The sequence below is a fragment of the Aquabacterium sp. G14 genome (assembly GCF_037482285.1).
Taxonomy (GTDB): Bacteria; Pseudomonadota; Gammaproteobacteria; order Burkholderiales; family Burkholderiaceae_C; genus Aquabacterium.
Genome location: NZ_JBBEYB010000006.1, coordinates 1 through 57,671, shown reverse-complemented (window position 1 = coordinate 57,671; position 57,671 = coordinate 1). Strand labels below are relative to the sequence as shown.

Genomic DNA, 57,671 nt, shown 5'->3' with positions numbered 1-57,671 from the left:
CAGCTATGTGCGTCTCAAAATGGATGAGCCTTTCTCGGGCAAGAATTATCTGGACATCAACCTCAAAAACGGCGAAACCAAATTGGTGCCGGCCACGCAGGATACTGTGGATGACATTCCCGCCTATGCCGATTCCATTCGGGGCCTGTTCAACAAGGTGGCCGAGAATTTGTCGGGCAAAACCACCCCTTGGCTCAAAACTGCGGCAAGTGGCAAGGATGTGGAACAACAAATCAATCAATCAGCGGAGATCATCAAATCATGCAAGTAATCCGAATTTTGTTGACCTTGGCCTTGGCCATGTGCATGGCAGTGGCCCAGGCACAAACGCACTACGCCAAGGGCAAGTCCTCGATCACTTATTCTTCATGGAAGCTGGGTGCAGAGGACAAAGCCAAGGCCCTCAAGGCCGCTCAGATCAAGGCGATTGAAGCGTATTACGCAGACGCTGGCGAGGCCGAGTCGGCCAATTTCGAGGGCATCCGTGCCCAGGTCACCGCAGACCCGGAGGCCTTCCTGACAGACACCACCGTCTTGTCCGAGGAAGACAAGTCCGACGCCAAACAGTACAACGTCGCCGTGCGCGTGTCGCTGAACGTCGCCAAGCTCAACAACACCATCAAGGCCGGCTCGGCCGTGGCCAAGGCGGCCAAGGGTGACAAGTCCAAGCTGACCTTCCTGTTTGTCTCGCGCCAGATCGACGAGAAGAAGTCCTTCGATACCCGTGTGGTGCAGCGCGAAGACGTCACCCAACGCGTGGACGCCAGTGCATCGCAAAAGCGCAGCGGCCGTGAAGGTGAGCGCGTGAGCGGTGGCGAGGTGGGCACGCATGCCTCTCGTTCGGGCTCGCGCTCGGCCACGGTCACTTCGTCGACCATCGTCGAAACCGGTGGCAGCCAGACCCGCAAGGCCAGCCAGTCGTCTTACGCACTGATCCCCAGCGAGAACCTGCTGACCGTCTTCAAGAAGGTGTTCGGTCAGGCGGGCTACAAGGTGGTCGAGGCGGCCTACGTCGAGCCCGCCTCTGGTGGCAAGCTGAGCATCGCTGCGGTCGAGAACGATTACAAGGGCGGCAAGGACCTGAAGCCCGCCACCAAGCGCGACATGGTGATGGGTGTGCGCAACGCCAATGTGCCTTACCTGGCCTACGGCACGCTGGATGCCAGCCTGCCCGACACCGATCCGCAAACGGGGCTGCTGCGTGTGGCCATCACGGTCAACGCCAAGATCGTCGACGTGTCAGATGACATGCCCGAAGACGTGGCCAACGTTGGCCCAGTGGTCATCTATGGCGTGGCGCCGGAAGAAGAAGAGGCCCGCACCGAAGCACTCAAGCAAGCGGCCACCCGTGCAGCACGGGATCTGGTCAGCCAACTCACCAACAACGGCGTGAAGTGAGTGGCGCCAGCGCAGTCTGCAAGCCCCTCATCTTCATTCACTCACGTATTCCAGAAGGAACCCTCATGTCTCAACGCATTGTTCGTCCTGTTTTGATGGCTGTCACCCTGTCGGCTGCCCTGATGACCCCTTGGCACGCCTCCGCTCAATTGGGCGGTTTGGGTGGCCTGATGGGGGGCAAGTCCTCCTCCGAGAAGGCGCCTGCGGGTGGCGACGTGGTCGCCCAGCAAGACCAGCTTGTGAAGGAGTATGTGGCGGCTGACCGCAGCGTGCTGCGCGGACAGGCCAAGATGGCAGAAGCGCTGGGCCTCAAGCAGCGCGCAGCCACCTTGGCGGCCACAGCCGACGCGCTGACCAGCGGCTCCACCCAAGACAACCTCAGCGAGGCCGACAAGGTGGTCAGCGAAGGCAATGCAGAGTTGGCTGCCCGCATGAAAGAAAACCCCGAGCTGGATGCTTCCGCCAAGGCCCTCTACAAGGAAGGTTTGCTGGACACCGCCAAGGCTGTGCGCGCCTATGCGGGCTTGAAGTCTCGCTTCGATGCTTTCAAGACGGCGCTGTCGTCGGCGTCGCCCATGGTTCTGCCGAAGCTGGGTGCGGGCTCCTACATCGTGCGCAGCTTCCCGGGCAATGCCAAGAACCTGGGCTCCTCCATGTCGATGGCGGTCGATTTCGCTCGCAGCCAGCGCATTGAGGTGCCCAAGGACGCCACATCGGCCATCTGATGTCGGCACGCTTACATGAACCCCATCCTGGGAGCATTGCCATGAATGCAATCCGTTGGAGTGCAGCGTTGTGCGTCCTCATGGCGCTGACGGCCTGCGATCGCAAGACGGAGTCGAGCGCGCCGCCGGCCTCTTCGGTACCCTCGGCGGTGCCTGCGGCCTCTTCCGCGGGGGGCGAGCGCTCCGTTACCGGAGGTCTGGACGTGGGGGGCGTCAAGACCGTGCAGGTGACCGCCTCCGGACAAGGCGCCACCTCCGCCGAAGCGATCGACGAGGCCATTCGCCAAGCCATTTTGCAGGTCAATGGCGTGGCCCTCTCATCCAACGCGGCGCGCTATCGCATGGCGTCTCAGGTGGTGTCGGGGGCTCACAGCATCAGCATTCAGTCGGATGGGTTCGCGCAAGAGGTGGTGCAGCGCTCCGAAGGGGCCTTGACCTCGTTTCGTGTGCTCAGCCTGAGCGAGCCTTCCTCCGGCGCATCGGACGCCGCGGCAGGCAAGAAGCAGTTCACGGCCACCATCGAAGCCTCCGTTGCCAAGTTTGACGCGCCTGCACAGGCGGGCAAGCTCAAGATCGTCATCGGGCCCATCCGCACCGCTTCTGGCAGCTATCAGGTGGGTGACCGCACTTTGTCTGCCGATCAGGTGCGCGAGGCCATTCGCCAGGATCTGATGACCGCCCTGGGCAACTCCGGGCGCTTCATCGTGCTGGACCGTGGGGTGGACGATGCCTTGCAGTCAGAGATGGACCTGATCGCCGAAGGGCATGCGCCCACCGCCGAGTTGGCCAAGCGCGGTCAGGCCATGACGGCCGATGTGGTCTGGGTGGGGACACTCAATCAGTTCGCCTACACGTCTCAGACGCGTCGCCTGGAAACCAGTGATCGCCCGTTGGTGAGCTACTCGGGGGGCTGGTCGCTGTCTCACAAGCTGGTCAATGTGGCCACCAGACAGGTCCTGCTGTCTGACACCTTGCAGGGGCAGTTGCCGTCCACGGCACCGACCACGTTGTCCCGCGGGGTGAATGGGGCTCAGCTGGCCAGCGACATGCGGCAGTCCTTGACATCCACAGCCCTGCGCTCTCTGTTGCTGCGCACCTTCCCCATCACCATTGCCTCGCGTGACGGGCACAACGTGATCCTGAGCCAAGGCGGGCAGTCGGTGACGGCGGGCGCGCGGTATCAAGCGGTGGTCATGGGGCCCGAGGTCAAGGACCCTCAGACCGGACAATCCTTGGGGCGTGTGGAGAACGCATGCTGCGAGGTGGTGGTCGACAAGGTCTTGCCGACCATGTCTCAGGCGCATCTGGAGAACATCCAGATCAAGCTCGATGGCCTGCAGCCTGGGGACATTCAACTGCGTGAACTCAGCGGTCGCTCTGCGCCGGTGGTCGCTGCGGCAGCCTCCGCGCCGCGTGACGAGGCCCCTCGCAAGGCCAAGCCGAGTGTCAAAACCTCGCGTGCATCCTCGGAAGCACCCGGCGGCGACGCGGTGCGTCGATACGAGAACGACTGGTAACGCGATCGGTCGGGGATGCCGTGAGGCGAGTGATCAGAGGGTGTGTGTTCGGTCGCCGTGCGCAAACCCGATGGCCTCGAACCACGGCCCCTTGACGAAGCCGATCACCTTGAACAACTCGCCCATTTCGTGCTCAGCGAGCAGCATCTGCATGGCGGCACGGGCTTTCAGTTGCTCGGCGGTGCTGGCTTGACCGGTCTGTGCCAAGGCCTCACCCAAGCCGCAATTGGTCAGGAAGCGCCCTTGTGAGGTGTAGCCCAACACCTCCCAGTCGGCCTCCTGGCCGGCCAGCGCGATGCCGGTGAAGTTGACGTGGCTGGTGATGTCCTTCTCGCCCACCTTGACCAGCGGGTCGGGGTCGCTCTGGTGCAGGTGGTGGCACATCAGCGTGCCGCCGGTGCGCTGTGGGTGGTAGTACTCTGCCTCGGGGAAGCCGTAGTCGAGGAAGAAGGCCGCGCCGCGCGTCATCCGTTCAGCCAAGGTGGTCACGAAAGCCTCGGCCTGGCCGTGGGTCTCGGTGACGGTGCCGGGTACGTACTCGCTGTCGGCGCGCTCGGTGGGGGGGCGCACGCCTTCAGGGGCAGGGCGGTCCAGCCATACGAAGCGCGGTGGCACATCCGCCACACCGCCTGGCGTCGCCCCCGCGGCCAGGTCGGGAGCGGTCTCCGGGCCTGCCAGGCCCACGCCGCGCTCCATCCAGTGCTCACCGTTCCAGCTCATCAAGTGCACCGGCATGGCATCGAGCACCTCGTTGCCCACGATCACGCCTTCCATCGTGTCGGGCAGGCTGTCGGCCCAGATCACCTTGTGGACGAGTTCGGGGTGTTCCTTTTGCAGGCGCTGGTGCTGGCGGTCGCGCAGCGTCCCCGACAGGTCGACGATGGTGTAGCGCGTGATGCGCTCGCCCAACTCGCCCAGCAATTGCTCGGCCAGCGCGCCGGTGCCCGCGCCAAACTCCCAGACCTCGTTCGTACCGGTCGCGTCCAGCGCCTGGCGCAGTTGCGCCGCCAAGACCTTGCCGAACAACGGCGTCAATTCGGGGGCGGTCACAAAGTCGCTGCCGTCTTGCGGGCCTGCGCCGATCACGCGTCGGCCACCGCTGTAATAGCCCAGCCCCGGGGCATACAGGGCCAATTCCATGAAGCGCTCAAAGCGCATCCAGCCGCCGCGTTCACGGATTTCGTGGGCAATCAGGTCGGCCAGCGGGTGGCCGTTCAGAGGGGCGGCCACTACACTGTGGTCCGTTGTCGTCGGGCGGTTCATGCCCCATTGTAAAAAGACCCATGCCTGATTTGTCTGATCCCTTGCCTTCGCCATCGGCTTCCGGTGCGCGCCGGGTGGCCCTGGTGACCGGTGCCGGCAAACGCCTGGGCCGCCATATTGCCTTGACCCTGGCCCAACAAGGCTGGGACGTGGCGGTGCATTGCCGCGCCTCGCGCACCGAGGCTGACGCCACGGCCGACGAGATCCGCGCCCTGGGCCGACAGGCCGTGGTGCTGAGCGCCGACCTGTCCGATGAAGCGGCGGTGCGGGCCCTGCTGCCGCTGGCCGTGGCCGAACTGGGGCAGGTCGATGCCGTCGTCAACAGCGCGTCCACCTTCGAGTACGACACCGCCGCCACCTTCAGCTACGCGATGCTGGAGCGTCATCTGCGCGCCAACACCGCGCCAGCCATCGTGCTGGCGCAGGCCCTGACCGAGCACGTGGCCCAGCGGGGTGCCCAAGGCGCCGTCGTCAACCTGCTGGACCAGAAACTGTGGAACCCCAACCCGGACTTCCTCAGCTACACCCTGTCCAAGGCAGCCTTGGAGTCGGCCACCACCTTGCTGGCGCTGGCCCTGGCGCCCGCCGTGCGCGTGGTCGGCGTGGCCCCCGGCCTGACGTTGACCAGTGAATGGCTGCAAGGCGAGGCCTTTGCCCAGGCCCATCGCCTGTCGCCCTTGGGGCGCTCGTCCACGCCTGAGGATGTGGCGGCCACGGTGGCCTTTGCCCTGGGCAACCGCTCGATGACGGGCACCACGCTGCTCGTCGATGGCGGTCAGCACCTTCAGCGCTTCGAGCGCGACTTTTCCATGATGTGAGAGACATGTCCCTGACCAAAGGCAACCAGACCCTGAACCTGACCGGCTTGCGCTTCGACGCCAACCTGGGCGTGCTCGACCACGAGAAAACGGCGCCGCAGCCCATCATGGTGGACGCCGAGCTGAACATGGGCAGCCAGCCCCTGCTGCCCAGCGACGACGACCTGATGCACGTGCTGGACTACCGCCGCGTGCGCACCATCATCATCGAGGAGTGCACCGCCCAGCACGTCAATCTGCTGGAGACGCTGATCGGCAAGCTGTGCAAGCGCCTGATGGAGTTGCCCGGCGTGCAAGGCGTGCGCGTGCGCATCGCCAAGCTGGAAATCTTTGACGACTGTGAAGTCGCCATCCACATGGAAGCGGGCCAGTGGTGAGGCCCTGAGACTCGGCGCCGTTGGAACGGCACGGGTTCTGCCCCAGCCTGAGGGGGCAATGCAGGGGGCGGGTTTGGCGTCTGAAGGCGAATCGGCGAAAATGGAAGGTTATGACCCCAGCCGCCCCCGCCATGTCCGAATCCATCCTGTCGCCTGAAGCCGTTGACACAGCCGATGCCGCCGAAGCCGCGCGCCTGAAGAAGGAAGCCTTCGAGCGCAACAAGCTCAGCAAGCGCCTGCACCGTGAAGTGGGCGAAGCCATCACCGACTTCAACATGATCGAAGACGGTGACAAGGTGATGGTGTGCATGTCGGGCGGCAAGGACAGCTACGCCATGCTCGACATCCTGATGAACCTGCAAAAGCGGGCGCCTATCAAGTTCGAGATCGTCGCCGTCAACCTCGACCAGAAGCAGCCCGGTTTCCCCGAGCATGTGCTGCCCGAGTACCTGACCAAGGTCGGCGTGCCCTTCCGCATTGAAGAGCAGGACACCTACAGCGTGGTCAAGCGCGTGGTGCCCGAGGGCAAGACCACCTGCTCGCTGTGCTCGCGCCTGCGCCGCGGCATCCTGTACCGCGTGGCCACCGAACTGGGTTGCACCAAGATCGCCCTGGGGCACCACCGCGACGACATCCTGCAGACCCTGTTCATGAACATGTTCTTCGGCTCCACGCTCAAGGGCATGCCGCCGAAGCTGGTGACCGACAACGGCGAGCACGTCGTGATCCGCCCGATGGCCTACTGCCGTGAGCAGGACCTGGCCAAGTACGCCGAACACCGCGAGTTCCCCATCATCCCGTGCAACCTGTGCGGCAGCCAGGAAGGCTTGCAGCGTCAGCAGATGCGCGAGATGATCAACGAGTGGGATCGCAAGTTCCCCGGCCGCGTGGACAACATGTTCACCGCGCTGTCGAACATCATTCCCTCGCACCTGATGGACCGCAAGCTCTATCCGTTCACGACGATCCAGGCCACCGGCAAGCCCATGCCCGGCGGCGATATCGCGTTCGACGAGGACGAAGACTGCGGTGATGTGAACAATGGTCTGCCGGCCGAGACCGCCGTGTCCCTGTCGGCCATCCCGATCCGAAAGGCGGTGTGACATGCGACGCTGGCTGCTGGCTGTTCTGTGGTCTCTGAGTGTCTTGGGCCTGGCCGGTTGTGCCGGCACCCCGAACGTGGTGAGCCAGGTCTCCAGCTATGGCAGCTGGCCTGCCGGTCGCGCGCCGGGTACGTATGTGTTCGAGCGCCTGCCTTCGCAGCAGGCCCAAGCCGGTCTGCAAGACAAGCTGGAAGCCGCCGCCGCGCCGGCCCTGAGCGCCGCGGGTTTCCGCAAGGTCGACAAGCCGGAGCAGGCCGAGGTGAGCGTGCAGCTCAGCGCCCAGAGCCGTGAAGACCGCAGCATGCGCTACGACCCCTTCTGGGGCGGTGGCCGCTTCGGTTTTGGGGGCTGGTGGGGCACCGGTGGCTGGGGCGGCATTGGCCTGAGCATGCAGATGGAGCCCACCTGGGTGCAGATGCAGGTGGACCTGCTGATCCGCGACCGTCGCAGCAACCAGGTGCTGTATGAAACCCACGCGGTGCACGACCGCCAGAACACCGTGGACTTGGGCTTGCTGCCCTACCTGTTCGAGGCCGCGCTCAAGGATTTTCCGCACCCGGCCGTCAGCCCTCGCACCGTGACCGTCACACGGCCGGTGGACAATCGCTGACCATCCCATTCAATTCAGGTTTTTCATGTCGCTTTCGATCGTCATCATGGCCGCGGGCAAAGGCACCCGCATGAAGTCTTCGCGTCCCAAGGTGCTGCACAAGCTGGCCGGTCGGCCCATGTTGTCGCATGTGATCGCCAGCACATCGGGCCTGCAGGCCGCGCAGCAGGTGGTGATCACGGGCCATGGCGCCGAGATGGTGGAAGCGGCGATGAAGGCCGAGTTTGCGCAGGCCCCGCTGCAGTTCGTGCGCCAGGAGCCCCAACTGGGCACCGGCCACGCCGTGCAGCAGGCCGTGCCCGTGTTGCCCGACGACGGCATCACCCTGATCCTCAATGGCGACACGCCGCTGATCCATGCCAGCACGGCGCAAGCCCTGGTGGACGCCTGCGCGGGCGACAAGCTGGCGCTGCTGACCATCCGTCTGGATGACCCGACCGGCTATGGCCGCATCGTGCGTGACGAGACCGGCGTGAAGGTGCTGGCCATCGTCGAACACAAGGACGCCACGCCTGAGCAGCGTGCCATCTGCGAGGTCTACACCGGCATGATGGCTGCGCCCACCGCACGCCTGAAGCACTGGCTGTCGCAGCTCAACAATGACAACGCCCAGGGCGAGTATTATCTGACCGACGTGGTCGCCATGGCCCAGGCCGAGGGCCTGAGCGTGGTGGCTGCACAGCCGCGCGACGAGGTGGAGGTGCTGGGTGTCAACAGCCCGGCGCAGCTGGCCGACTTGGAGCGTCGCCACCAGCGTGCGCAGGCTGAGCGTCTGATGGAGCAGGGCGTGCGCTTGGCCGACCCGGCTCGTTTCGACCTGCGTGGCACCTTGCAGTGCGGCCAGGATGTGGACATCGACGTCAACTGCATCTTTGAAGGCAATGTGGTGCTGGGCGACGAGGTGCAGATCGGTGCGAACTGCGTGATCCGCAATGCCACGATCGGGCGCGGCGCGGTCATCCACCCCTTTACCCACATCGACGGTGACACGCTGGGCGCGCACGTCGGCGAGGGCTCGTTGATCGGGCCGTTTGCCCGCCTGCGCCCCGGTGCACAGCTGGGCAACGAGGTGCACATCGGCAACTTCGTTGAAGTGAAGAACAGCACGCTGGGCAACGGCGCCAAGGCCAACCACCTGGCCTATCTGGGCGACGCGACCGTGGGTGAGCGCGTCAACTATGGCGCCGGCAGCATCACGGCCAACTACGACGGTGCCAACAAGCACCGCACCGTGATCGGCGACGATGTGCATGTGGGTTCGAACTGCGTGCTGGTGGCGCCCGTCACCCTGGGCGCAGGCGTGACCATCGGTGGTGGCAGCACCATCACCAAGGACGTTCCGGCCGAGAGCCTGGCTGTCGCACGCGGCAAACAGGTCACCCTGTCTGGGTGGCAGCGCCCTCAGAAAATCAAGCGCTGAACGGCTAACATCCTGTCACCAATTGCTGTGCTGGATGTTGTTGCCGTGAACCATTACGAACGCTTGAAAGTCACCCAGGATGCACCGCCTGAGGTGATTCGCGCGGCGTACCGGGCGCTGGCGCAGGCGCTGCCACACGACGAGCACCGCGAGGCGCGGCTGACGGAACTCAACGCGGCCTACGAGACGCTGATCAACCCCGAGAGCCGTCAGGCCTACGATGCGGTGCGGTCGCTGGAGGTGCCTGATGCCGCGCCCGAGGCCATCTCGCCGGGTGAGGGGGCATCGTCATCCACCGACGCGGGCGTGGACATTGCTCTGGATGCCCTGGCCGTCGCGCGGTCAGATGCATCGTCGAGTGAGACAGCAAACGATGAGGATCTGGGCGACCCGTGGCAGTCTGTGTACGACGCGCCGACCTTTGACCGTCCCCAGCCTTGGCCGCGGCAACCGATGGTGTGGGCGGCAGGGATGCTGGTGTTGCTCATGACCGCCGGCCTTGGGGTGTGGATGTGGCAGCTGTACAAGGCCAATCAGTTTGCCCAAGGCATGGCGGTGCAGGTGGAGCAGGGTGCGTCTGCCGTGTTGTTGCCGCCCGACCCGATGCCGGCTCTGCCGGTGACCGAGTCCCCGCGCAAACTGAGTCTGGAAGAGTTGTCGCGCTTGTCTGATGAGGAGTTGCTGGCCGTGTTGCCCACGCTGGGCGCCAGCGCACCGTACAGCGAGCGCAGCGTGCGGGAGTTGCCCTCCGCGGTGGGGCCGGGTGCGCTGCGATCGGGGGGCAGCAGCCGTCACCCCTTGGATGGGGCGCCACTGAACCTGCGCACCGAGGGCGAATTGGTCGACCCCTTGGCGCCTGAGGTGTCCTCCCGCTCTGCCGTGCGCGGACGTTGACGCATCAGGCGGGCGGCAGCGGGATTTGCGAGCCGAATTTGGCGCGCTTGACCGCAAAGAAGGCGCGCACATTGCGCACCTGATGGTGGGCGGTGAACAGGCGCTGCGCTAAGGCCTGGTAGGCCGGCATGTCGGGGACCTGTACCACCAGCACAAAGTCTGGGCCTGGGGACACCCGCCAACACTGCTGGACCTGGGCATCGGCCACCACGAGGGCTTCGAACGCGTCCAGGGCTTCTTGGGTCTGCATGTCCAAGCTCACCTCCACCAAGGCGCTCACGCCCCAGCCCAGCGCCTCGGCCACGCGGTGGGGCGAGAGGATGGCGACCTGTTTTTCGATCACCCCCTCGTCGCGCAGGCGCTTGAGGCGGCGGTGACAGGTGGCGGGTGAGAGGTGGGCCAAGTCGGCCAGGGCCTGGTTGGACAGGCTGGCGTCGTCCTGCAACAGCGCGAGCAGGCGCAAGTCGGTGGCATCCAGATGAAGGGGGGGAGCTGCATTCATGGATGAATATTTCACCATATCTGAATCTTCGTGGGATTATTTCTTGCGTTGGCGGTGTTCGGTTGATCCTTTCGTTTTTGGTTTGAAATAGATGGGAAATTTCTATTCAAAGTCTCTAGGATGCGGAATCGTTTGATATTTCTGTCTGGGAGCACCAAAGCATGTGTGGCATCGTCGGCGCCGTAGGCTCGCGCAACATCGTTCCGGTTCTGGTCGAGGGTCTCAAGCGCCTGGAATACCGGGGCTATGACTCCTGCGGCGTGGCGGTGTTGCAAGACGGCCAACTGCGTCGCTCGCGCAGCACCCAGCGTGTCGCCGAACTGGGTCACCAGACCGAGCAAGACGGCATCGACAGCACCGTGGGCATCGCCCACACCCGCTGGGCCACGCACGGTGCGCCTGCCGTGCACAACGCCCACCCGCATTTCTCGCATGGCCCAGGGGCCGATGCGCCCACCACCAAGCCTGGTCGCGTGGCCCTGGTGCACAACGGCATCATCGAGAACCACGAAGAACTGCGCCGCGAACTGCAGGCCAAGGGCTATGTGTTCCTGAGCCAGACCGACACCGAGGTCATCGCCCATCTGGTGGACCACCTGTACGACGGCGACCTGTTTGCCGCCGTCAAGGCCGCCACCGCGCGCCTGACCGGTGCCTACGCCATCGCCGTCTTCCACCGTGACGAGCCGCAGCGTGTCATCGGTGCCCGTCAGGGCTCACCGCTGATCATGGGCGTGGGCGGCGTGGACGCCAGCGAGCGCTTCCTGGCGTCCGATGCCATGGCCCTGGCCGGCGTGACCGACCAGATCGTGTACCTGGAAGAGGGCGATGTGGTGGACCTGCAGCCGGGCCGCCACTGGATCGAGCACCTGGGCGCCGATGGTGTGCACCAGCGTGTCGAGCCTGAACAGCGTCCGGTGCGCACTGTGACCGCGCACAGCGGTGCGGTCGAGTTGGGCCCGTACCGCCACTACATGCAAAAGGAAATCTTCGAGCAGCCGCGCGCCATTGCCGACACGCTCGAAGGCATCGAGGCCATCACGCCCACGCTGTTTGGTGTCGAGGCCGATGCCGTGTTCCAGCAGATCGACCGCGTGTTGATCCTGGCGTGTGGGACCAGCTATTACTCGGGTTCGGCGGCCAAGTACTGGCTGGAGTCGATCGCCAAGATCCCCACGCAGGTGGAGATTGCCAGCGAGTACCGCTACCGCGACAGCGTGCCCGACCCGCGTACGCTGGTCGTCACCATCAGCCAGTCGGGCGAAACGGCGGACACGATTGCCGCGCTGAAGCACGCGCGCAGCCTGGGCATGACGCAGACGCTGACCATTTGCAACGTGAGCACCTCCGCCATGGTGCGCGAGTGCAAGTTGGCCTATGTGACGCGTGCCGGTGTGGAGGTGGGGGTGGCCTCGACCAAGGCCTTCACGACCCAGCTGGCGGGCTTGTTCCTGTTGACGCTGACGCTGGCCAAGCAGCGTGGCCACCTGACGGCGGAAGCGGAGGCCCAACACCTGAGCGCCATGCGCCACCTGCCCGTGGCCTTGCAGGCCGTGCTGGCGCTGGAGCCGCAGATCGTGGCCTGGGCCGAAGCCTTCGCCCGCAAGGACAACGCGCTGTTCCTGGGCCGCGGTCTGCATTACCCCATTGCCTTGGAAGGCGCACTCAAGCTCAAGGAAATCAGCTACATCCACGCCGAGGCTTACCCGGCTGGTGAGTTGAAACACGGCCCGCTGGCGCTGGTGACGGCCGAGATGCCGGTGGTGGTGGTGGCGCCCAACGACACCCTGTTGGAAAAGCTCAAGAGCAACATGCAGGAAGTGAAGGCGCGCGGCGGCGAGCTGTACGTGTGCGCCGACGTGGACACGCAGATCCAGGCTGAGCCCGGCATCCATGTGATCCGCCTGCCCGAGCACTATGGCGCGCTGTCAGCCATCTTGCACGTGGTGCCGTTGCAGTTGCTGGCGTATCACACGGCGTGCGCGAAGGGTACGGACGTGGACAAGCCACGGAATCTGGCGAAGAGTGTGACGGTGGAGTGAGGTCTGCAGGCTCGGCGGGGGTATTGTTCTCGACAATTAAAGTCGACAACAGAAAATTAAAGTCGACAACACGTCATTAAAGTCGATAACAGCCCTGCCCCATGACTTCGCAGTTGTGATCCGGCAGGGCTTTGTGCTTCTTGCTGCACCAAATCATGCTTTCCCTCGCTGCCCGATCTGCGAGAACGCTCACCTTGTGAAGCCGATTATTTTTGGCAAATAAAGTCGTAAACACGCAAATAAAGTCGTAAACAACTTGCCTAGGAGTGTGGTGCCGTGGGCACCGCTTCCAAAGTCGTAAACAAGGGAGCCAGCGTCTCATTGGGAGGGGCTGGCTTTTCTTGCGTTGGGTGTCGGATCGCTAGGCTGAGATCGGGACACAGGTAGTTCTGTCTGACCGCTGTTAGCGGCTTTCAGCTGTCGGTCTGGGGAGAGTGTCAGCTTGTGCCTGGAGCGGATGTTCATGATGCTAGCTAGTCGGTTGCCTCAGTCAGCGTCAAGCCTCACTCCAGCGGACCTAGGACGTCTGGGCTTTTTCGGCACCTTTTCGAGCGCCTCCAAAAGTCGCTTCGCATAGCTGAAACCCGCCTGTTGAACGGTATTCGCTGTAAAGTGAAAACACCATAGAGATGCAAAGCCACTGGCCACAAGCAGCAGGACGATGTGAGGAGTGTCCAGGTTATTCTGTGCCAAATATGGTGGCTGCATGTGTAGCACATCAGCATGCATCAGGGACATCACAGCCGTCGCGACAGCAACAGCCAGTCCCACCCAGCGTGACCCATGGGCATTGCGAATGAAGCCATAGGACACAAGCTCCTTGAAGACAAACGGAAACGCCCGCCGGTCATTCGTGAGTGGGCGCAGGGCATCGACCGCTGCTGCGTATGTCTGGTCCGCCTTAGCGGGGTCGTCCTTTTCTTCGCCATCACTTGGTAAAGCAATACCCAAGCGTGACGAAGCAAGTTCGCGGTAACGCTCCCTCGTCAGTGGCGGCAAATGGCCGTGGCGATGTCGTAGCAACAGGGTTGTGGGCTGACCTCCCCACTGCCGAAAGAGCCGATCCTGAGCCCGTTGACCCCAAGTTCGCACGAAGCTAGACAAGAGGTACGGGCCACCGCAGGCACCGAGCACAGAAGCCAAGGTGACCGCAATCAGGTTCTTGGCACCATACAGAAGCGCAATGGACAAGATCGCCGGCAGGAGCACCAACAGCCCAGGTAGCAGGCGAGCGGTTAGATCGTACGCATCCAAGATTTTGCTGAAACCGAGGCGGTCGGTCAGTTCGCCGCCGCTCACGCCGAAACTCCTTCCAGCGTGTACTCAGTTTCGACCTCGATGCTGCCAATGTAATTTGGGAAGGTCTTCGCCCCATCATTCGTCAGATCGCTACGCTTGTACGATTCGTTCGAGACATAGAAGTGGACCTTGTTGTCCACCAGTTCCATCGTGATGTCGCCGGCACGATTCTGCGTGATCGTCTTGTACCCAGTGTAGTAGTTCAGGTGTCGCGACGGCGCTTCACCGATCACAATGAGTTGGGGATCCAGCTTCTCCAGCCAGGAGTCCGGAATCTTTCCGGAATCACGACCATGATGGGACGCGAATACGATGGTCGTCTTCTCCAGGCCGATGTGGTCGGTGATCTTCTCCATGAATTCGGTTTCGAGATCCCCGAGCCACATGACCGAAGCGCCGCCCTCACCGAGGCTTCCGCCAATGCCATATCTCCTGACAAGGAGTGCAATATGCCGACCTTGACGGTATTGCCTTGCGCATTGGCCCAATTGAACATGGCGGGCGTCGCCACTGAGCCTGCAATAGCCGCCTTCACAATCTTTCGCCGAGACAGAGAATTCATGAGAGTCTTCCTGTAATGTTCCAAACGCGACATGTCGCCATTCGGATGAGCAAAAAAAAAAGCCTGCGCGAACCGAAGTTCGAACAGGCTTTTTTGCCGTTTCACTGGTTGACGATATTGGCAACGAGTGATTGGTTCAATACTAAGCGAGCCTATCCGAGGGTGTCAAGCGGTTCCAGGAAAGCTGTGAGTGATTTCGCAGCGTGTGCCTTTTGGGCGGATATCGGGGGCGGCGGATCGCGTGGTGGCCGCCAAGTATCACGCGCAGAAAAGCCCTCGACGACCACGGTCGTCGAGGGCAGGCACGTCAAGACCGGCTGACGTCCGTTCTTCAGCCAGACAGGCCGGGCACCCAGCTCGTGCCGGCCAGCGGCACCTGGGCCATGGCAGCGGCCTCCACCGTCAGCGCCACCAGGTCTTCCGGCTCCAGGTGGTGCACGTCCTGCTTGCCGCAGGCGCGTGCCAGGGTGGTCAGCTCCATGTTCAGCGTCTTGAGGTAGTTCTTCAGGTGCTTGGCGCCCGACTCGGGCTCCAGGCGCTTCTCCAGCACGGCATCCTGCGTGGTCACGCCCACCGGGCACTTGCCGGTGTGGCAGTGGTGGCAGAAGCCGGGGGCAGTGCCCAGCGCGGCGTAGTCGGCCTCGGCACTGTGCAGCTCGCCTCCCTGCTGGTAAGTGTCACGGTTGCAGCCCAGGGCCATCAGCACGCCCTGGCCAATGGCCACCGCGTCCGCGCCGAGGGCCAGGGCCTTGGCCACGTCCGCACCGGTGCGGATGCCGCCCGAGACGATCAGCTGCACGGTGCCCTTCATGTCCAGGTCTTCCAGCGCCGCGACGGCCTGGCGCACGGCGGCCAGCGTGGGGATGCCCACGTGCTCGATGAAGCAGGTCTGCGTGGCGGCGGTGCCGCCCTGCATGCCGTCGACCACCACTACGTCGGCGCCCGCATGCACGGCCAGCTTGACGTCGTTGTAGACGCGGGTGGCACCCACCTTCACGTAGATGGGCTTTTCCCAGTCGGTGAGCTCGCGCAGTTCCTGGATCTTGATAGCCAGGTCATCGGGGCCGGTCCAGTCGGGGTGACGGCAGGCAGAGCGCTGGTCCACACCTTCGGGCAGGGTGCGCATCTTCGCGACGCGCGGGTTCACTTTCTGACCCAGCAGCATGCCGCCGCCGCCGGGCTTGGCGCCCTGGCCCAGCACGACCTCGATGGCATCGGCCTTGCGCACGTCATCTGGGTTGAAGCCGTAGCGCGAGGGCAGGCACTGGTAGACCAGGGTCTTGGACGACTGACGCTCTTCGGGCGTCATGCCGCCATCGCCGGTGGTGGTCGAGGTGCCGGTGGCCGTGGCAGCCTTGCCCAGCGCCTCCTTGACGTTGGCCGACAGCGCGCCGAAGCTCATGCCGGCGATGGTGATGGGGGTGTCCAGCACGATGGGCTTCTTGGCGAAGCGCGTGCCCAGCACGGTCCTCGTGCTGCACTTCTCGCGGTAGCCCTCCAGCGGGTAGCGCGACAGCGAGGCCCCCAGGAAGACCAGGTCATCGAAGTGCGGCAGCTTGCGCTTGGCGCCCAGGCCACGGATCTCGTAGAGACCGGTGTTGGAGGCACGGTGAATGTAGTCCAGCGTGCTGCGGTCGTAGCCTGCAGACTCTTCACGTTGCAGACGCTTGAAGGTGACGGGGTGTTCGGTGGTCATGTGCAGTGCTCCTCAATACTCTTGGTCAGCGTCGGCGTTCCAGTGATACAGCGTGCGGGCCGAGGCCACGCGCTTGAAATCCTGTGGGGCGTGGTCCAGGCCGGCTGCGGCCAGCAGCTCGGTCAACGCGGTCAGGTCGGCGTCGCCCAGGGGTTCGATCTGGGCATCGGCGCCCAGGCTCTTGATCTCGCCTTTTACGTAGATCACGGCCTCGTACAGCGAGTCGCCCAGCGCATCGCCGGCGTTGCCGCAGATCACCATGCGACCGGCCTGGGCCATGAAGCCCGAGAAGCTGCCCACCGAACCGCCGACCACGATGTCGCCGCCCTTGAGCGAGATGCCGCAGCGCAGGCCCGCATCGCCGTCGATGACGAGCAGGCCGCCATGGGCCGAGGCGCCGGCGCTGTTGGAGGCAAAGCCCTTGACGTGCACCTTGCCGCTCATCATGTTCTCGGCCACACCGGTGCTGGCACTGCCCAGGATGGTCACGTCGGCGAGCTTGTTCATGCCGGCGGCGTAGTAGCCCGCGTGACCGTCAATCGTCACCTTCACGCCCGCGTTCAGGCCCACGGCAATGTTGTGGGCCCCATCGGGGTTGACCACGGTGATGTGCTGGCCGTTGAGCTCGGCAGCCGGGCCGTGCAGGTACTGGTTGAGCGGGCGAACGCCGCCGTCGCTCAGATCGAATTTCAGGCTTTCCATACGTACATCTCCTCAGGGGCGGGTTCAAAGACGGTGGCGTGCTTGATGTCGGGCAGGTGGGCCAGCGAGCGGAACTCGGAGGCAATGGCCACGTAGTCGTCGGTTTCGGCCACCACGGCCGGTTTGCAGGCAAAGGGGTCGCGGATCAGGGCCAGCTCGGTCGAGGTGCCCATCAGGAAGGTGTAGAAACCGTCCAGCGCCTCGAAGCCCTTTTGCAGCGCGGTGTGCAAGGTGTCGCCCTCGCGCAGACGCCACTCCAGGAAGCGGCAGGCGGCCTCGGTGTCGTTGTCGGTCTCGAACTTGATGCCGCGCGGCTCCAGCATGCGGCGCACGCCGTTGGGGTTGGAGAGCGAGCCGTTGTGCACCAGGCAGAAGTCCTCCCCGGCGGTGAAGGGGTGGGCGCGGTCCGGCGTGACGGCCGACTCGGTCGCCATGCGGGTGTGACCCACCAGGTGGCTGCCCTGCAGCGCGCTGAAGCGGTAGCGCGCGGCGACCTCGGCGGGGGTGCCGATGTCTTTGTAGAGCTCGATGCTGCGGCCGGCCGACAGCAGGTGCAGCTTGGGCCCGTAGGCCTTGACGAAGGCCTTGACCTTGTCCAGGTCCGATGGGGCCGCGCCTTCGAAGGTCAGCACCGCGTGGTTGCCCTGGGTGCGGGCCTGGGCCTGCACCTGGAGCTCGGTGTTGAGCGCGTCGAGCAGGGCCGCCCAGTTGTAGCTGGCCCCGTCTTCGGTCAGACCCGAGTAGACGCTGAGCTTGCGTTGCCCGGAGGGCAGGGGGTCGGTGAACACGGCCAATCCGGCCGAGTCCGGGCCTCGCTCCGTCATGCCGATGAGCATGGGGACCATCAGCTCACCGAGTTGATGGCGCAGCGAGGGCTTTTTCAGTAGCAGTCCAACGATTCCGCACATGATGTGTTTGCGTCCTTTTCAGCGGTTGGTCAGAAAAATTCCAGGTATTGCTTGATCTCCCAGTCGGAGACGTGGCGCATGTACTCCAGCCATTCCATGCGCTTGAGCTTGAGGAACTCGTCGGCCACGGGGCCGAGCGCGTCCTTGATCAGCGTGTCGGCGTCGAGGGCATCGAGCGCGGCGCTGAGGTTTTGTGGCAGCAGGCCGATGCCGGCTTCCTGCAACTGCGCCTCGCTCCACTCGTAGAGGTTGACGTTGCGTGGGGTGCCCGGGTCGAGCTGGCGGTCGATGCCGTCCAGGCCGGCGGCGATCACGGCGGCGGTGGCCAGATAGGGGTTGCAGGCACCATCGGGCAGGCGCAACTCCAGGCGGCCCTTGGGCACGCGCACCATGGTCGAGCGGTTGTTGTCGCCGTAGCTGATGTAGGCCGGCGCCCAGGTGGCCCCGGTCAGCGAGCGGCCCACCACCAGGCGCTTGTAGGAGTTGATGGTCGGGGCGCACAGGGCCGTGAGGGCCGGCGCGTGGGCCAGCAGGCCGCCCAGGAAGTGGTAGGCCATCGGCGAGAGCTCCAGTCCCTTGGGGTCGGCCTTGTCGCAAAACAGGTTGCGCTGGCCATCGCCCAGGGACAGGTGCATGTGCATGCCATTGCCCGGCCGGTTGGCAAAGGGCTTGGGCATGAAGGAGCAGACCAGACCGTGCTCGTTGGCCAGCTCGCTGGCGGCCATCTTGAAGAACACGAAGTGGTCGCACGAGGTCAGGCAGTCCGTGTAGGTGTAGTTCAGCTCGAACTGGCCGTTGGCATCCTCGTGGTCGATCTGGTAGACGTCGATGCCGGTGGCGCGCATCACGTTGGCCAGCTTCTCCAGGTAGGCGCGGGTGCGCGACAGGCCCTTGTAGTCGTAGCAGGGCTTGTGCAGGGTGTCGCTGGGATCGCAGGGGGCGATGCCGCCGTCTTCGGTGCGGCGCAGCAGCGAGAACTCGGGCTCCAGGCCTGTGAACATCGTCAGGCCGCGCTCGGCCAGGCGGGCCACCTGCTTCTTGAGGACGACGCGGCTGTCGTAGACCCAGGGCTCGCCCTCGACATGGCCTTCGCAGACGATGCGCGCCAGACCGGGCTGCCAGGGCACCAGCGAGACCGTGCCCAGGTCGCCCTTGGCCATGAAGTCGGGGCCGTGCGGCTCGATGCCGACGCCGCAGATGGCGAAGCCGGCAAAGCCCGCGCCATCGGTCAGCACGGTCTCCAGGTGGGATACCGGCACGGACTTGGCCTTGGCCACGCCGTGGATGTCCACGAACTGGGCCAGCACATAGGTGACCCCTTGCGCACGCAGGTGTTGCTGGGCGGCTTGCACGGTGTCAAAGCGGACTGGGGGCACCAATTCGCCGGGTGGGGCGTCGAGGGGGAGGGGGTAGGGCATCGCGGCGTTCAAGGCAGGACTCCTTCAGGTGAGGGGATGGCGGTGTTTCCTGTTATGCAACAAGCGTGCCTGCGAGGAAACTCCATTTTGGTGATCGGCCAGGTCTGCGCATACACTGACTGCCAGCTGCATGTGAGAGGAGTCAGGCTTGGAACGGGATCAGGGCGGGAACTTGCCCTCGCTGGAGGAGACGGTCGGTGCGGCCATCCGCGAGTTGCGTCAGAAGCACGGTTTGACCTTGGCGCAGGTGGCCGAACAGGCCGGGATCAGTCGCGGCATGCTGTCGAAGATCGAGAACGGGCAAACCTCGGCGGGCATGGACACCTTGGCGCGCATTGCGCGGGCCCTGGGGGTGTCGATGTCGATGCTGTTCAGCAAGTACGACACGACATCGGCCGCTGCGCAGCACATCAAGAAGGGCGCCGGCATGGAAGTGGTGCGTCGTGGCACCAAGAGCGGGCACAGCTACCACCTGCTGGCGTATGACCAGGGGCCGGTCAAGCTGTTCGAGCCCTTCCTGATCACCATTGAGGATGACACCGAGCGCTACCCGACCTTCGAGCACCCGGGCACCGAGTTCATCTACATGTTGCAGGGGCGGATCGAATACCGCGTCGGGCAGGAGACCTATGTGCTGGAGCCGGGGGATGCCCTGACCTTCCAGGGCGAGGTGCCGCATGGCCCGGAGCAGCTGCTCAAGTGCCCGATCAAGTTCCTGTCGGTGATCATCTATCCGCGTCAGGCGGATTGAGCGGGCGCGCGCTCAGCGCAGCTGAGTGCAGACCAGCCGAGCCTCGGGCGAGGCGGGCGTCAGGGTGAGGCCTGCAGGCGTGCCCTGGTGGTGCAGACCTTCATCGGCACCGAGCAGGAAGAGGTCGTGGCCCTGGGGTGTCGCCACGTGGAAGGTGCCGTGCAGCACCCAGACCAGGGTGTGGCCGGTGGGGGGCAGCGTGAGCGGCAGGCCCTGATGCACCTGCACCGTGGCCTGCACGTGGCCACGGCGGGCCATCACGTTCCAGATCAGGGCCTCGTGCTCGGGCGGCGCGTTGTCCATCGGCATCTCGCCGGCGAAATGGGCCAGGTCACCGGGGATGTTCAGTGGCCATTGTCGTGTGCGGCCATCAGGCTCAGGCACTGAGCCTCTCAGCAGAACGGGGCCCCCTTTGGCCAGCACGGCGGTGCGCGCCAGACCGGGAAAGAGAGAGAAAGGCGCCCCCTGGCTGATCTCGGCCAGGCTCACGCGCCAGTCGGGCGGGGCATGGGGGGCGGTGCCTTCGGCGCTGGCCACGGTGCGGGTCCAGCCCGCGCCGTTGCGCCAGCGCTCGCGCGGCAGGTCGGCCAGGGTGAAGCGCCTCAGGCCGGCAGGCAGGGCGGTGACGTGCATGGCCGCTCCCCCCGTCTCGGTTCAGGACACCGCGCCCAGGCCGTACTTGCCCGTGAGCAACTGGCCGGAGGCGAAGCGCTCCAGGGCATAGGGGGTCAGGGGCACATCGGTGGGCAGGCGCAGGGCTTCCTGCGCGAGGACCCGGCCCACGCCCGGCGAGAGCTTGAAGCCGTGGCCTGAGAAGCCGTAGCCCACGATCAGGCCCTCGATGCCGGGCAGGCGGCCCAGCACCGGGTTCCAGTCCGGGGTCACGTCGTACACGCCGGTCCACGACGAGGCCAGGCCGGCGGCCTCGTAGGCCGGGAAGCGCTCGGCCACCTGCGTACCGATGTCGACCACATAGTCCATCGAGATGTCGCCTTGCTCGTTGTCCGGGGTGGCCAGGGTCTCGCCCACCGTGCCTTCGCTGACCAGCATCTGGTTGCCGCCATAGCTGCGACAGTACAGCATGCCGGGCGAGCCGAGGTCCTTGAACACGGGCATCTTGAAGGTGTAGGCCGCGTCCTCGCATTCCAGGGCCAGCACGGTGTGGCGTTCGGGCACGACCGGGGTGGGGATGCCCGTCCAGCGTTCGATGTCGGTGGCCCAGATGTTCTGGGTGCTGATGACGGTGTCGCTGCGGAAGCTGCCTTGGGTGGTCTCGACGCCATAGACCTTGCCGTTGTCCACCAGCAGGCGCTCGACGCTCACCCCCTCCATGATCTTCACGCCCAGGCGGCGAGCGGTGCGGGCAAAGCTGGTGGCCACGAGGTAGGCGTCGGCAAAGCCGGCTTCGGGTTCGTAGCCGATCAGGGCCGCGTCATCGAAGCGGGCGATGGGCAGCAGCGAGCGGGCCTCTTCGCGGCCCAGGAACTGCACGTCGATGCCCTTGGCGCGTTGCCCTTCGAGGGCGGCCTGCAGCGGGGCCAGCTTGGCGCCGTCGGGGGCGCAGATCAGGTAGCCGCACCGGACCAGGCCGCTGGCGGCGTCCTCGTCTTGCAGGTACTCGGCAAAGTTCGTGAACACCGACCAGGAGCGGCGCGCCAGCTCGACGTTCTCGATCACCGAGTAGTGCGTGCGCAGGATGCCGGACGACTGGGTGCTGGTGCCCGCACCGATCTGCAGGCGTTCGAGCACCAGCACCTTCTTGGCGCCCAGACGGGCGAGGTGGTAGGCGACCGAGGAGCCGATCACGCCGGCACCGATCACGATGGCATCAAAGCTTTCCATGGACAGCCTTTCAAGGGGGCAGGGAGGTTGCAATGGGTTCAGCCTAGGTCGCCTCTGGCATCCGACTTGCAAGTGAAGCGAAATAAATGCTGTGCTGCGGTTTCTCTGAAGTTGCCGCCGCGCGCCCGCCCTTCACCGAGGATGCGCTCCATGGCCGACCCCCGTCCCCCCGCCACCCCCCGTCGCACGCTGGGCATGCCCGATCTGCGTGCGCTGGAAACCTTCGTCGCCGTGTGCGAGGCGAACTCCATGGTGCTGGCCGCCGAGCGCCTGGGCCTGAGCCAGAGTGCGGTCAGCCAGGCCATCAAGTCCTTGGAAGAAGACCTGGGGCTGCAGTTGATGGACCGCGAGGTGCGGCCGGCCCGGCCCACGCACGCGGGCCATGTCCTGCACGAGGTCGCCGCCCGGTTGCTGTCGCAGGCGCGCGCCGCGATGGACCAGGTGCGGGCCTCGGCCCGTCAGGAGCTGGCCCAGATCCGCCTGGGCTGTGTGGACTCGTTTGCCGCCACGGTCGGGCCGAAGCTGATCCGCGCCATGGCGGGCCAGGCCCGGCAGATCCAGATGTGGTCAGGGTTGACGCCGACCCTGGCCGGCCAGATGCTGGCACGCGAGCTCGACATGGTGATCTGCACCGATGCGGGCGTGCAGGACCCGCGGGTGGTGCAGCGTCTGCTGTTCTCGGAGTCCTGGGTGGCCGTCTACCCGAAGGACCACCCGGTGCCGCCGCTGCACACCTTGCAGGCGCTGTCGGCCGCTGCCGGCGCGCTGCCGCTGATCCGCTACAGCCAGCGCTCGGTGATCGGCCAGCAGATCGAGCGCTACCTGCGCCATGTGGGTGTGCAGGCCCCGCGCTGCTACGAGTTCGACGCCACCGATCCGCTGCTGAGCCTGGTGGCCTCCGGCCTGGGCTGGGCGCTGAGCACACCGCTGTGCCTGTGGCAGTCGCGCCAGTACCTGGACGCCGTGCAGGTCATGCCACTGCCGCCGGCGCGCCTGGGGCAGCGGCACTTCTTTCTGTTGTCGCGCGAAGGTGAATGGGCTGGGCTGGACGACGACGTGGTGCGGGTCACCCGCGAGGTCATCCGCCACGACACCGCCCCGGCCATCCGCCACTGTCTGTCGGCGCTGCCCGCCAGCGCCCTGTCTTGTCCTGATGAGGAATCCCTGTGAGCCATCCCCTGCCCCTGTCTGAACCGACCTTTGACTTCACCCCGGGCACCCAGCCCCTGCTGATCTCCATCCCGCACCTGGGCACCGAGATCCCGCCTGAGCTGCAGGCGGACATGGCCGAGGTGGCCACCCTCAAGCAAGACACCGACTGGCACCTGGACCAGCTCTATGGCTTTGCGCGGGCCCTGGGCGCTTCGGTCATCCAGGCCCGGGTGTCGCGCTATGTGATCGACCTGAACCGCCCGCCCGATGGTCAGAGCCTCTACCCCGGCCAGACCACCACCACGCTGTGCCCGCTCGACACCTTCCGCGGTGAGTCCCTGTACCGGTCGGGTCAGGGGCCCGATGCGGCCGAGCAGGCCCGGCGTCTGGCACGCTATTGGCAGCCCTACCACCAACAGATCCGCACCGAGCTCGACCGCCTGAAAGCCCAGCACGGCGCGGTGCTGCTGTGGGACGCCCACTCCATCGCCAGCTTGCTGCCCCGCCTGTTCGAGGGCCGTCTGCCCGACCTCAACTTCGGCACGGCCGATGGGCGCAGCTGCGATCCGGCCTTGATCGAGGCTGTGATGGCGGTGGTGCGCCGCAGTGCCTACAGCCATGTGCTCAATGGTCGCTTCAAGGGCGGCTACATCACCCGGCACTACGGCCAGCCGCAGCAGCACGTGCATGCCATCCAGCTGGAGATGAGCCAGATGCTGTACATGCAGGAGGACGCGCCCTTTGCCTATGTGCCGGACCGGGCTGCGCAGATCCAGCCTTTGCTGCAGCAGATGCTGGGTACCGCACTGGCGCAATTGCCGAGCCTGCGCCCCCGCTGAGCACCAGCACGTCTCCCTGCCTCGACCAAAGCGGTGCATGGCTGGCCCAGATCAGGCCGCCTGCACCGCTTTGGATTTGTTTCCTGGCATTCATTGTTGTCAACCATGGTGAAACTCTGGCATGTGGGTTGCTTTGCAGGCTGTGACGCTGCCAGACGGTCTGGCGGCACCAACGCTGGAGTCGCTATGAAGTTGATCACTGCCGTGATCAAGCCATTCAAACTCGATGACGTGAGAAGCGCCTTGGCCACCGCAGGTGTGCAGGGCATCACTGTCTCGGAAGTGAAGGGGTTTGGTCGTCAGAAGGGGCACACCGAGTTGTATCGCGGGGCCGAGTACGTTGTGGACTTCCTGCCCAAGGTCAAGCTGGAGGTGGCCGTTTCGGCCGATGAAGTCGAGCGTGTCACCGAGGTCATCCAGAAGGCCGCCTACACGGGCAAGATCGGAGACGGCAAGATCTTCGTGATGCCTCTGGACGCGGCCGTGCGCATCCGCACGGGTGAAACCGACGACCAGGCGCTGTGAGCCGCCGTCACACAACAGGAGCATCCATGTTGAAACAGATCTTTGCGGCACTGGCCTTGTGCGGTGCCTTGCTCTCCTCGGCCCAGGCCGAGGAGGCCCCGGCGGCGGTCACCGCTTCCGCACCGGTGGCCGTGCTCACGGCCCCGGCCACCGCCACGGCGGACCTCGCGGTCCCGGTGGCCCCTGCGGCCTCGGTCGCCCCACCGCCAGCGGCCACCCCCACGGTCAACAAGGGCGATTCGGCCTGGATGATCGTGGCCACGCTGCTGGTGATCATGATGGCCGTGCCGGGTCTGCCGCTGTTCTACGGCGGCATGGTCCGCGCCAAGAACATGCTGTCGGTGATGATGCAGGTCATGGTGACCTTCGCCTTGCTGGGCATGCTGTGGTGTGTCTATGGCTACAGCCTGGCCTTCACCGAAGGCAATGCCTTCATCGGTGGCTTTGACAAGCTCTTCCTCAAGGGGGTGACGGCGGAATCGCTGGCGGCCACCTTCAGCAAAGGCGTGGCCGTGCCGGAGTACATGTACATCGCCTTCCAGATGACCTTTGCGGCCATCACCCCGGCGCTGATCATTGGTGCGGTGGCCGAGCGCGTGAGGTTCTCGGCCTTGCTGCTGTTCATGGTGCTGTGGTTCACCTTCAGCTATCTGCCCTTGGCGCACATGGTCTGGTACTGGGCAGGTCCGGACGCCTACACCAGCGCTGCTGCAGCCGAAGCGGCCACCGCCACCGCGGGCTTCCTGTTCCAAAAGGGCGCCATCGACTTTGCTGGTGGCACCGTGGTGCACATCAACGCGGCCATGGCCGGCCTGGTGGGCGCCTTCCTGATCGGCAAGCGCGTGGGCTTTGGCAAAGAGCAGATGGCCCCGCACAGCCTGACCATGACCATGATCGGCGCTTCGCTGCTGTGGGTGGGCTGGTTCGGCTTCAACGTGGGCTCCAACCTCGAAGCCTCCGGCACCGCCGGCCTGGCCTTCCTCAACACCTTCCTGGCCACCTGCGCCGCGACGGTGTCGTGGACCGCAGTCGAGTGGGCGGTCAAGCGCAAGCCCTCGATGCTGGGGGCCGCCTCCGGCGCCATCGCTGGCCTGGTGGCCATCACCCCGGCCTGTGGCTTCGTGGGCGTGATGGGCAGCATGGTCATCGGCCTGCTGGCCGGCGCGGTCTGCTACTGGGGTGTCAACGGCCTCAAGCGCATGCTGGGCGTGGACGACAGCCTGGACGTGTTCGGTCTGCACGGTGTCGGCGGCATCCTGGGCGCCATCCTGACGGGCGTGTTCGCCGCTCCGGCCCTGGGCGGGACCGGCGTGTACGACTACGTGGCCAATGCCGTCGGCGAGTACAGCATCGGCACTCAGGTCGTCAGCCAGTTGTGGGGCGTGGGCGTGGCGGTGGTGTGGTCGGGCGTCGTCTCCTTCATCGCCTTCAAGATCGCCGACCTGACCCTGGGTCTGCGGGTCAGTGAAGACGAGGAGCGTGAAGGCCTGGACCTGACTTCTCACGGCGAGCAGGCTTACCACCTCTGATCGCTCGCGTTCTCTCATGGGGTCGATCGTGACCCCGGCACGGCGCCCTTGTGGCGCCGCGTCTGTTGGTGCGGACCTGCTGCACCTGGACCGAAGCTGTCCATCAGTTGTGCCGATATTGCACGATCGGAGCGGGGCCCATGCCATAAACAAGGCTGCTCAACTCCCCTGTGATCTCCAGGTACTGCCATGAAAGTCATTGTCCCCGTCAAGCGGGTTGTGGACTACAACGTGAAAGTTCGCGTGAAGTCTGACGGCTCTGGTGTCGACATCGCCAACGTCAAGATGTCCATGAACCCCTTCGACGAAATCGCCGTTGAAGAAGCCACCCGCCTGAAGGAAAAGGGCGTGGTCACCGAGATCATCGCTGTCTCCGTGGGCCCGGCCCAGTGCCAGGAAACCCTGCGCACCGCCATGGCCATCGGTGCTGACCGCGGCATCCTGGTCGAAACCGACGCTGAAGTGCAGCCCCTGGCCGTGGCCAAGGTGCTGAAGGCGCTGGTCGACAAGGAAAAGCCCGACCTGATCATCCTGGGCAAGCAAGCCATTGACGACGACAGCAACCAGACTGGCCAGATGCTGGCTGCCCTGGCTGACCTGCCGCAAGGCACGTTCGCTTCCAAGGTGGAAGTGGCCGATGGTTTCGCCATCGTGACCCGTGAAGTTGACGGTGGTCTGGAAACCGTGAAGCTGAAGTTGCCTGCTGTCGTGACGACCGACCTGCGTCTGAACGAGCCGCGCTACGTCACGCTGCCTAACATCATGAAGGCCAAGAAGAAGCCCTTGGAGACCGTCAAGCCGGCCGACCTGGGTGTAGACGTGGCCCCGCGCATCAAGACCCTGAAGGTCGAAGAGCCTGCCAAGCGCTCGGCAGGCATCAAGGTGGCCGATGTGGCGACCCTGGTCGACAAGCTCAAGAACGTCGCCAAAGTGATCTGAGGAGATAACCCATGACCGCTCTCGTTATTGCTGATCACGACAACAACAGCATCAAGGCCGCCACCCTGAACGTGGTGACCGCTGCCAAGGCCCTGGGTGGCGATGTGCACGTGCTGGTCGCTGGTGCCAACGCTGGTGCCGCCGCAGCTGCTGCCGCTCAGATCGCTGGCGTTTCCAAGGTGCTGCACGCCGACGGCGCCCAGTTCGCTGAAGGCCTGGCTGAAAACGTGGCCGCTCAAGTGCTGGCCGTGGCTGGTAGCTACAGCCACCTCCTGTTCCCTGCGACCGCCACGGGCAAGAACGTGGCCCCCCGCGTGGCTGCCAAGCTGGACGTGGGTCAGGTTTCGGAAATCACCAAGGTGGTCTCCGCCGATACGTTCGAGCGTCCGATCTACGCCGGTAACGCCATTGCCACCGTGCAATCGGCTGACGCGGTGAAGGTGCTGACCGTGCGTGGCACCGCGTTCGACGCGGCTGCCACCACCGGTGGTGCCGCTGCAGTGGAAACCGTGGCTGCCGTGGCTGATGCGGGTTCCTCGTCCTTCGTGGGCCGTGAGGTGACCAAGTCCGAGCGTCCTGAGCTGACCGCTGCCAAGATCATCGTGTCCGGTGGCCGTGCCCTGGGTTCGGCTGACAAGTTCAACGAAGTGCTGCCCCCGCTGGCTGACAAGCTGGGCGCTGCCATCGGTGCTTCGCGCGCTGCGGTGGACGCGGGCTACGCCACCAACGACCTGCAGGTCGGTCAGACCGGCAAGATCGTTGCCCCTGACTTGTACATCGCCTGTGGGATTTCGGGCGCCATCCAGCATTTGGCTGGCATGAAGGATTCGAAAGTCATCGTGGCCATCAACAAGGATCCGGAAGCCCCGATCTTCCAGGTGGCAGATTTCGGTCTGGAAGCTGACCTGTTCGTGGCTGTGCCCGAGCTGGCTGCAGAGCTCTGATCATTCACCCATCAATCCCCGGAAGGAGCCGGATATGGTCGTGTGTGAGGTGGCCCGTGAGGCCGATATCGAGAGTCTGAGCGAACTGCTGTCAAGGCTGTTTGCGCAGGAAGCCGAGTTCACACCGGATCCAGCGGCCCAGGCGCGTGGCCTGGCCGCCATCCTGACCCACCCGGAGACCGGGGCCATCCTGGTGGCCCGCGATGGCGACCGCGTGCTGGCCATGGTCAACCTGCTGTTCACAGTCTCGACGGCCTTGGGCGAGCGGGTGGCCTGGCTGGAGGACATGGTGGTCCACCCCGAGGCACGTCAGCAGGGCGTGGGCTCGGCCTTGCTGGCGCATGCGCTGGGATGGGCGCGGCAGCAGGGCGTGCGCCGCCTGACGCTGCTGACCGATGCTGACAACACGGTGGCCCACCAGCTGTATGCACACCATGGCTTCACGCCTTCCAGCATGAGGCCCTGGCGCCTGCACCTGGATTAGGGCTGGGCCTACCAGGCCTTCCAGCCACCAAAGGCGCTGGTGTCGGTGGCGCCCACGGTGCTCTGCTCTTCGCAGACGAAGCCTGGAACCACGCGGCCATCGGCCAGTGTGACCTTGCCGATGCCCAGCGGGGCGGGGATGCCGGCCACGAAGCTGCCGGAAGCGGATGCTGGAAACTCCCACACTTCGAGCGCGATGGCTTCACAGCCCTTGGCCACGCGGATCATGCCGGGCCGTGCTATCGGTCCACCCGGCAATGCATAAAGCCGATACTGAGGCGCCGAGGTGGTGGTGGCCACCAGGCGGGCGCCGCGCGAGGTGAGCTGGGGGTTAAGCGGCAGGCCGCTGAGGTGTGCCTCACACACGGCCAGATGCACGGTGCCGCTGCGGCTCGCATCGGGCGCGTGCAAGGCGGCTGCCGCGTCCCCCACATTGGCCCAGCGTTGTGCGGTGGCGCCCAGCGCCACAAAGCGCAAGGCAGTACCACGGCGCAGGCGCCACGACCAATGGGCGTCACCGGGCAAGGTCTCGGACCACAGGATCGCATCAGGCGGCACACCCGCCAGCGCGGCGGACGGGTACTGCCGCCAGTGGGCGATGGCATCCTCCGGGGCCGAGGCCGGCGGGTTCGCAGCGGCCGGGGGGCAGCTTATCGAGCGGGGTAGAAAACATGGTCAAACTCCGTGGAGGGGCAAAAACGCGAGAGACACCCGTGCCGCTGCACAAGAATCTCCCGGGCTTTTGTCCCTCCGTGGAGCCACGTCACCGTGGCCGATTGCTTTCGGACCAGACCATCAGGGGGGCGACCACGCCTGACACGGAACCCTACCGATCATTCGGCTCCGGCTCATTGGGGCCCAAACCGCTCTCGCCTGATGACAGGCAAGACCAATGCCAATATTTTGTGCGTCCTCATCTCCCGGGGGGTGATCTGGGGCAGCAGGCGGCTGCGCTCACCCGGTGCACACTTCGCGCCGATTTGGTGTGTGCTCCGGTGCGCGCCAGGACCGGCAGGCCATGCCAAAGGCTCGGAAGATCGCCATCGAGACTGGGTTGTCGGTGGCTTGCCATTCCGGGTGCCACTGCACGGCCAGATTGAAGCCCGGCCATTCCGGGAACGAAAAGGCTTCGACCAAGCCATCGGGTGCGGTGGCCTCCACGCGGGCGCCGGGCGCCAGGCGGGCGACCCCTTGGCCATGCAGGCTGTTGACCATCACCTGCTCGGCTTGCAGCACCTGAGCCAACAGGCCTCCGGCGGACAGATGCACAGGGTGAAAGGGCCCATATTGCTGCTCCAAGGGGAACTCGTCCGACGGCCCCCGATGGTCGGCCAAGCCAGGCTGCTCATGCACGGCCTGATGCAAGCTGCCGCCCATGGCCGTGTTGACCTCTTGAAATCCTCGACAGATGCCCAGCAAGGGCAGCCCGCGTGCTAGCACCAGGCGAATCAGTGGCAAGGTCCATTGGTCGCGCAAGGGGTCCAGCGGTAGGCTCGGGTCATGCACGGTCTGACCGAAATGACCCGGGTTCACGTTCGACGGAGACCCCGTGAGCAGCACGCCATCGGCCATGTCCAGCCAGTCCAGCAGTTCGTCGGGATGCGCTGCCGGCACGATCACCGGCGAGCACCCAGCCAAGCGCACCGCCTCAACATACTTGCGACCCACCATGTGAAACGGGTGCGAGCCTCGCATGCGGTTGCAGGCGGGCAGCAGCACCCGTGGCGCGTTGCGGGGCAGAGGGCAATTGCTCAGGTTCAGGTCGGAACAAAAGAGAGCAGGCTCGGACATGGTAGATAGATAAAGCGGTTGAGGAGGTTGCTCCTCAAGCAAGAAGCTAACCCAACCTAGTCACCGATCTGCTGGCTTCAGGCTTGAAAAGCTCGGTCCGAGCTCATGCACCAGCCAGTCGTATGAGGAAAAATGAAGGTGGCTTTGTGCTTTGTGTAGTGATGTGAGCCCTTCACTCTGCGCAAGAGGGGCCGTTGAAGCCTGCTTCCTATCAACCGTGCAGTTGGGCGACTGGTGTAGGCGGCGAAGCAGCCGTTCGAGGTCACCGGCTCTCAATGACCGCTGTTGGCGTTAACAGCCGTTCAGGCACCGCCCGCGAATGTCGCAGATCAGCCTTCAAGCGACATGGCAGTTGCTTCGGCGACCGAGCAGCTTGCTTTCTGTGTGCTACTTCTTCCTGGCACCACGGCGTGCGATGGCGGCGTTCATATCTTCAATTGAGGCTCGCTTGGAGGGGCGACCAAACATGCCTTTAAGGTTGTGGATCTCCGCAAGCCCATTGAAAGAGTCTCGCTCTTGAACAGGCATCTTCTCAGCCTCGCGCATGAAGTCGTCGCTAGCATGGCTGCCAGCCATCATGAGGATGGCCATGACTTTGCTAAGTCCATCAGGGTTCCGCGCAGCGTCTTCAGGGCGAATTCCATCGAGCTGAGGATGTGGTGTTTCCAGCCATTCCCGCACCTGCTCCCACGATTGGAAGGCTGCGAATGCGGTCTGATCCAATGCCGTCAAGCACTCATAGTCAGGGCTACCGAACTCGCGGCCGACCGGCGCTATGTCTAGCCAAGCTTGCTCTTCATCTGACGCCTGGTGCTGCTGACTCGACGTGTGTTTCGGCTCAGTGTTTTTGGGCATACCCCAATGCTACTCGCACAACACTTCCGATAGCTAAGAAGAATGCAGCGCTCTGGTTTGTCAAAGTTCAATTTTAAGGCACCACTGGAAGGCAGTTCTGCAGCGAAAGCTGCCGGTAGCGGGCACTTCGACAGGCGTCTGCTCTCGCGAAGAGCAGACATCTGCGGAGCTGACTACTTAGCTACCTAGCGATAAATCCAGTCCCAACTTAGCGACTGAGCAACAAATTAACTGGAAGGCCTGGTTTCACTAGCTGATTAGCGACACCTGGAAAAAGCCCTCAAGCGCAAGAAGGCGTCGTTAATCTGCCCGACCACTGATAACGCAGTTCAGCCTGAAGCTGTCCTCGCCTAGCTATCAGCTGCTCTGCAGCGCGAGCCGTCCCCGACTGAGGTGCCGACATATGTCGGCCTTCACTTCAAAGAGGCCGCCCACAATCAAGGATAACACCCTTATTATTTAACAACAAAAACACCTCACCCCCTAACAAAAGCCGGTCCGGATTTGAGAAGGTGCCTTACACCATCAGAGAATAAAACCGCCAGCGCACACCATATCGGCACATATGTATACCAATCGGATCCACTAATGCTCTCACCAATAAGAAAGGAGACTATAAGCATCAAGATAGGTTCAATATATCCGAGCAAACCAAACAAGCCAAACGGCAGCACCCGACTCGCAAAGATGTAACTCGCCAAAGCACCAACACTGATCAATGCCACAACTGAAACATGAAAATAATTCATTAGCGGAGGGTTAACGCTGCGTGCATCAGCAATGATGAATAAGGTCAACACAGAAAAAGGAATCGCCAACACCATATCAAACCAAAGTCCACCTAGGTTTTCTGTGCGAATGCTCTTGCGCAAAACGAAATACGCAGGAAATCCGATTGCAACTAAAGTTGCCTCCCATGAAAACGCACCGGCACGGAACAGTTCATGTGCTACCCCTAAGGCAGCAAGAAGCGCGGCGATCTTCTGCAGAACTGAAAGTCTCTCACCGTAAACGAAACTGCCGACGATCACCATCGTCAATGGCATAAGAAAATAACCCAATGCCACATGGAGGGCACGACCGTTCACTGGCGCCCACAGGTAAAGCCATTGCTGAACACCCAGCAATGCACTGCTGAACAAAAGCAGTAAGGTGAATGTGAAACTATTGCGCGCCCTAGATGCAATTTCTCGAACATCCCCCCAGCCCTTGACCGCAATAACTAACAATGTCATTGCAGGAACCGTGAGAAGCAACCTCCAACTAAAAATCTCCCCACCACTCCACGATTTCAGGATCGTGGAGTAATAATATGTAAAAGAGAATAGAATAGTGGAAAGAACCGAAAGCGCAACACCCTTGAACATTTGAATTTATCTACAAGTATCGTGACCAGCCATCCGGTGATTGGGCTCAACCAAACAAGCCAAATACACAATGAAGCCAGAGGTTCAGCATTAAAAAAAAGCTCGCACATGTGCGAGCTTTTGCATATTAAATATCAGATGCCGACATTCAAGTACTTTATTTCAAGATACTCATCGATGCCATATTTTGACCCCTCTCTCCCCAGCCCTGAAGCTTTCACGCCCCCAAAAGGTGCGACCTCGTTAGAGATTGCGCCCGAGTTTATACCCACCATACCATACTCAAGCGCCTCGGCGACCCTGAAACTTCTGCTTAGATTTTCGGTGTAAAAATATGCAGCAAGACCGAACTCAGTATCGTTGGCCAAACTCACAACCTCTGACTCTTCATAAAACCTAAAAAGTGGAGATAACGGACCGAAGGTTTCTTCCTTGGCAACCAGAGCATCATGAGACACATCGACCAAAATTGTTGGCTCAAAAAAGTTTCCACCGAGCGCATGCAACTTACCGCCAGTCAAAACTTTTGCACCTCTTCTCAATGCATCGTCGATATGAGACTTCACCTTTTGAGTGGCAGCATCGTTGATCAATGGGCCTGCCGTCACCCCCTCATCTAACCCGTTGCCTACACACACCTTTTCAACAGCATATTTTAGCTTTTCTGCAAAAGCATCATAAACTGAGTCGTGAACATAAAATCGGTTAGTACAAACGCATGTCTGGCCATTATTTCTGTACTTAGCGATCATTGCGCCTTCGACCGCCTTATCTAAATCAGCATCCTCAAAAACAATAAAAGGAGCATTCCCACCCAACTCCAAAGAGAGTTTCTTGATATCGTGGGCACATTGACTCATCAGCAACCGCCCAACATTGGTTGATCCAGTGAATGTTAGCTTGCGAACAATAGGATTTCCGGTAAACTCGGAACCAATTTCAACAGCATCGCCAGTCACAACATTAATAACCCCAGGCGGGATTCCGGCGCGACTAGCCAACTCAGCCAACGCTAAAGCGGAAAATGGTGTTTGTGGGGCTGGCTTAAGCACCATCGTGCATCCAGCAGCTAACGCTGGCCCAGCCTTTCGTGTGATCATTGCCGAAGGGAAATTCCACGGCGTAATTGCTGCCGTCACTCCAATTGGCTGTTTGATGACTAGCAGACGCTTACCTGGCTGGGGACTAGGTATTACGTCACCGTAGATACGCTTGGCCTCTTCAGAAAACCACTCCAAAAAAGAGGCCGCATACAAGATTTCACCTCGTGCCTCGTGAAGGGGCTTTCCTTGCTCTAAGGTCATGAGCGTCGCCAGCTCATCTTGATGCTCAAGCATCAACTCAAACCAAGCCCGGAGCTTAATGGAGCGCTCTTTAGCTGTTAGCGCGCGCCATCCGGGCAAGGCTGCGTTTGCCGCGTTGATCGCAGCCTTAGCCTCTTCCCGCCCCATAAATGGAACAGTACCGATCAACTCCCCAGATGCAGGATTAAAAATATCCTGCACTTTGGAGGATGTTGAATTCACCCATTCTCCGTTCATATAGGCCTGTGATTTGAGCAATGCAAGTTGAGCTTTCATAATCCACTTTCAAAAATTCGCTAGTTTTGTAACTTTACCGTTCTGCGCGTATTGCTTGAAACCATACCTGCAATTTCCCCTGCGCGCAAAGCCATCCACAATATCGCTACATCCTCGGTTCGATCGAGTGACCTACCAGTAACGGATTCAATTTTCTTAACCCTATATATAAGTGTAGTTTTATGGATATGCAATTGTTTCGCCGCGATCAACCATGACCTATTCTCCTCCAGAAAAACCTTTAGCGTGTAAAGCAATGGGGTTCCGTTCTTCACCTCGTAGTCAACGAGAGGACCCATTATTTTCTGAAACGTTTGAGCCGCCTCATTCAAGTTATCTGGCAGCCATGGCACCTTGTCAGAAATATCAGCGTAAGCTACGAGCCTACTCTCACCAGCGTGGACGTATGCCAGCCTCGCCTCCCTCAATGCCTCTGGAAGCCTCTCAAGAAACCCTACAGGATTACTGTATCCAACGCCATCACCAATAATTTCCTGCACGACAGGGACGTCATTTGTGTGCACGAGCAATATCAACTCGTCACCCTGTGGCCGAATCAAAACCGGAGCCTCAATCCACCCAAGCTTCATGCTCCACTCTGCCAGATCTTGATTTTTTGGCCTCAGAATTGCCAAGCACGCAGAATCAATGTTCAACTTGAATTGCTGCATCTGCTTGCCCGCCTCATATGGCGACAGCCGAGAACTCATCAAATCATCCAGCAATTGAGAACCAAGTCGTAAGGAACGCTCTGTGTCTACGTAAAGGCGCTCAATCGAAATGCCCAGTATTGAGACAATATGGTTTAGTAAACTATATTCCAGCAGATGACTTTCGGCATTGCGAACAAGGAGAACACTCGGTCGCCTGGATGGGACAGAAACAGCAAATACATCCCCATCCTCCAAGATATATCTTTTAACAACCTGCTGCGTCTCGGAGAATATCAGCGGTTGAGCGCGAATAGCCTCCTTAAGATTCAATGGGATTGAATGCCCCCTCGGGAGCCAAAATTTCTCATGATCTTTCAAATCCATGAGCCGAAGCTCTGCATTGATATCTTTAGCCAATCGTTGCAACAACTCCTCCAAGCTGAGGCCTGCGATCGCCATTCGAGCGCTTTCGAATACCCTGTTAATCGCATTCTTCCGATCGAAATCCTCCTTTTTTCCAGCATCAATAATGGCTCTTGTGACACTGGAAAATGGCACACCATACTCTGTCAACAATACCGGGAAGCCAAGTCGTTCCGCAGTATTCTCAAGCGCAGAGAGATCCTTCGGGGCCTTCATGTTCTCCCCGATCATCACGCCAGCCAAACCCGCCTGATCAAGGTCTTCAATGTATTTTTCTTGCTTTGATGGCTCTTCAGGTATACCCATACCCGTTGTCATCAACAGCTCACCCTCGCCCAACCAATCACTTGGATTTGGGAGCTCACATACGTGAGCCCAACGAACCATTCGCGCCCCTCCCTCTGAGCCAGCCAGAAAGCGAGTTCTTAGCTCCGGTATGTTGGTGATGTCGTCGACTCGTAGTGGCATGGGGACTCCTATGTTTGAGCTCTGCGATATTTTGACATCTTCAAGCTCACAAAGCCCCCATCACAGCAGATAAATGAGACCGACTTTGGGAGCTTATCCCAAGATAATATATGACTTCCTTACCTTCTTGGAAATCTCCCACTCTCCCTTAGAGTTTGATGGAAAGTAAATTGAATCACCTGCTTTGAAGGAAATTTTTTGACCATCTTCTGCTGTGAAGCTACCTTCGCCCTCAATGATGTAGCTGTACTCTGCAGGAATGACTTGACGAAGGAATTTTCCCGGGCTGCATTCCCACACACCTACGCTGCCCGACGGCGTGGTTGCCGATGACGCAATACGTGTAAGAGCCACCTCTGCGCTCGTCGGTGCACCTACCGGGGTGGCATTTCCAAACGATCCTTCATTTTCAACACTAACCAACACAATTGACATTTCTAGACTCCTTACGTTTTATCCTCAAGACCGGCCGGCGCCAAGCTAGCTAGGACTTTTTCAATGAAACCTGGCTTTTTACCTTGCATTTCTGCACGTTCTTTCTTGATAACTGCATTTCTCACCAAATTCCCTCCAACATATCGGAATGGTTCAGGTGGAAATGTCTTGCAGGATCGATTGACAAGGGCTGATGTTGACCACTCATCCTCTTTGTCAAGAGCCAGGCTAGCCAAGATTCGGCCACCAATCCTGCTTGGACCAACCCCATTCCCGCTCCAGCCAATCCCATAAAATATATTCTCGATATCATTCAACCGACCAAATACAGGCAGACTGTCAAAAGTCCGATCGATTGGGCCTGACCAGCCATTAGTAATCTCAACCCCATCCAGGGAGGGGTAGGTATTCAATAAATCTCCCCTTGTCATCTCAATACTGCTTGGGTCATGACTAAAAACACCATCAATCACGCCCCCATAAGATATGGCCCCGGTTCCTTTACCAAAAGCAATGCGCCCATCTCGGGTGGTGCGGTAGTAGTCAACCATAAGCTGGGAGTCCGTGATTGACTCCCCCCCCACCCAGCCCATTTCGTCCAGCTTATCTCCCAGTGCTTGCGTAACGACAACAGAGCTATTAACAGGAGTAATTAGTTTGGCGAGCTGGGGTATTTCGGCCGACCACGCGTTGGTTGCGAGGACGACCTTTGCGGCGTTGACTGCCCCGTGTGTGGTTTCCAGAACAACGGGGCTGCCCGGATGAATTGCATTCACGCCAGAGCCCTCATAGATCCGCACCCCCTTTTCTAGTGCGACCCTGCGCATGCCCTCGGCAAGTGCTGCAGGTTGGACAGTGGCATTTGAGGCCTCATAAACACCTGCCAGGTGTTTCGGAGAACCCGTTCGCCTGCGCAGCTCTTCGCCCGAGATTCTCTCAAACGGTTTAACGCCAAGACTTTCGCATGCCTTTAACGTTCCATTCCACGAATCAACGTGCGCCTGTGTTGTTGCCGTCCAAAGCCACCCCTTTTGAACATAATGTGCGTCGATGTTATTTTCTTGACAGAATTCACCCAATTCGTATATTGCTCTTTCGGCTGCACGACCTAGGAAAAGGGCCTCATCCTTGCTACAAATTGTTTTGATGGTTCCAATTTTTGGCCACCAAGACATGACAAAACCGCCATTTCTACCAGAGGCTCCCGACCCACACGCATCCTGCTCCAAGATCACGACCTCACAGTCGGGTTCGTGGTACTTGATGGTGATAGCAGTCCAGAGACCCACAAAGCCTCCGCCGATGATTGCAACATCGGCTGTCTCCTTGCCTGTAAGAACTTTGGATGGACTACTAGCGACAATCTGTTCTTGCCAGTAACTCATCTTTAGAGGTTTTGTATTTTTTAGCTTGATCATTTATGAACTACCTCCCGAAGTACGAGCGTCTCTTCGGATCTCCAAGGAGACACCCCTGCCTCTCGTACCAACTTCGAGTCAGGGATATAGGAATTGAGGTTCAGGATCAAACGCCGGTTTAGGCGGCGTCTGATTCCCTTATTTTTCGTGATTGCCTATTTAGCGTCACGCGCGCAGCGCTTTGGTTGCCGCCTCATCGATCGTCATGGTCTTCGGATCAATGACAACACCGTAGTGCTGCTTTGCAGCTTCAATGCTGATGTATTCATCGAGCACATCGTCGAGAACTTCGGCGATGGTGCGGTTTTTGGGATTACCCCAGCCACCGCCCCCGGTGCTTTCGAACATGAAAACATCACCAGCGTTGAATTTGTGAGCGGAAAGCAGAGGGTTGCTCCATGAGCCATCTGCAGCCAAACCGCCAATCACCTTGGTGGAGCCGTCGGCAAAGATGTGGCTAGAACGCTGGACCGCGCTTGGCAGGCCACCAGCGGCACCTGGACTTCCTTCAATGGTTCGGGCCGTCTCCATACCGAGCTCACCACCACCCAGGAATCGGACCTTGAACACTGCGCCCAATCCACCACGATTTTGTCCGGGGCCAGCGGAGTCCTGGCGAAGCTCAAATGCTTCGTATGCGATGGGGAAGAACAGTTCTGCTGTTTCTGCAGGCATGTTCATGCAATTACCCAGTGGGTCCATCGTCACGCTCATACCATCTGCATACGGCGTGCCGCCCCATCCACCTGCGGGCAGGTCGGAAAACACGTCCGTCTTGCCGTCTGGAGATACGCAACTCGCGACAAACCAGTTGCATTCAGAGCAAGTGGAACCCGTGATCTTTTCCGGAATCGCCTTAGCAAGTGCTTGCCAGATTGCACTGGTGATCTTGGAGGACGTCAGGGTTGTGCAGCCGATGGTCGGAGCAGGCCATACCGCGTTCAGCCAGCACCCTTCAGGCAGCACCACCTCAATGGGATTGAACATGCCCTGATTCTGAGGAGCGTCAGGTGCAAGGAAGAACTGCAGAGAGTAAAGCGCTGCAGAGATCGTGTTCGCGCGCGGAGAATTGATGGCTCCTTGGCAGATTGGGTCTGTGCCTGTGAAATCGACCTTGATGGAGGTGTCTTTGATTTCCAGCTTAACCTTCAACTTAACGCGTTCTTGACTGATGCCATCAGTGTCCGCGTAGTCCTCAGCTTCATAGACACCGTTCGGAATCCGACTGATGCTTTCACGAATCATTTTTTCGGTGTAGGCCTGAATCTTCTTCATGGCCTTGGTCACCGTTGCAACACCATAGCGGTCGCATGCACGCTGCAACTCTTGCTCGGCACCGCGCAGCGCACCAAGGTGCGCCTGGAGGTCACCCTTGATGAAGTGAGGCGTACGGGTGTTGTTCAAAATGATGGCCAACAGATCTTCGTTGATCTTGCCTTCGCTGAAAATCTTCAACGGTGGCAGACGAAGCCCTTCCGCAGCAATGTGGGTGCTGAATGCCTGTCCACCAGCGCCACCACCACCCAAGTCCATCCAGTGACCACGGCTGACGCCATAGCCGATCAGTTCATGCTTGTAATAGATGGGTTTGATGAACGAAATGTCGTTGATGTGAGTGCCACCACGATAAGGGTCATTCACAACCAGCACGTCACCTTCGCGGATGTTCTCCCTTCCGACGCCTTTAACGGCCTCTTCCGCGCTGAACTTCATCGCAGCAAGGTGGATGGGGCAGTTGGCTGCCTGGCTCAGCAACTGGAGGTCAGCGTCATAGATGGCGTTCGAGAAATCCAGCATGTCCGCCAAGATTGGCGAGAACGATGTGCGCTGTAGAACGGAGGCCATCCGATCACTCGCAAACTCGAAAACACTGCGCAATACTTCGAACGTGATCGGGTCGATGTCGTCAGCTGCGACGTTTTCAATGATTTGGCTGCTCATATATGTCTCCTTTCAGTATTTGATATCGATAACCAATGCACCCATGGCATTCACATGTGCATGTGTCTGTGGCGGCAGGACCGTGCAAGCATGCTCATACTCAACGATGGCAGGACCTTCAATTCGGTGCTGTGTGCCCAAGGCTTCACCGCTGTATACCTTGCAATTGGTCCAAACACCTTCGAAGTACACTTCTCGTTCACCTTTGAGGATTTCCCCACTGGCGGTGTGAGACACCTCGACAGGCGGTGGGTTATCCATGCGACCAATTGCGGCAACAGCAAACGAAACAAATGCCGGCGCAAAATCCTCAGAGCTGACACCGAACTCCTTCAGGTGACAGGCGTGGAATTCTGTTTCGATATCTGGCAAATTAGCCGCTGTCAAAACACCACCGGGGATCGGTGTTTCAACTTCATAGGACTGACCCACGTAGCGCATTTGGGCGGTACGAACGAGCTCAATTTCGCTCTCGTTGGCAAAGCCTTGCGCTTTGAGTGCCGCCTTTGCCTTGGATTCCAGTTCTGCAAAGATGCCATTGATTTTGCTAACGTCGGCACTTTGCACTGGCGTGTAATAGAAGTGCTCAATGTCTTGACGGAGATCCATTGCCGTCGCACCGAATGCGGAGGCGACACCGGCATGTGGGGGCACGATGACCTTGGGGATGTTCATCGACTTGGCGACAAAGCAAGCATGCAGGGCGCCAGCGCCGCCAAAGCTCGCGAATACAAAGTCACGCGGATCACGGCCACGCGAGACCAAGATTTTCTTGACGGCTTGCGCCATGTATTCGCAACCGATTCGAATCATCCCTTCGGCGGTTGCCAGCGTGGAAAGCCCGATCTTGTTAGCGAGTTTTTCCATGGCAGCAAAAGCTGCATCCCGGTCAAGAGTCATCTTGCCGCTAAGGGTCGGATCAAGGCGCCCCAGGATCAGGTTGGCGTCTGTGATCGTCGGCTGGGTACCACCACGGCCATAGCAAACGGGGCCGGGCTCTGAACCAGCGCTCTGGGGGCCAACACGAAGCGATCCGCCTTGATCCACCCAACCGATAGACCCACCACCTGCGCCAACGCTGTGGATGTCCAGCATTGGGACAACAATTGGCACCTCCCACTCGAGCTCGTGATCTCGTGTGATAAGCCCACGACCGTTTTCTACGATCGACACGTCAAAGCTGGTGCCACCGACGTCTGTGTGGAGGATCCGCTCAAAGCCGCTCTGTTCAGTCAGGTAGCCAGCGTATGCGACACCACCAGCTGGACCGGACTCAAGCATGTCCTCAGGATGCTCGCGTGCAACGTCAGCAGACATCACACCACCACTGCTCTTGAGGATCAGCAACTTGCCTTCGAACTTGTGCAAATTGAGGCGCGCCTCCAGGTCGTCCATGTACTTGGCCATCACGGGCATACAAGCCGCCCGCACGGCAGTGGTCATGAAGCGACCGTGCTCGCGGAAGACAGGACGTGTCTCAGCGGAGAGAACCACATGCACATCGGGGCAGTGCTGCAACAGGATGTCGCGCATTTGCTCCTCATGCTTGGCACTCACATAAGAATTGATGAAGCCAATCGCAACAGCCTGGATGCCTGCATCCTTGATGCGCTTTGCCACCTCGTGAGCGGCATTCACATCCAACGGGCGATCGACCTCACCTTGCACGTTGATACGCTCAGGCACCGTGAAGCGGAAGCGACGCTTGATAATCGGCTTCGGCTTGGTCTGATACGGGTCGTACAGATGCTCGCGATGTTGACGGCCAATTTCGATAGTGTCTCGAAAGCCTTCCGTCGTAATAAACGCGGCGTCCGGATAATTTCGCTCAATTAGAGCATTTGTAGCCGTAGTCGTGCCGTGCATCAAATACGAAATATCAGAGATCGCAATACCTGCTTTCTCGATCGCTTGAAGCACCGCAATAGAACGGTCCTGTTTGGTGGTCAGCACTTTGGCTGTAACTTGTTTACCGGTTTTTTCTTCCCAGGCAAACAGGTCAGTGAAAGTGCCGCCGACGTCTACACCAACTCTCCACATGCTAATGGCTCCTCTAGTAATTGCTGAAATTTAGCTCGGGGACTTAATTGTTCAATCGCACCACAATGCTCATCAATGATGCTGAACTAGGAATTTAAGAACAGGCATCCTACTATCGTACTAATGCCTACTTTTGCAGGCTGGACGGCCAATTAATCTGACATCTGTAACGTTATGAGCATCCGTCGTCCACAACCCAAAACTTCATTTCGTGATTCGACGCAAAGGTGCCGCGGATGTATTGAATATGTGGAGATCAGCCCAAAAACGTCAAAGTATTTGAGGGTTTACCCTTGTGTTGCATGCTGCAAAGCGGACTGAAATGACTCGATTGGCAAATGCTGGCAAAGCCATGAGAGTGTCGTCGCCACATCCGAAATGGCTGCACCGTGGAACTGAGTCCCATCTTGCTTGGAAGAGGTGACACTAGTGGTTACCCGCAACCGCAGCATTGAGGCCTGGGGTTATCACTAGTTCTTTATCCATTCCGGCTTACCTGAGATGCCTATTGCTTTCGAGCAGCAGTTCTTTCACACACTGGTTGACATGGGGCCAGTCGTACTGCGGTTGCTGTGAAGGCACTTAGAAGCACCCCTGATTTAGCAAGGAGGTCAACGTATATGCCTGCAGAGATTCAAACCCTATGAACAGGCACACAATGGAACACGATCTATGCTCATCGCGGCTTGTGAACAAATCTTCAAAACCTCCACGAACGCATGGCTCTCACTAAAGCTCGTTGTGTATACCGTATCAATGTGATAAGGCACTCAAGTCACAAACACATTAATTATTCCAAAGCAGATGCGAAGTGCCTTGATGAACTGTGAGATAGATAGAAGATAAGAACGAGTTTTGGAAGCATATACGTGCGTTGTCCGCCTGTGGTGAATAGCGTGTCCCTTACGCATCACCCGACGCTAGCAGTGTGCAATCCCTAAGGGCCGCAGTGAACGCAAACACAATGCCTCGGGGTGGCCTCTGCTTAAACGCAGCCCCACAACGATAGCGGTGCCGCGATCCATACTCAATGGAGTGTGCATTTGCGTAATGACGCAGACGACACAAATCAGAAACACCCGTGCCAGGACGTTGCCATATGGGATTAATCCCAGGCAGATTTAGGGTGCTAGCCTGTCTTTTCTCGAAAAGAAGGTCATAGTATCCGTACTAGATACTGCCTTCGGTGCCCTCTGGTCTCACGACTTGGTCAGAGGGCACCATTGCAGTGACCGCTAATGCTGGCAGTCACCATCTAACGAATCAGAAGTTGTGTCGCACCCCGATCTCGAAGCCCTGCGACTTACCGCCCGGCACAGGCGCAGTTGAACCAAACGATCCAAAGTTCGTTGTGCTCAGTTGCCCGTCTCCTTTGTTGGTCAACCAAGCTGCGTTCGCATAAACGGCGGTGCGTTTGGAGAGTGTGTGCACATATCCGCCACCAATTTGCGAGGCCCCGTGAGCACCCGGAAAATCGGAGACCGAGCTCTTCGCGAATGATACGAAGGCATAGTTTGAACCGATGGGCACAGTCACACCGAGCACCACACGCGTCTCCTTGGCATCAACAACTTTCTCGCGGTTGTAGAGTGCCGTCAGCTTCACGACGCCCATGTCATACGCACCACCAATGCTGAAAACCTTGAAGCTCCCGCCCAACACATCTTGTGAGCCAAATGATACGGACACATCATAGGGTCCGGCCCCGTAACCGAACCGACCTCCGGTGTACTTGCCATTGACCGTCGACTCACCAGGCGCGTACATCAATTGCCCGTACACCCCCCCAAGGTTGGACGGCAACGTATAACTGATAGCATTGTTCGCCCAGAAATATGTCGGCTGGAGGGTATTCCTTGAAACATGAAGCGTGTCGGCAACGCCGAAGCCAAACGATGGATCATAAATTGACATGCTGAGGTAACTAGCAGTCCAATCTCGCCCCAACTTGACTTCACCGAAGTTGCCTTTCAGGCCGACCGTTGATTGGCGATTCCAGAACCCAATCCCGTACGCTTGACCCATGGATTCGCCTGTGTCTGGCAAAATCCCTGCCTCAAGGTGGAAGGTGGCCTTCATGTTCCCACCCAGGTCCTCTTCACCTTTGAATCCAATTCGGTTTGCCATATTCCCTTGTGCACCAACACTAGTGAACATAGAAGCACCTTCGTTTTTGATGGTTCTCACACTCAGATCCAGCGTGCCAAAGATAGAGACATTGCTCTGCGCCATTGCGCCTTGAGCGGCGAACGCGCCGATAACCAATGCACCGATTCGAGTTTTCATGACGTATATCCTATCTAAATTTAAATGACACACCACCCGCCTATTTCAGTTTGGCATTGGCGGGCGCACATCACACAAGTAACGCTTTATTAAGATTGATGGTTGCCTGCGGGGGAGCGACTCTAAAATGCAGCCCCCCACTACAGCATCTTCGCTATTGGACGACTCTTATTCGGCCACCGCACTCAGCTTGCCGTTCACCGACAACACAGGTTCACGTCGAGCGACCAAGGCATATCCAGCTGCCGCAATCAATGCAGTCGCAGGAGCGGACCATGAGGCATATACGCCCTGAGCTTGGATTAAGCAGATACCGGTGGCAGAAGCCAATACCCAGACTCCGAGCGCACGCCATTTAGCAATGGGAGCGCGTTCAATACGAGCAGTCAGGTGCGCTGCGTTGGCGTTGGCATTGCGGGACAGGTAAATTTGCACCAAGGCAATCGCTACCCATGCCACAACAAATGTTCCTTGGTAGGACAACGCTTGCAAAATGAACGTAAACACGTTCTGGAGCATCAAGAAATACACAATCGCGCCTACAACCACAGCCCAGATGAACTTTGGCAAATTGAGCTTCAATGTAGACTTGAAGAACATTTGCATATTCACAGACGCGAGGTAAAAGCTAGCCGTATTAATGCGAGTCTGACTAACCCAAACAAATGCGAGGCCGACGAATCCCATCAGCTTCAACAGACCCAGCACTGCAGATACCTCATTGATGCCCCCTTCCAATGGGATGGTGCCAGCAATGAAAATACCAACGATCGCGTTCACCATGAAAGTGAAGGCGTAGAAAACCCAGCCAAAGTTAATCTTTGCGTGATAGGTGCTGTCCTCTTTACGACCAAAGCGAGCGTAGTCCCAGGTGTACATCATGACAATCCAAACGCCCATGAAGTACGTAAAGCAATGCCACCATCCGTCGGCAGGAGCCCCGTTTGCAGGACCGAGGTTCAACCACGCATCGCTATAGCCATACTCACCCAAGGTCATGACTACTGCAGCACCCAAGCCGATCAAATAGAACGGCAACAGAACGCCGTTAAATTTATCAAGCCAGTGTTGCACGCTGCCAAAGACCAATGGAACGCTGTAGCACACGACAATCAGGTATGCTAGGTTCATATCCACTATTGGATAGTAAGCATTGATGGCCACAGCAATGACTGAGCCCTCGAACACCACATAGTAGATCGCTGTCGCGAAGAACAGTAGCGTAGCGAGCTGCGCCCCTATTTTCCCAAAAACTATCTGAGAGAATTGGGCCACTGATAAACCCGTTCGAATCGAAAATCGGGTGATTGCAGCATTGATCAGGGCATACGCCGCAGTGGACAGTGCAAGTCCAATCAGCACATTCTTGGTCCCAAGGGTAAGTGCCAAGGTCGCAGGCACCATCAACCAGAACATCGCACTACATAACGCCCACCACGCCATGGTGAGGCTTAGGCGCCCCATGCGCCCACTTTCTGGTACTGGACATGAAGAAAAATCTTCATCGTCGTTTGTTTCAATCTTGGTTGCCATTCTTGTCTCCTCGGTATAAAATGGGCGCAGTTGATCCTTACCGCAACACAGTTGCAGTTTCGGTTTCAGCTTTTGGCTGGTTACGGGCCTATGCGTCTTCTGCGTTCAGGTGCAGTTTTAAGGCGCACTCGTCCACACTGATGCACGCCAAAGATGCGTCAGTGGTTTGCGCAACCGTTATCAACGGTTGGCACATTTCGCTCGATAAGCCACGTCCCTCGTCAAGTCCAACGATGCGGATAACTCTCCCCACTCAGCGCTGTGAGTGGGGATAGCTTTTGACTGACGAAGTTGGAGCCGGCTAGTAGCTCGGTGGCGTCAAAATCCAGATCACTCGTGTTTCCACTTCTCCTGGGTTCCTGTAACGATGTGGCAGTGAACTCTTGAAAGTAAAGCTGTCCCCCGCCTCGACGGTGAAATGATCCTCCCCGACCCAGAGCTCTAAGCTTCCCGACACAACGACCCCGGCCTCATCTCCATCATGCACATATGGGTCGTTGCCACTGGTTGCGCCAGGCTCAAAGACTGACAGCAACACTTCCAATGGCCCCTCGAGAGTGGGGGACAGAAGGTAGTCTGTGATGCCATCAGCGAAGTTCAGGCGACGTCGATCCGCTTTTCTCACAACGATTCGTCGCTCTGATGGGTCTCTTGCCTCCGGTTCATGAAAGAAGAAGTTAATCTTCACGCCTAGCGCCACGCTAAGCGCCTTAAGTTCTGTGATCGATGGCTTGGTGAGGTTGCGTTCCAACTTACTCAGGTATGCCACTGACCGATTGATGCGACTGGCCAACTCGGCCAACGTAAGCCGTTTGGCTTTCCTTAGCCCACGGATGTCTTCACCAATACGGTCATCTGCAGCACGAATTGCTGGCTGCGATTCCGTCGCGATGTTCAGCGAAGACCCCAAACGTGTTTTTTTGTTAACCATCCATAACTCCATGTTAGACATGTCCGGAAAAAAAAGCTTCTTTTTTTCCTAGGGAAAAACCATGAGTCATGGTTTTCCGTATGTGCACCGAAGTGGCATGCCTCATGCTAAGCCGAAAGATCATCTCAACTTCGTGTACAAGCGAGCAATCGCGTCCGGCGATGTTGATGTAATCAAGAGGACGATGACACGCCAAAACCACTTCCACTTCGAAGAGTAATACGGGCAGGCGCGACCGCAGCCATTTGATCGGAGGCTTCCTCAACGGTAAGTCATCCGATCATGAGTTCCCTAGCTTGTTCGACCCTGTCCCCTCATTCGACCTCCGATGCTGCACGCCCATAACCGTACTAAGTTGAGCGCACAGCAGCTGCAACGATCAACGCGATGCGCAAACGTTACGCGCTGTCGCTGTCGAGGCAAGGACGGTTGTGGTTGTATCGCAGCCCGTCATTCCTGCAGCCCAGAAGCCCGCCTTCTGTGTATAGGAGCGGTTCGCCTGGCAAGCTTGGCTTCAGGCTGATGCGGGGCTGCGCCTGATTGACCGCAAGCGCGTCAAAGGTGCGAGACGCAATGCCTGCTTCAGGCTGTTTGCGGTCTTCGGTTGGACGCCAACGGATTGGCTGCTAACAGCCTGAAGCTGCCCTCATGACAGGCAGCTCTGCAGCGCTATGGCGAGCTTTACATAGCGCTGCCTATGCGCAGCTCGCAACTATGTGCATATGCGGCAGGCCGATGGCACAGACACCGAGGGGCGGCGACCTATGGATGCCGGTGCCTCCTAAGCATAGTTACAGCGACTGCAAGAACCGCATGAGCGCGTCCGGGGCCCGGAACTTCCCCATCTTGGTATCGGGCGGCTCAAGCCTCGCCAGCGCCATTTCCTTCATGGCCAGATTGGCCTCAATGTAGCGATGGGTGGTATTCATGCTTTCGTGCCCGAGCCATACGGCGATCACGTTGAACGGCACGCCTGACTGCAGCAAATGCATTGCGGTCGTGTGCCGTAGCGTGTGCGGCGAGACCGCCTTCTTGAGGATGTCGGGCTCGCTCTCGGCAGCCCGCGCCACTGCCAGGTGCAGGCGCTGAGCAACATTGGATCTGGACATTGCTTGCCCATAGCGGTTGGGTAGCAAGGCGGCCTCACCGCGCAGCGTTGGATTGCGCCGCAACCAGGCACGCACCTCCACGACGGTCGTGTCCCACAGTGGTATCGATCGCAGCTTGCGCCCCTTGCCATGCAGGTGCACGCAGGCCGCGCCGTCGATGATGACGTCGACCACGCGCACCCCGATGATCTCGGAGACGCGGGCGCCCGTGTTGTAGAGCATCGTCAGCAGGAGATGGTCCCGCTGCGAGGACCAAAGGGGTCCCGGCTGCCCGAGAACTGCCTCCATCTCCTGCCGCGTCAGATAGCCCAACATCGGCTGCTCGAAGCGCTTCATCGGCACGGCCATTGCCTGCTCGACGACGTGAAGCGACGTCACATCGCGTCGACCGGCGAACTTCAGGAACGCTCGCAGTGCGGTGAGGCGCAGATTGCGGCTGCGGATTGAGTTGTGTCGGTTGTGCTCAAGATGATCGAGGAATGCCAGGATCAAATCAGGCAACAGGTCCGCCATCCGTATGTCTGTCGGCGCTCTGCCCAATCGTCGGCTTGCAAAATCCAGGAAGAGCATCAATGCATCGCGGTAGCAGGCTACCGTGCGGGGACTGAGCGCGCGCTGCGAGACCAGGTACTCGGTGAAGAACTGCTGAACCAGAGAAGCAAAGGACGGGGGCTTCGGTGCAATGGAATTACGCATGGGACACCCCCTTGCGCGCAACGAACGACGCGAAGCGATTCGCTGCGACTGCCATCAATTCCGGCGCTGCCGAAAGGTACCAATAGGTGTTGCCCACTTCCGCGTGTCCGACATAGGTGGACAACGCCAGCATCGCCTGGTCGACGTCGACACCCTGCGTCTGCCACTGCGTGATGCGACGCACAACGAAGGTGTGGCGCAGGTCGTGAATGCGCGGCGCATGATGGTTCCCGCGATTGCGCCAGCCCAGTTGTTCTCGCAACTCGACAAAGACACGATGGACCTGGCGATCGCCCAGTGGCAGCCCATGCCGTTGACCTCGTGTGCCGATGAAGAACGCGACTTCGGGAGCAGCGGACTCGCCCGCCAGGTCGAGCGTTGACCGGTAGCGTCGCAGTGCTTCGACAGTGCTCCGGTGCATCGGCACTTGGCGTGACTTGCCGAACTTGGCTTTACGGATGAGTAGCATCCCGCGCCTGAGATCGACGTCATCATTGCGCAATGCGAGCGCCTCGCTGATACGCAGCCCACAGCTGGCAATAAGACCGAACAATGTCTCGAAGACGGCCCCGCGCGGGGCCGATGCCGGACCGAGTCCCCGCGCAGCTGCCAACAGGTCGACGATCTCGTGCTCGCTGTAGATGTGCGGTGCCTGGCGCTCGTCGATGCGACCGAAGATTGTGTGGTCTGGGATCTCGGTGAGAGGTTCGAACTGCCGTAACCACCGCGCGAACGAGCGCAGATGCTTCAGACGCCGCGCCCAGGTGTGGGGATCATCGCTACCGTGGCTGTCGCGCCGCGCCCAATCGGTCATGACTTCGATAGTCAGCGGGCCGCGGTGGCCGACGACTTCGATATGGCGCACGAAGCTGCGCAAGGAAAAAGCAGGGGTCCGAAGCGCGAAGCCCAAGCGGCGTCGCTCGGCAAGGTACTGCTCGACACGCGCATGCAAATTGTTGCGGGTCTTCATGATGCGCTCCCCGGCCAAGGCAAGGCCACTTCGACGAGACTGCGGCTGTCGAGCTTCGCGTAGACCTGCGTGGTGCTCAGCGCTCGATGGCGCAGGACGTCGGCCACCTCCTTGAGAGATGAGCCACCTGCAAGCAGGCGGTTGGCCATCGTGTGACGCAACAGATGCGATCGCGTGTAGGCAAGCCCGGCTCGACCGTAGGCCTGGCGAATGGTCTTGCGTATCAGATCCGGCCCAACTGGTTCGTCGTGGGGCGCAATGTGACGCACGAATACCGCGCGATTGGATGTCTGCGGGCGTTCGCTCTTCAAGTACGCCGCGATGGCCTCGCCGGTACTCGCGGGTAGCGGCAGCACGTCTTCACGCAGGCCCTTGGTGTGGCGTAGTGTGATCGTGCCTGCTCGCCAGTCGATGTCGTCGAGCTTGAGACGAGCGACCTCGCCGCTGCGAAGGCCGAGATCCATGGCACAGCGCACGATGGCGTCGGCGCGACGCATCGAGCGACCCGGCCTACCGAGAGAGCTCACCAATTGCTCGAGTTCCTGGGCCGTGAGTGCCTTGGGAAGCGTCGCGAGCCGCCAATTGGCGGGAGCGGAGACCGCTCCGATCAAGGCATGAACCTGATCGCCCAGTGAGGATCGATATCGAAAGTAGCTGTGCAATGCAGCCACTACCGACCCGGCGCCGCCCGGCTTGCAGTGAAGCTTGGCCTGCTGCGCATAGAAGCTTCGCACATGAGCCGGCTTGATCGAAGCAATGTCGACGACGCCGTCGCCCAGGCGTTGACGCAGCAAGCGACCGACTATGCGCAGAACCTGACTCCGGGTCTTCGGTGCCAGGCCACGCACGCGGTCCATGTACGCATCAAAGCGCCGTAACTCCTCATCCACTGGCTTCGCGCTCTTCACCGGCAACGTGACGACGCCCCGGGCGCGAAGGACGAATAGCAAGTGCCCGAGCGCAGCGCGATGGTCGCGGCGGTCGTGGCGGACCGGCTGCGCACATCGGCAATGTGGAAGATGCTCATCAAGGAACTCGGTAACCGACACCTCGTCGATCCTGCAAAGACGCAGACGTTTGCTCCGAGCCCATCGCGCGAAGTGCGCGATGTTGCTCAGATAACTTGCAACTGTGCTCAGCGCATACCTTCCGTCGGCGAAGTGCTGCTTGATCGCATCAGCATGCGGTGCAATCGGCCCGGCGACGATCCAGTCGGCGTAGGCGCAATGAGGGAGATGGAAAGTGCTCATGGCGGTCTCCTGAAGTGGGACCTGCAGTGCACTCCCGTACCAAAACTATGTCCAGTCAGGCGCCTCCCCTTGGCTCTGATCAACCTGCCAAGCAAGGCATGCAACGCTCCTTGTTACTGGATCTGCGCATAGTTGCGATCTCGGCATAGGCAGCGGTTGCCGGCGATCGCGTACCAACGCCCGATTCACGCGACTGGTCGCTAAGCGGTCACCGGACTGCCCGGCGCATCGCTGGGTTTGCGGCCGGACTAAGCGACGTTCCGGGCACGCGCGATGGCGCGGCGTTCTGCACGGGCATGGTCACCGCGGCAAGCCTCAAGGGAGTAGCCCTTCCTTTGGGCCCTTAGCTTGGTGAATCCAAGCAAGTCGCTTCGCAAGGCTAGAAGCCTCGGGCGGTCAAACGCGGGCTTGGGCGGCTGGCCCGTGGGCTGCGCGGCATCCGACTTGCCTTCGAGCTTTTTGATCAGCGAAAGCAGGCGAACTTCAGCGTTCTTGACCGATTCCGCCCTCTTGGCTTGCATCCGGATAGCCTCGCGGCATTCCCAAAGCGCCTTAAGCATCCGAATCACCGTCGGAACATCGACCTTCTGCAAGTAGCAGGGCAGCCGCTTGCCCTTGGATGTTCCGTTCTCCGCGTAGGCGGGATCGTCGATATCGACGTTTAACTCTTCGGAGAAGAACCTCGACATGGTCCGATCCGAAAAGTTCAAGACGTAACCGCCCCCCTTCTCGAAGAGCTCATCGTGAAAATGCATGTCGATGGATCGGACGTTCGGCAGGGAGACGACTTGCCTATGCCAGCAAGGCGTTGAAAGCCTTGAATACTTCCTCAAATCGGTCGAGGGTCGCGTGAACCGCAGGCGTATCCGCATCCAACACAGAAGGGTTCTCCAAGAGCCAGCGCGATGCTCCGAAGTGGTCGAATTCGGCGACCGTCGCGGGCATCAGCTTGAATAGGGCATCAGCCTTCTTGATGATGCGCGGGGTTGTCGCCGCCGCCATCAGCGCATCCTTCGTCACCACATGCGCGGCAGGTGGCTTGTAGGCCCCGTTGAGCATCTCAACGAACAGATCGGCATCGAACAGGTCCTCCACATCCGACTCGGCTTGTTTGGTGAAGTCAGCGCAGGTATAAAAATGCCCGGCCTTGAGGATGTCGGCCTTCTTCAAATTCTCGATCTTGGCCTTGTCGCCATTGGCGATGTCGGAGAGAACCGCCAAATTGATCCGGTTGCCGCCGAACAGCCGCACGAACGGGGCAATCTTGTCGATACCGCCCGAGGGGCACAACGTCCATTTCGGGTCGAGCCCGACGCGCCTGCGCTTGCTCAACGCCTGCGACACAACCTGCAAATAAAGGATGTCCGACGGACCTTCGACCAGCCATGTGTTGGCTCCGATGAAAAGCGACTGGGTCACCTCATAGCCCAAGGCCCCTTGAAGCGGGAAGAGCGTGTCGTCGTTGACCTCCAACACGTCGGATCGAACCTTCGTGCCTTTGACCTCGGGCCGCTTCCCCGGCTTCTCGATGACCACGTCCTCAACGATTCGAACATCGGCAAGGCGGTCCATCGGCACCATGAAGGGCGAGTGGGTGGTGAAGATGACCTGGTGGTCTGGCAGCAACCTCTCGACAATGTAGCGCAGCAAATCGCCCTGCGCCTTTCCGTGCAAGGTCAGGCCCGGCTCGTCCAACAAGATGATGGCATTGCCGTTGCCCGGAGTCTTCCTCAACTGCTTGAACTGGGCGAGGAAAGAGAAGAACCAAACAAAGCCCGCGCTGCGCTCGGACAATGGCAACGTCGCCTTGTGATTGTTGTTTTTGATCCGGATTTCCGCCACGGTTCCCGTGTTGAAGGGCGCGGGGTCCTTGGCCTTGCCGCTGTCAATGTCGATGACCACTTCCAATGCGTTGTTCTGGCTCCAAAACTGGAATATTTCCTCGGTGATCTCGTTGCTGGCAGCCTCGCAAGTGGCTTTCAAAGTCTCCCGGCGATCCGCCTCCAGAAGTTCTTCAAGCGTCGTTCCCGCGTATTCCAAGAACGCGAGAAAGATCTGATCGCCGACTGAAACAGTCTTGTTCTGCTTGTCTTGTTGGAGCTGCTGAATCGAGACCATGCCCGACATCCGTTCGAAGTGGGAAGTGAAGAAAAACTTGGGCTGCCTCACCGACAGGATATCGATCACCCCCTTGGTGAAGCTCGACTCCCGGCACTTCTTGATGTCCTGCAAGAGCGCCTCCTGCTTCGGCGTTCTCTCAGCCAAGCCCGATAGAGCTTTGTCTGCCGCTGGCCCATCCGCCACGTCATGCAGGACGTTTCGTTCGGTCGCGTCTAGGGCGTGCTTGGTTAGCATGTTTTCGAGCACCTTGGTGCTATCGACATCGATCACCCAAATACGGCTATCGTCCTCGTATCGAAATCCAAAGTGGGCCTGGAACGTGTCACCCTTTAAGACCCCTGCTCCAAATCGCTTTTCAACAGCGGCCAGGTCCGAAGCTTCAAGCCGCCACCATGTTCGGATCACCTCTGCCGTTCCGTCCTCATGGCGGTCATCGAATCGAGTTGAGAAGCGTCGAGGGTAGTCGATGGGCTCATCGAACTCAAACGACTGCGAGGGCCTCAGGCCGCGCATCGCGCTCAGCAGCGCCGTCTTTCCCGCCTCGTTCTTTCCGACCAAGCAAGTGAGGTCGCCTATCTCGAATTCCCCGCTGTCCTCGACGGACCGATAGTTCTGGACGCGGACTTTTGTTAGCTTCATGGCAACCTTCCCTTCTTGACTCACTGTTGAATATAACCATGAAAATCGCGGCGAGCTTTCTCAGAATTCGTCCACGGTGTCGGGCCTGGGCGGCGGGACGAACTCATCGAATTCCCATCGGTCCTTCACTCAGACTAAGTCGACTCCAGAAACGTCGAGGCGGCCAGAGCTGCCTCAAACGCGCGGAGGCTGCCAACCCGCAACTGGCCCGACGTGAAGTGCAATGCCGGCCGCGAAGCTGTCCTGCTGGTACGGTGCTCCTCGATACAGGATGACGTCGACCTTTGAAGCCAGCTCGCGATAGAGCTCGTTTGAGGTCGCGCAGCTGTAAAGCAGGGCGACCGCGAGACGCCTTTTAGGAGTTGTAGCGACTGCGATAACAAAGAGCGCTGCCGGATCTGGCTCGGTGACCGTTACGCTCCAGCCGGCATCTCGCAGGGGACGGACCAGGTCGTTGATGGCATCTTCAGAAAGCACGGCCTTCCGCAGGGTAACGCCGTTGTCAGTGGGCAATTCCGGCACCAAACGACCATGAGCCTGGAACTCGGCTTGCTCATGCAGGTTCAGCGCCATTTGGAGCTGACCTCTGATCAACGCCTGCTGCCACAGTAGTTTGCTGTCTTGATCCATCTCCGGGAACAGCAAGGGAAGGACGTTGGTTTCGTCATGCCAGGCTTCGATCACTCCGAGCATCGTGATGGCTACGACCAAGCGAGAAAAGTTTGATGGTTGCTGCCAGTCGGTGGACTTGCCGTGGGCGAACAGGTGTCGATTGAGAGATGTCGTCCCACTGTAGCTGTCGATATTCTGGAAGAAGCAGGTCTGGAGCCACCGACGGAACGTCTCGAAAACCATAACCCGCTCGTCTTGGCCAAACAGGAAATCGATCGACCGGTATTCCTGCGGCACCCACATCCTTTCGAAGTACAAATCGGCTGCCAGACCGCAGGCTCGCTCAATTGTGTGGTTGATCGCATCGTGCGAATTTAGATGGGGCGTCGCGCTGGCGATTCGTTGAACACCACCTTCAATAACCGGGATCAGCGCGGCCACGCTTGCGGCACGCTGCCCGCTGTAGAAGGCGAGATATGCCTCGCGTGCGAGCGGAGCGAATGGCGCCAAGCTGCGCGTTCGAGGCAGGAGCTGTGCGATGCAGACAGCCTGGAAGGGCAAGGTGTATACCGTCGATAAGTGATAGTCGAACTGACTGATCGCTTCGGCGCCACGCCGATGCTCCACAGCGGTCAGGAGCTGCGCCATCTTTTGATTACTCACCCAGAGCGGGACGAACCATTCGACCCGCGCCCAGAGATCGGCGACGCGATCAGCGGCCGAGCGGTTGGCCTGCCACTCATGGCTGTCCTTGGATATCAAAGGGAAGCATGCCTTGGCATCGTTTGCGGTCAAGACCACAGCAGGAATCTGCCGGAAGAGGCCGACCCGCCGTTCCTGGACATTGGCAACTTCGAGTCTCCTCTCCTTTGCCCACGCCTCGATGGTCGAGGTGGAGATGGCTGGAGCCCCAGGCGCCTGAGTGCGCTGCCAAAGCCCCTGAAAATGTTTCTCCACTGCGGCCTTCAAGTGCTTGCCCTCCCAGGCCTGTCAAAACGAAATCTGTAAGGTGTCGTTGGAAATCCATTCCCATTTAGTACCTGCGCTATGCATCACCCCAGAGAGTGGCTCCAAATCACTTTAGATTATCGCGTTGAACGATCGGTCGCAGGGAGCAATCCTGTCGGGGCCTATGTCTGTACTGGCTCGGGGTGTGAACTGGCGTCGCCCACGGGAGCCGTTGCTGGCCATCCGGCTCGGCCTCATGGCCAGCAAAAGTCAGGTAACGGCTTTCGCCGACATTGGCCGGCGAAAGCCGACCGACCGCTACCAGCCTGAAGCGGTCACAGTGCTGTGGGTGAGATTTTGTGGTTACGCAGAAGAACGGAAGCTATGTAGCGCAGTCGCGGCAACTGGGAAATGCACTACGAGGCACTGTGGCTGGAGCATCTATTTGCGGAACCTTGGACTCAAGTTGGTGAGCCACGGAGACTTCCCTGAGCGCGCCTTTGGCACGATGCGTGTAGTTCGATGACGCCTCACGTCAGATCGACTGGCAATGTCTATGAGTGCATACATCGCACTGTTTTCGACTTTAATTGCTTGCCTACGACGGCGCATGTGGCGTTGTAGTGAGCCTGTTTTCGACTTGTGTTGACTTGTCAGTTTTTTGGGGGCGTTGCAAGTCCTTGATTCGCCACGCCTCCAGTTGTCGACTTTAATTGTCGAGAACAGGTATTGTTCTCGACAATTAAAGTCGATAACAAAAAATTAAAGTCGACAACGCGTCTTTAAAGTCGATAACAGCCCTGCCACATGACTTCTCAGTTGTGATCCGGCAGGGCTTTCTGCTTCTTGCTGAACCAAATCATGCTTTCCCTCGCTGCACGATCTGCGAGAACGCTCATCCTGTGAAGCCGATTGCATGGCTATTTGATCCAAGGCGTGAGGACACGTAGGGTCAGCACACATCAGAGCGAGCGCATGCCGTGAGGATGACGATTGCGGATCCATCAGGGCAACAGGCCCATCAGTGGCGGGGGGCACTAAGCCCTACTTGGTTCTGAGGCGAGATACCCGTCGCTGCAGGCACCATATCGACGACGTCAGACTCACATCCGAGAAATTGGACACGTAGTGCCTTTGCTTACCTAGGCGCTTTTGTTTCCGGACATTGATCAAATTTCCAAGCAAGCCGACGGTCAGCGCAACGGAATTCATGCCGATGCGTGAGCGAGAATGCAAGACGACCGTTGACGATTTTCAGAACAAATTTACAGGCGCAGTACGTGTTTGAACAGACCTTCAAAAACATCGATGACATCCTGCATAAAGATGCGGGTTGTACGAGTGAGATGGATTACACAGAGCAGTCTTCATGGCTGCTCTTTTTGAAGTATCTCGACGCACTGGAACAAGACAAGGCAGCAGAAGCTGCCCTGGATGACCGTCCCTACAACTACCTCTTGCACGATGTGTTCCGTTGGGGCTCTTGGGCGGCACCCAAGCTGCCTGATGGCAAGCCGGACCACAACGCTGCCATGACGGGCGACGACCTGCGGGACTTCGTCAATACCAAGCTATTTCCGTACTTGGCCGCATTCAAGCAGCGCGCCAGCGGCCCCAACACCATCGAATACAAGATCGGTGAGGTGTTTGGCGAGATCAAAAACAAGATCCAGAGTGGCTACAACCTGCGCGATGTGATCGATCGCGTGGACGAGTTGCGCTTCCGTTCGCAAACCGAAAAACACGAGCTATCGCACCTTTACGAAGCCAAAATCAAGAACATGGGTAACGCGGGGCGTAACGGCGGCGAGTATTACACGCCACGTCCGCTGATCCGCGCCATGATCCAAGTGCTACAGCCTAGGATTGGTGAGCGCATTTACGACTGTTGGCGCCTACCGAAAACTGAGCCACTTATGAGGGGTGTGCCGATCTAAAACTGAGCCAGGTGTTCAACCTACTCTGCTGCTTTTTGATGCAGCGGGGTTCGAGGAGTGATCACCATGGACATGATCGGCAGAATCCGGCGGCTGCACAGCCGAGGCAAGAAGTCAGAGCGGGAGATCTCGCGGATGACGGGGCTATCGCGCAACACGATAGCCAAGTGGCTCAAGGCGCCATTGGATGGCGAGCCCAAGTACCGGCGAATCGAGCAGCCGGGCAAGTTGACGGCCTTCCACGAGGTTCTCAGGCAGGCGCTCAAGGCCGATGCCTATCGGGCCAAGCACGAGCGCCGCACGGCACGGGCGCTGTACAGCGAACTCAAGTCGGCAGGTTACGAAGGCGGCTACAGCCGCGTGACGGACTTCATCCGCCAGTGGCGCCAAGGCGAGGGGCAAGCGGTAGCGACGCGAGCCTTCGTGCCCTTGTCGTTCGAGCTGGGCGAGGCATTCCAGTTCGACTGGAGCGAAGAAGGCCTGGTGGTGGGCGGCATTTACTACCGGCTGCAGGTCTCGCACATGAAGCTGTGTGCCAGCCGTGCGTTCTGGCTGGTGGCGTATCCCAGTCAGGGACACGAGATGCTGTTCGATGCGCACACGCGCAGCTTTGCGGCGCTGGGTGGGGTGGCCAGGCGCGGCATCTACGACAACATGAAGACGGCGGTGGACCAGGTCAAGAAGGGCAAGGGCCGAGTGGTCAACGCACGCTTTGCGGTGATGTGCGCGCACTACCTGTTCGACGCCGACTTCTGCAACGTGGCCAGTGGCTGGGAGAAGGGGGTCGTCGAGAAGAACGTGCAAGATAGCAGGCGGCGAATCTGGATTGATGCGGCCAAGCAGCGCTTTGGCTCCTTTGCAGAACTCAACGCCTGGCTGGGCGAGCGCTGTCGCAGCCTGTGGGCGGAGGTTCGCCACCCAGAGCATTCGCAGTTCAGTGTGGCCGAGATGCTGGAGCATGAACGTGCCCATTTGATGTCAATGCCGCAGCCCTTTGACGGCTATGTGGAGCGCCCGGCGAGGGTGACCAGCACCTGCTTGGTCTCGGTCGCACGCAACCGTTACTCGGTGCCTTGCGAGCTGGCCGGGCAGATGGTCAGCACCCGGCTGTACCCGACGCGGGTGGTCGTGGTGGCCAACGATGAGGTGGTGGCGCAGCATGAGCGATTCAGTGACCGTGGACAGACCCGCTATGACTGGCAGCACTACATCCCGCTGGTGCAAAGAAAGCCCGGTGCGCTGCGCAATGGCGCACCGTTTGCCGACCTCCCCCCGGCCTTGCAGCAGTTGCGCAGAGGGCTGCTACGCCAGGCCGGTGGCGACCGTGTCATGGCGCAGGTACTGGCCATTGTGAGCACAGCTGGCCTGGATGCGGTGCTGGTGGCAGTTGAATTGGCGCTGGAGAGCGCG

General features: G+C 60.0%; 50 protein-coding genes and 1 riboswitch (1 of these 51 running past the window's edge). Of the genes, 21 read left to right on the top strand and 29 right to left on the bottom strand.

Going from position 1 to position 57,671, the window contains the following annotated elements:
* The 4 genes from WIT60_RS08410 to WIT60_RS08395 all read left to right on the top strand — a co-directional run.
* On the top strand, positions 1–271 hold the final stretch of the coding sequence (locus WIT60_RS08410; RefSeq protein WP_339583493.1) for a hypothetical protein. The gene continues 896 nt to the left of window position 1, outside the view; 271 of the gene's 1,167 nt are visible here — the last part of the coding sequence; its start codon lies off the left edge, out of view; the stop codon is at positions 269–271.
* On the top strand, positions 262–1,398 hold the full coding sequence (locus WIT60_RS08405) for a hypothetical protein (protein ID WP_339583492.1): 1,137 nt from the start codon (positions 262–264) through the stop codon (positions 1,396–1,398). Before WIT60_RS08410 ends, WIT60_RS08405 begins: the two co-directional genes overlap by 10 nt.
* 65 nt (positions 1,399–1,463) lie before the next feature.
* Positions 1,464–2,123 (top strand): hypothetical protein, encoded by a 660-nt coding sequence (locus WIT60_RS08400; RefSeq protein ID WP_339583491.1) that lies wholly within the window; start codon positions 1,464–1,466, stop codon positions 2,121–2,123.
* 41 nt (positions 2,124–2,164) lie between these two features.
* Complete coding sequence (locus WIT60_RS08395; protein WP_339583490.1) at positions 2,165–3,640, top strand: CsgG/HfaB family protein; 1,476 nt, start codon at positions 2,165–2,167, stop codon at positions 3,638–3,640.
* Between the two features lie 33 nt (positions 3,641–3,673).
* On the opposite strand, the gene WIT60_RS08390 is transcribed toward WIT60_RS08395, so the two are convergent.
* Positions 3,674–4,903: a class I SAM-dependent methyltransferase gene (locus WIT60_RS08390; protein ID WP_445207676.1), complete on the bottom strand. Its 1,230-nt coding sequence runs from the start codon at positions 4,901–4,903 to the stop codon at positions 3,674–3,676.
* Positions 4,904–4,923: 20 nt separating this feature from the next.
* Here WIT60_RS08390 and WIT60_RS08385 point away from each other — a divergent pair, with 20 nt between their 5' ends.
* The 6 genes from WIT60_RS08385 to WIT60_RS08360 all read left to right on the top strand — a co-directional run bounded on the left by WIT60_RS08385 (position 4,924) and on the right by WIT60_RS08360 (position 10,125).
* A complete protein-coding gene (locus WIT60_RS08385; protein ID WP_339583489.1) occupies positions 4,924–5,721 on the top strand; it encodes an SDR family oxidoreductase in 798 nt (265 codons plus the stop codon).
* Between the two features lie 5 nt (positions 5,722–5,726).
* Positions 5,727–6,098 (top strand): dihydroneopterin aldolase, encoded by a 372-nt coding sequence (locus WIT60_RS08380; protein WP_339583488.1) that lies wholly within the window; start codon positions 5,727–5,729, stop codon positions 6,096–6,098.
* A gap of 110 nt (positions 6,099–6,208) precedes the next feature.
* Positions 6,209–7,201 (top strand): tRNA 2-thiocytidine(32) synthetase TtcA, encoded by a 993-nt coding sequence (gene ttcA, locus WIT60_RS08375; RefSeq protein ID WP_445207675.1) that lies wholly within the window; start codon positions 6,209–6,211, stop codon positions 7,199–7,201.
* Between the two features lies 1 nt (position 7,202).
* The gene (locus tag WIT60_RS08370) at positions 7,203–7,811 is read left to right on the top strand and encodes a DUF4136 domain-containing protein (RefSeq protein WP_339583486.1); all 609 of its coding nucleotides are present in this window, start codon (positions 7,203–7,205) and stop codon (positions 7,809–7,811) included.
* A 25-nt stretch (positions 7,812–7,836) separates the two neighbouring features.
* Entirely contained in the window at positions 7,837–9,231 is a 1,395-nt protein-coding gene (gene glmU, locus WIT60_RS08365; protein ID WP_339583485.1) for a bifunctional UDP-N-acetylglucosamine diphosphorylase/glucosamine-1-phosphate N-acetyltransferase GlmU, read from the top strand.
* A 45-nt stretch (positions 9,232–9,276) separates the two neighbouring features.
* Positions 9,277–10,125, top strand: a complete 849-nt coding sequence (locus WIT60_RS08360) for a J domain-containing protein (RefSeq protein ID WP_339583484.1) — start codon at positions 9,277–9,279, stop codon at positions 10,123–10,125.
* Positions 10,126–10,129: 4 nt separating this feature from the next.
* Here the strand turns inward: WIT60_RS08360 and WIT60_RS08355 are convergent, their stop codons facing one another.
* The gene (locus WIT60_RS08355) at positions 10,130–10,627 is read right to left on the bottom strand and encodes an Lrp/AsnC family transcriptional regulator (RefSeq protein ID WP_339583483.1); all 498 of its coding nucleotides are present in this window, start codon (positions 10,625–10,627) and stop codon (positions 10,130–10,132) included.
* A 161-nt stretch (positions 10,628–10,788) separates the two neighbouring features.
* Between WIT60_RS08355 and glmS the strand changes: the two genes are divergently transcribed.
* Positions 10,789–12,669, top strand: coding sequence for a glutamine--fructose-6-phosphate transaminase (isomerizing) (gene glmS / locus WIT60_RS08350; protein WP_339583482.1), 1,881 nt, complete (start codon positions 10,789–10,791; stop codon positions 12,667–12,669).
* Positions 12,670–13,155: 486 nt separating this feature from the next.
* Here glmS and WIT60_RS08345 read toward each other — a convergent pair whose 3' ends face one another.
* The 6 genes from WIT60_RS08345 to glnT all read right to left on the bottom strand — a co-directional run bounded on the left by WIT60_RS08345 (position 13,156) and on the right by glnT (position 19,254).
* On the bottom strand, positions 13,156–13,968 hold the full coding sequence (locus WIT60_RS08345) for a hypothetical protein (RefSeq protein WP_339583481.1): 813 nt from the start codon (positions 13,966–13,968) through the stop codon (positions 13,156–13,158).
* The gene (locus WIT60_RS08340) at positions 13,965–14,324 is read right to left on the bottom strand and encodes a hypothetical protein (RefSeq protein WP_339583480.1); all 360 of its coding nucleotides are present in this window, start codon (positions 14,322–14,324) and stop codon (positions 13,965–13,967) included. Before WIT60_RS08340 ends, WIT60_RS08345 begins: the two co-directional genes overlap by 4 nt.
* 537 nt (positions 14,325–14,861) lie before the next feature.
* Positions 14,862–16,226, bottom strand: coding sequence for an FMN-binding glutamate synthase family protein (locus WIT60_RS08335; protein WP_339583479.1), 1,365 nt, complete (start codon positions 16,224–16,226; stop codon positions 14,862–14,864).
* 12 nt (positions 16,227–16,238) lie between these two features.
* Positions 16,239–16,928, bottom strand: coding sequence for a protein glxC (locus WIT60_RS08330; RefSeq protein WP_339583478.1), 690 nt, complete (start codon positions 16,926–16,928; stop codon positions 16,239–16,241).
* Positions 16,916–17,836, bottom strand: a complete 921-nt coding sequence (locus tag WIT60_RS08325; protein ID WP_339583477.1) for a class II glutamine amidotransferase — start codon at positions 17,834–17,836, stop codon at positions 16,916–16,918. The genes WIT60_RS08330 and WIT60_RS08325 overlap by 13 nt, the downstream gene beginning before the upstream one ends.
* A 29-nt stretch (positions 17,837–17,865) precedes the next feature.
* On the bottom strand, positions 17,866–19,254 hold the full coding sequence (gene glnT, locus WIT60_RS08320; RefSeq protein ID WP_339583617.1) for a type III glutamate--ammonia ligase: 1,389 nt from the start codon (positions 19,252–19,254) through the stop codon (positions 17,866–17,868).
* A gap of 148 nt (positions 19,255–19,402) precedes the next feature.
* On the opposite strand from glnT, the gene WIT60_RS08315 reads away from it, so the two are divergent.
* The gene (locus WIT60_RS08315) at positions 19,403–20,005 is read left to right on the top strand and encodes a helix-turn-helix domain-containing protein (protein ID WP_339583476.1); all 603 of its coding nucleotides are present in this window, start codon (positions 19,403–19,405) and stop codon (positions 20,003–20,005) included.
* Between the two features lie 12 nt (positions 20,006–20,017).
* On the opposite strand, the gene WIT60_RS08310 is transcribed toward WIT60_RS08315, so the two are convergent.
* Both WIT60_RS08310 and WIT60_RS08305 read right to left on the bottom strand, forming a co-directional pair.
* Positions 20,018–20,638 carry a HutD/Ves family protein gene (locus tag WIT60_RS08310; RefSeq protein ID WP_339583475.1) on the bottom strand — a complete coding sequence of 207 codons (621 nt, stop codon included), beginning with the start codon at positions 20,636–20,638 and terminating at the stop codon, positions 20,018–20,020.
* Positions 20,639–20,659: 21 nt separating this feature from the next.
* Positions 20,660–21,847, bottom strand: coding sequence for an NAD(P)/FAD-dependent oxidoreductase (locus WIT60_RS08305; protein WP_339583474.1), 1,188 nt, complete (start codon positions 21,845–21,847; stop codon positions 20,660–20,662).
* Positions 21,848–21,997: 150 nt separating this feature from the next.
* On the opposite strand from WIT60_RS08305, the gene WIT60_RS08300 reads away from it, so the two are divergent.
* From WIT60_RS08300 to WIT60_RS08270, 7 genes are all read left to right on the top strand, one after another.
* A complete protein-coding gene (locus WIT60_RS08300; protein ID WP_339583473.1) occupies positions 21,998–23,017 on the top strand; it encodes a LysR family transcriptional regulator in 1,020 nt (339 codons plus the stop codon).
* Positions 23,014–23,838: an N-formylglutamate deformylase gene (hutG, locus tag WIT60_RS08295; protein WP_339583472.1), complete on the top strand. Its 825-nt coding sequence runs from the start codon at positions 23,014–23,016 to the stop codon at positions 23,836–23,838. Before WIT60_RS08300 ends, hutG begins: the two co-directional genes overlap by 4 nt.
* Before the next feature lie 186 nt (positions 23,839–24,024).
* Complete coding sequence (gene glnK, locus WIT60_RS08290; protein ID WP_339583471.1) at positions 24,025–24,363, top strand: P-II family nitrogen regulator; 339 nt, start codon at positions 24,025–24,027, stop codon at positions 24,361–24,363.
* Positions 24,364–24,389: 26 nt separating this feature from the next.
* On the top strand, positions 24,390–25,892 hold the full coding sequence (locus WIT60_RS08285) for an ammonium transporter (protein WP_339583470.1): 1,503 nt from the start codon (positions 24,390–24,392) through the stop codon (positions 25,890–25,892).
* Between the two features lie 189 nt (positions 25,893–26,081).
* Complete coding sequence (locus WIT60_RS08280) at positions 26,082–26,831, top strand: electron transfer flavoprotein subunit beta/FixA family protein (RefSeq protein WP_339583469.1); 750 nt, start codon at positions 26,082–26,084, stop codon at positions 26,829–26,831.
* A gap of 11 nt (positions 26,832–26,842) precedes the next feature.
* Complete coding sequence (locus WIT60_RS08275; RefSeq protein ID WP_339583468.1) at positions 26,843–27,775, top strand: electron transfer flavoprotein subunit alpha/FixB family protein; 933 nt, start codon at positions 26,843–26,845, stop codon at positions 27,773–27,775.
* 34 nt (positions 27,776–27,809) lie between these two features.
* Positions 27,810–28,259, top strand: coding sequence for a GNAT family N-acetyltransferase (locus WIT60_RS08270; protein WP_339583467.1), 450 nt, complete (start codon positions 27,810–27,812; stop codon positions 28,257–28,259).
* Positions 28,260–28,267: 8 nt separating this feature from the next.
* Here WIT60_RS08270 and WIT60_RS08265 read toward each other — a convergent pair whose 3' ends face one another.
* From WIT60_RS08265 to WIT60_RS08175, 19 genes are all read right to left on the bottom strand, one after another.
* The gene (locus WIT60_RS08265; protein ID WP_339583466.1) at positions 28,268–28,816 is read right to left on the bottom strand and encodes an allophanate hydrolase-related protein; all 549 of its coding nucleotides are present in this window, start codon (positions 28,814–28,816) and stop codon (positions 28,268–28,270) included.
* A 171-nt stretch (positions 28,817–28,987) separates the two neighbouring features.
* A riboswitch (guanidine-I (ykkC/yxkD leader) is annotated at positions 28,988–29,099 on the bottom strand.
* 113 nt (positions 29,100–29,212) lie between these two features.
* Entirely contained in the window at positions 29,213–30,049 is an 837-nt protein-coding gene (locus tag WIT60_RS08260; protein WP_339583465.1) for a gamma-glutamyl-gamma-aminobutyrate hydrolase family protein, read from the bottom strand.
* Positions 30,050–30,436: 387 nt separating this feature from the next.
* Positions 30,437–30,904 (bottom strand): antitoxin Xre/MbcA/ParS toxin-binding domain-containing protein, encoded by a 468-nt coding sequence (locus WIT60_RS08255; RefSeq protein WP_339583464.1) that lies wholly within the window; start codon positions 30,902–30,904, stop codon positions 30,437–30,439.
* Positions 30,905–31,380: 476 nt separating this feature from the next.
* Positions 31,381–32,271 (bottom strand): EamA family transporter RarD, encoded by an 891-nt coding sequence (gene rarD, locus WIT60_RS08250; RefSeq protein WP_339583463.1) that lies wholly within the window; start codon positions 32,269–32,271, stop codon positions 31,381–31,383.
* 134 nt (positions 32,272–32,405) lie between these two features.
* The gene (gene gabD, locus WIT60_RS08245) at positions 32,406–33,851 is read right to left on the bottom strand and encodes an NADP-dependent succinate-semialdehyde dehydrogenase (RefSeq protein WP_339583462.1); all 1,446 of its coding nucleotides are present in this window, start codon (positions 33,849–33,851) and stop codon (positions 32,406–32,408) included.
* Positions 33,852–33,871: 20 nt separating this feature from the next.
* Positions 33,872–35,395 (bottom strand): PucR family transcriptional regulator, encoded by a 1,524-nt coding sequence (locus WIT60_RS08240; protein ID WP_339583461.1) that lies wholly within the window; start codon positions 35,393–35,395, stop codon positions 33,872–33,874.
* Positions 35,396–35,488: 93 nt separating this feature from the next.
* Positions 35,489–35,830, bottom strand: coding sequence for a cupin domain-containing protein (locus WIT60_RS08235; RefSeq protein ID WP_339583460.1), 342 nt, complete (start codon positions 35,828–35,830; stop codon positions 35,489–35,491).
* An 11-nt stretch (positions 35,831–35,841) separates the two neighbouring features.
* Entirely contained in the window at positions 35,842–37,248 is a 1,407-nt protein-coding gene (locus tag WIT60_RS08230) for an NAD(P)/FAD-dependent oxidoreductase (RefSeq protein WP_339583459.1), read from the bottom strand.
* A 165-nt stretch (positions 37,249–37,413) separates the two neighbouring features.
* On the bottom strand, positions 37,414–39,189 hold the full coding sequence (locus WIT60_RS08225) for a hydantoinase B/oxoprolinase family protein (RefSeq protein WP_339583458.1): 1,776 nt from the start codon (positions 39,187–39,189) through the stop codon (positions 37,414–37,416).
* Between the two features lie 12 nt (positions 39,190–39,201).
* Positions 39,202–41,229 carry a hydantoinase/oxoprolinase family protein gene (locus WIT60_RS08220; RefSeq protein ID WP_339583457.1) on the bottom strand — a complete coding sequence of 676 codons (2,028 nt, stop codon included), beginning with the start codon at positions 41,227–41,229 and terminating at the stop codon, positions 39,202–39,204.
* Between the two features lie 1,263 nt (positions 41,230–42,492).
* On the bottom strand, positions 42,493–43,515 hold the full coding sequence (locus WIT60_RS08215; protein ID WP_339583456.1) for a porin: 1,023 nt from the start codon (positions 43,513–43,515) through the stop codon (positions 42,493–42,495).
* Between the two features lie 168 nt (positions 43,516–43,683).
* The gene (locus tag WIT60_RS08210; RefSeq protein ID WP_339583455.1) at positions 43,684–45,048 is read right to left on the bottom strand and encodes a purine-cytosine permease family protein; all 1,365 of its coding nucleotides are present in this window, start codon (positions 45,046–45,048) and stop codon (positions 43,684–43,686) included.
* Between the two features lie 301 nt (positions 45,049–45,349).
* Positions 45,350–45,979: a helix-turn-helix domain-containing protein gene (locus WIT60_RS08205; protein ID WP_339583454.1), complete on the bottom strand. Its 630-nt coding sequence runs from the start codon at positions 45,977–45,979 to the stop codon at positions 45,350–45,352.
* Positions 45,980–46,770: 791 nt separating this feature from the next.
* On the bottom strand, positions 46,771–47,784 hold the full coding sequence (locus WIT60_RS08200; protein WP_339583453.1) for a tyrosine-type recombinase/integrase: 1,014 nt from the start codon (positions 47,782–47,784) through the stop codon (positions 46,771–46,773).
* Positions 47,777–48,754 carry a tyrosine-type recombinase/integrase gene (locus WIT60_RS08195; RefSeq protein WP_339583452.1) on the bottom strand — a complete coding sequence of 326 codons (978 nt, stop codon included), beginning with the start codon at positions 48,752–48,754 and terminating at the stop codon, positions 47,777–47,779. Before WIT60_RS08195 ends, WIT60_RS08200 begins: the two co-directional genes overlap by 8 nt.
* Positions 48,751–50,004 carry a tyrosine-type recombinase/integrase gene (locus WIT60_RS08190; protein WP_339583451.1) on the bottom strand — a complete coding sequence of 418 codons (1,254 nt, stop codon included), beginning with the start codon at positions 50,002–50,004 and terminating at the stop codon, positions 48,751–48,753. Before WIT60_RS08190 ends, WIT60_RS08195 begins: the two co-directional genes overlap by 4 nt.
* Before the next feature lie 248 nt (positions 50,005–50,252).
* Entirely contained in the window at positions 50,253–50,693 is a 441-nt protein-coding gene (locus WIT60_RS08185) for a hypothetical protein (protein WP_339583450.1), read from the bottom strand.
* 103 nt (positions 50,694–50,796) lie between these two features.
* Positions 50,797–52,764, bottom strand: coding sequence for an AAA family ATPase (locus WIT60_RS08180; RefSeq protein ID WP_339583449.1), 1,968 nt, complete (start codon positions 52,762–52,764; stop codon positions 50,797–50,799).
* A 174-nt stretch (positions 52,765–52,938) separates the two neighbouring features.
* Positions 52,939–54,345 (bottom strand): hypothetical protein, encoded by a 1,407-nt coding sequence (locus tag WIT60_RS08175; RefSeq protein WP_339583448.1) that lies wholly within the window; start codon positions 54,343–54,345, stop codon positions 52,939–52,941.
* A 1,259-nt stretch (positions 54,346–55,604) separates the two neighbouring features.
* Here WIT60_RS08175 and WIT60_RS08170 point away from each other — a divergent pair.
* On the top strand, positions 55,605–56,261 hold the full coding sequence (locus WIT60_RS08170; protein WP_339583447.1) for a type I restriction-modification system subunit M N-terminal domain-containing protein: 657 nt from the start codon (positions 55,605–55,607) through the stop codon (positions 56,259–56,261).
* Positions 56,262–56,327: 66 nt separating this feature from the next.
* Positions 56,328–57,671 (top strand): IS21-like element ISJsp3 family transposase (istA, locus tag WIT60_RS08165; RefSeq protein WP_339583446.1); only part of this gene is annotated, 1,344 nt, incomplete at its 3' end.

What these genes read in the sequence shown, in the direction of transcription:
- glmU (WP_339583485.1), top strand. Translation starts at nt 7,837, where the DNA reads ATGTCGCTTTCGATCGTCATCATGGCCGCGGGCAAAGGCACCCGCATG.
- WIT60_RS08190 (WP_339583451.1), bottom strand. Translation starts at nt 50,004, where the DNA reads ATGAGCACTTTCCATCTCCCTCATTGCGCCTACGCCGACTGGATCGTC.
- WIT60_RS08225 (WP_339583458.1), bottom strand. Translation starts at nt 39,189, where the DNA reads ATGAGCAGCCAAATCATTGAAAACGTCGCAGCTGACGACATCGACCCG.
- rarD (WP_339583463.1), bottom strand. Translation starts at nt 32,271, where the DNA reads ATGTTCAAGGGTGTTGCGCTTTCGGTTCTTTCCACTATTCTATTCTCT.
- glmS (WP_339583482.1), top strand. Translation starts at nt 10,789, where the DNA reads ATGTGTGGCATCGTCGGCGCCGTAGGCTCGCGCAACATCGTTCCGGTT.
- WIT60_RS08355 (WP_339583483.1), bottom strand. Translation starts at nt 10,627, where the DNA reads ATGAATGCAGCTCCCCCCCTTCATCTGGATGCCACCGACTTGCGCCTG.
- glnT (WP_339583617.1), bottom strand. Translation starts at nt 19,254, where the DNA reads ATGCCCTACCCCCTCCCCCTCGACGCCCCACCCGGCGAATTGGTGCCC.
- WIT60_RS08370 (WP_339583486.1), top strand. Translation starts at nt 7,203, where the DNA reads ATGCGACGCTGGCTGCTGGCTGTTCTGTGGTCTCTGAGTGTCTTGGGC.
- WIT60_RS08300 (WP_339583473.1), top strand. Translation starts at nt 21,998, where the DNA reads ATGGCCGACCCCCGTCCCCCCGCCACCCCCCGTCGCACGCTGGGCATG.
- WIT60_RS08205 (WP_339583454.1), bottom strand. Translation starts at nt 45,979, where the DNA reads ATGGTTAACAAAAAAACACGTTTGGGGTCTTCGCTGAACATCGCGACG.
- WIT60_RS08330 (WP_339583478.1), bottom strand. Translation starts at nt 16,928, where the DNA reads ATGGAAAGCCTGAAATTCGATCTGAGCGACGGCGGCGTTCGCCCGCTC.
- WIT60_RS08405 (WP_339583492.1), top strand. Translation starts at nt 262, where the DNA reads ATGCAAGTAATCCGAATTTTGTTGACCTTGGCCTTGGCCATGTGCATG.
- WIT60_RS08220 (WP_339583457.1), bottom strand. Translation starts at nt 41,229, where the DNA reads ATGTGGAGAGTTGGTGTAGACGTCGGCGGCACTTTCACTGACCTGTTT.
- WIT60_RS08400 (WP_339583491.1), top strand. Translation starts at nt 1,464, where the DNA reads ATGTCTCAACGCATTGTTCGTCCTGTTTTGATGGCTGTCACCCTGTCG.
- WIT60_RS08285 (WP_339583470.1), top strand. Translation starts at nt 24,390, where the DNA reads ATGTTGAAACAGATCTTTGCGGCACTGGCCTTGTGCGGTGCCTTGCTC.
- WIT60_RS08310 (WP_339583475.1), bottom strand. Translation starts at nt 20,638, where the DNA reads ATGCACGTCACCGCCCTGCCTGCCGGCCTGAGGCGCTTCACCCTGGCC.
- WIT60_RS08380 (WP_339583488.1), top strand. Translation starts at nt 5,727, where the DNA reads ATGTCCCTGACCAAAGGCAACCAGACCCTGAACCTGACCGGCTTGCGC.
- WIT60_RS08240 (WP_339583461.1), bottom strand. Translation starts at nt 35,395, where the DNA reads ATGCCACTACGAGTCGACGACATCACCAACATACCGGAGCTAAGAACT.
- WIT60_RS08340 (WP_339583480.1), bottom strand. Translation starts at nt 14,324, where the DNA reads ATGGAGAAGATCACCGACCACATCGGCCTGGAGAAGACGACCATCGTA.
- WIT60_RS08335 (WP_339583479.1), bottom strand. Translation starts at nt 16,226, where the DNA reads ATGACCACCGAACACCCCGTCACCTTCAAGCGTCTGCAACGTGAAGAG.
- WIT60_RS08255 (WP_339583464.1), bottom strand. Translation starts at nt 30,904, where the DNA reads ATGCCCAAAAACACTGAGCCGAAACACACGTCGAGTCAGCAGCACCAG.
- WIT60_RS08305 (WP_339583474.1), bottom strand. Translation starts at nt 21,847, where the DNA reads ATGGAAAGCTTTGATGCCATCGTGATCGGTGCCGGCGTGATCGGCTCC.
- WIT60_RS08210 (WP_339583455.1), bottom strand. Translation starts at nt 45,048, where the DNA reads ATGGCAACCAAGATTGAAACAAACGACGATGAAGATTTTTCTTCATGT.
- ttcA (WP_445207675.1), top strand. Translation starts at nt 6,209, where the DNA reads ATGACCCCAGCCGCCCCCGCCATGTCCGAATCCATCCTGTCGCCTGAA.
- WIT60_RS08385 (WP_339583489.1), top strand. Translation starts at nt 4,924, where the DNA reads ATGCCTGATTTGTCTGATCCCTTGCCTTCGCCATCGGCTTCCGGTGCG.
- WIT60_RS08325 (WP_339583477.1), bottom strand. Translation starts at nt 17,836, where the DNA reads ATGTGCGGAATCGTTGGACTGCTACTGAAAAAGCCCTCGCTGCGCCAT.
- WIT60_RS08180 (WP_339583449.1), bottom strand. Translation starts at nt 52,764, where the DNA reads ATGAAGCTAACAAAAGTCCGCGTCCAGAACTATCGGTCCGTCGAGGAC.
- WIT60_RS08395 (WP_339583490.1), top strand. Translation starts at nt 2,165, where the DNA reads ATGAATGCAATCCGTTGGAGTGCAGCGTTGTGCGTCCTCATGGCGCTG.
- WIT60_RS08270 (WP_339583467.1), top strand. Translation starts at nt 27,810, where the DNA reads ATGGTCGTGTGTGAGGTGGCCCGTGAGGCCGATATCGAGAGTCTGAGC.
- WIT60_RS08235 (WP_339583460.1), bottom strand. Translation starts at nt 35,830, where the DNA reads ATGTCAATTGTGTTGGTTAGTGTTGAAAATGAAGGATCGTTTGGAAAT.
- WIT60_RS08260 (WP_339583465.1), bottom strand. Translation starts at nt 30,049, where the DNA reads ATGTCCGAGCCTGCTCTCTTTTGTTCCGACCTGAACCTGAGCAATTGC.
- WIT60_RS08230 (WP_339583459.1), bottom strand. Translation starts at nt 37,248, where the DNA reads ATGATCAAGCTAAAAAATACAAAACCTCTAAAGATGAGTTACTGGCAA.
- WIT60_RS08390 (WP_445207676.1), bottom strand. Translation starts at nt 4,903, where the DNA reads ATGAACCGCCCGACGACAACGGACCACAGTGTAGTGGCCGCCCCTCTG.
- gabD (WP_339583462.1), bottom strand. Translation starts at nt 33,851, where the DNA reads ATGAAAGCTCAACTTGCATTGCTCAAATCACAGGCCTATATGAACGGA.
- WIT60_RS08200 (WP_339583453.1), bottom strand. Translation starts at nt 47,784, where the DNA reads ATGCGTAATTCCATTGCACCGAAGCCCCCGTCCTTTGCTTCTCTGGTT.
- WIT60_RS08275 (WP_339583468.1), top strand. Translation starts at nt 26,843, where the DNA reads ATGACCGCTCTCGTTATTGCTGATCACGACAACAACAGCATCAAGGCC.
- WIT60_RS08215 (WP_339583456.1), bottom strand. Translation starts at nt 43,515, where the DNA reads ATGAAAACTCGAATCGGTGCATTGGTTATCGGCGCGTTCGCCGCTCAA.
- WIT60_RS08185 (WP_339583450.1), bottom strand. Translation starts at nt 50,693, where the DNA reads ATGTCGAGGTTCTTCTCCGAAGAGTTAAACGTCGATATCGACGATCCC.
- WIT60_RS08280 (WP_339583469.1), top strand. Translation starts at nt 26,082, where the DNA reads ATGAAAGTCATTGTCCCCGTCAAGCGGGTTGTGGACTACAACGTGAAA.
- WIT60_RS08195 (WP_339583452.1), bottom strand. Translation starts at nt 48,754, where the DNA reads ATGAAGACCCGCAACAATTTGCATGCGCGTGTCGAGCAGTACCTTGCC.
- glnK (WP_339583471.1), top strand. Translation starts at nt 24,025, where the DNA reads ATGAAGTTGATCACTGCCGTGATCAAGCCATTCAAACTCGATGACGTG.